We start from the raw sequence: 54,507 nt of genomic DNA on the forward strand, positions 1-54,507 counted from the left end.
GTTGGGCGCCGACTCCTTCCCCAAGTCGCTCCCGGTGCGCCGCCAGCGGCTCGTCCCCGTCGAGGGCACCGGTCGGTGACAGTCCGCCCGATGACCATCCGCCCGACTGCGGCGCGACCGCTCAACTGACCTGCCCCCCAACTCGCCCCCTTCTCCCGTCTTTTCCTTGCGGCCCGCCACGGCAGTCGGGTCGTCCCTTGGAGGATGTCGTGCACCTCACCCAGTCCCTGCACCGTGCGCTCCAGCAGGCACCGGACCGGCCGATGACGATCTGCGGCGACCGGGTCCGCACCACTCGCGAGGTCGTCGACCGGGTGTCCCGCCTGGCCGCCGCCTTCCAGGGCATCGGCGTCCGCGAGGACGACCGGGTAGGTCTGCTGGCCCTGAACTCCGACGTCCACCAGGAGTTCTTCTTCGCCAACTGGTGGATGGGCGCCGTCGCACACCCCCTCAACACCCGCTGGTCCGCTGCCGAAATCGCGTACGCGCTTACCGACTCCGGCACTGAGGTGCTGCTGGTGGACGACTCCTTCGCAGCGCTCGGCCCGGAACTCCTGGAGCGGGCCGAGGGCCTGCACACCCTCGTCCACTGCGGGAGCGGTCCGACACCCGACGGCATGCTGGACTACGAGGCGCTCATCGCCGGCTTCGAGCCCGTGCCGGACATCCGACGCGGCGGCGACAAGGCGGTGTTCCTGCTCTACACCGGCGGCACCACCGGGACCCCCAAGGGCGTCACGGTCACCGACCGCGGCCTGCAGACCTCCATGCTGAGCTCCCTCGTCATGACCCAGGCATCCATCCCGGACGGCGTGAACCTGCTGACGGCACCGCTCTTCCACATCGGCGCGCTGACCGGCTGGTACACCCAGAACCTCGTCGGCGGCACCCTGGTCTTCCTGCCGTCCTTCACACCGGACGGTGTCCTCGAAGCCATCCAGAAGCACGGCGTGACCACGACGACCCTGGTGCCGGTGATGGTGCAGATGGTCTGCAATCACCCCGAGTTCGCCTCCTACGACACCAGCAGCGTGCGCCGCATCACCTACGGCGGCGCGGGCAGCCCCGAGAGCCTGCTGAGACTGGTCATGGAGTGCTTCCCCCAGGCCCGGTTCACCCAGGGCTACGGCATGACCGAGACCAGCGTGCTCTCCGTCCTGGTCCACGAGGACCACGTGCGGGGCGGACCGCGACTGCGCTCGGCGGGACGTGCCACCCCGTGCATCGAACTGGCGGTGGTCGGGCCCGACGGACTGCCGGTACCGACCGGCGAGGTGGGCGAGGTCGTCACCCGTGGCGATCACGTGATGGCCGGCTACTGGGGCAAACCACAGTTGACAGCCGAGGCCCTGCGGGGCGGCTGGATGCACACCGGCGACTGCGGCTACCTCGACGACGACGGCTACCTGTACATCGTCGACCGCCTCAAGGACATGATCATCACGGGTGGGGAGAACGTGTACTCCGCCGAGGTGGAGAACGCCCTCGCCGCCCATCCGGCGGTCGCCGAGTGCGCCGTGATCGGCGTCCCCGACGAGCACTGGGGCGAACGTGTGCACGCGGTGATCGTGCTGCGCTCCGGCGCCACCGTCACCGCGGAGGAGATCCGGTCCCATGCCAAGACCCTGATCGCCGGCTACAAGGCCCCGCGCAGCGTCGAGTTCGTCGAGACACTCCCCCTGTCCCCCGCCGGGAAGATCCTCAAGCGGCAGCTGCGGAACGCATGTTCCGACGCCTGACTCCCACGCCACACCTCCCCTCCACACAGAATCGAGCACCCCTATGAAGCGCACCGTGTACGACCAGGAACACGAGGACTTCCGGGCCATGATCCGGGAGTTCATCTCGAAGGAGGTCGTTCCCCAGTACGAGGAGTGGGAGGCTCAGGGCATCGTCCCGCGCGAGCTGTTCCGCAAGCTGGGCGACCTCGGGGTGACCGGCTTCGGCATCCCCGAGGAGTACGACGGTCCCGGGGACACCGGCTACAAGTACCAGGCGATCATCACCGAGGAGAGCGCCCGCGCGGCGGTCATGCTCGGTCACTACGGCCTGAGCACGGGCATGGTCCTGCCCTACCTGCTGACGCTGGCCACCGAGGAGCAGAAGCGGCGCTGGTTCCCGGGGATCGTCAGTGGCGACATCATGCTGTGCATCGCGATGACCGAGCCCGGCGCGGGTTCGGACCTCGCGGGCATCCGCACCCGGGCCCGACTCTCCGACGACGGCCGCCACTACGTCCTCAACGGTGCCAAGACCTTCATCTCGGGTGCTCGCAACTCCGAGCTGTGCGTGGTCGTCGCCCGCACCTCACCCGAGGACGCGGACAACCGCCGTGGCGGTCTGAGCCTGCTCGTCGTGGAGACGAAGAGCGAGGGCTTCGCCTACGGCAGGAAGCTCCAGAAGATCGGGCTGCGCTCCAGCGACACCAACGAGCTCTCGTTCACGGACGTCGAGGTCCCGGTGGAGAACCTCCTCGGCGAAGAGGGCCACGCCTTCTCCTACTTGGGCCGCAACCTGGTCAGGGAGCGCCTGGCCGTCGGTGTCGACGCGACCTCGCGGGCCGCCGCGGCGATCGGGTTCGCCCGGGAGTACGTACGGGAGCGCACGGTCTTCGGCAGGCCGGTGGCCGGTTTCCAGAACACCAAGTTCGTCCTGGCCGAGTGCGCCACCGAGGTGGAGGCGGCCCAGTCCCTGGTCGACCGAGGCATCGAACTGGAGGAGACCGGCGAGCTCACCCCGGCCGACGCCGCCCGGATCAAGCTGTTCAGTACCGAGGTGTGCGGCCGCGTCGTCGACAAGTGCCTCCAACTACACGGCGGGTATGGCTACATGACGGAGTATCCGATCGCCCGTCTGTACGCCGACGTCCGCGTCAATCGCATCTACGGAGGCTCCAGTGAGGTGATGAAGACCATCATCGCCAAGGACCTCGACCTGTAGCCGGACCCGGGAAGGACTCCTGAGCCCAGACCTTCATGATCGCTTCGACGAGCACGGCCCTCGCCGAACTGCCGCTCCCTCGCCGAGGGCCCAACGATTCAGCACCGCCACGCCTGACGGATCCAGCAAGCCAGGACGTCACGGATCGATCATGTCACGCCAGTTCCAAGAGGGTGTTTCATGTCGGAATCGGCTGAGGCGGACGAGGTCGTGCGCCTGCTGTCGGCCTCCTCAGGGGGCCGGCAGCAGGGTCGGCGAGTCTGGCCGATGAGTTTGCCGGTTGCCGGACGTCTTCCTCGTGACACACCACGCCGACGGATCAGGAATCGCCAGATCCCGGTGTCATGAAGGAGAGATGGAGACCCGGACGAACAATCCGATTCGGCTGTACATGTCGATGTCGCTCGACGGCTATGTCGCCGGCCCGGACGATCGGCCGGGGCAGGAGCTCGGACGCGACGGTGGACGGCTCTTCAACTGGCTCGACGACCGGGAGTCCGACGGTCCGAGCGGCCAGGTCTACCGCGAAGCGCTGGCGACCGGCGCGGTGATCTCCGGCCGTCGGACCTTCGAACTCGCCGGGCGCTGGCAGGGCGACCACCACGACGGCGTGCCGATCTTCGTCCTCACCCACCAAGCGGATGACGGGGATGTACCACCCGGCCACGCGCGATTCGTCACCGATGTCGAGGACTGCGCCCGTCAGGCCCGCGCAGCCGGAGGAAACCGGCCGGTCATGGTCCATGGAGCGGGGGCGGCCCAAGCACTCCTCCGAGCCGGGCAGGTCGACGAGATGGAGATCCACCTCGTTCCGGTCCTCCTCGGAGACGGCCGACGGCTGTTCGACCACCTGGGCAGTGATCACATCGAACTCGACCTCGTCCGACGGCTCGAGGACCGCGACGTCACGCATCTCCGCTACCGGGTGCGCCGGGCCGAGGAGTCCGCGTGAGGACGCTCTTCGTCTCCTACCGCGTCACCGACCTGGAGCGCTCGCTCGATTTCTACACCGCCTTGGGCTACGCCGAACTGGGCAGGGTCGAGATCGGCGACGGGGCACGCCTCGTGATCCTCAAGTTCCCCGACGAACCGGCCGGCTCTCTCGAACTGGTCCACCGCCCCGGCGACGGACCCGTCGACGTGGGCAGCGGTTTCGACCACCTCGCGATCCAGGTGGAAACGCTCACCACAACCCTGGAGACACTGAACAAAGCCGGCCTGCGGCCCGAACCCCTCCAGTACCCGGGCGGCCCTCACGGTCCGAAAACGTCGTGGCTCACGGACCCGGACGGCTACCGGATCGAGTTGGTGCAGTGGCCGCCCGGACAACCCGACGGCATCACCGCAGCCGACTTCGCCTGAGGCGGCCACGACCTGTGCGCGACCGCGGCGCGACGCGAGGCGCCATCCCACCCCCATCCACAGGTCTCGACGATTACTCTCCCCAACGACACCAGCACCAGCAGACTCGTTGACATCCAATCCAGTCACCGCAGGTCAGCATGCCGCACACGACTAACTTCGCTGTCAAAGGACACACGCGAAGTGGACCAGAGCCTGGGAACGGGTGTCGTGTCGTCATGACTTTTGGAGTCGCCCTGGATGCCGGCCCTGCTCCTCGGCATTCCGTTTCCGGTCGCCCGTAGATGAGGAATCAACTCCTCCCGGAGGCGTCCGTCATGCGTGGCAAGGGCATCCACTACGACACCGGCACCTTTCCCAACAGGGACATTTCGCACCCCGTGTTCGACACGCATGTGGTCGAGCGGGACATGCGGGTCATCACCGAGGACCTTAGGTGCACCGCGATCCGTATCACCGGGGGCGACTTGGGCCGGATCGAGACCGCCGCACGTTGTGCGGCGACCGACGGTCTTGAGGTCTGGTTCTCGCCATTTCCCTGCGAGATGACGAACGAGGAGATGCTGCTGTACGTCACCGATGCCGCCGAGCGGGCCGAACCGCTGCGCCGCGACGACGCCGACGTCGTTCAGGTCACCGGCTGCGAACTGAGCCTGTTCGCCCGCGGGTACCTGGCCGGCGACACCTTCAGCGAACGCGTTCCGGTTCTTGCCGGCCCCGACCGTGAGGCTGCGCTGCAGCCCCTTCCCAACAAGGTCAACGCCTTCCTCGGCGCGGTCGTCCGCGCGGTGCGGCCTCTCTTCGCGGGGCTTGTCAGCTGCGCCTCCTGCCCCCTGGACGGGGTGGACTGGAGCCCGTTCGACATCGTCGGCCTGGACGCCTTCCGGGGAGCGGGCGACTACGGCGGCGCGGGCTGGCACGTCGCCATGGGCCATGGGCCCTGACGGCGTCACCCCCAAGCCCGACCTGGTGCACGACGAGAGCGAACAGGTCCGCTACCTCGACGACGACCTCATGCCCATCTTTCAAGACGAAGGAGTCGACTAGGTCTTCTGGTTCACCTTCTCCGGCTACGGCACCCCGCACCGGCTGACCGGCTCGGATACCGACCTCGCCTCCTACGGCATCGTCAAGGTCCTCGACGAGCAGAGCGGAATTCCGGCGGACGCACTCACCTACGCCGGCATGCCCTGGGAACCCAAGGAAGCGTTTCACGCGCTCACCAACCACTACGCGGCCCTCAGGTGACAAGGAACTCGTCCCCGGCGCCTGCGGGGAGCCGTGGTCCTTCCGCCCCGTCTTCACACCGCCGGAGCGAGGTGAATGCCGCCGGTGCGCGTGGATGAGAGTCGACCGAACCGGAGGTTCTTGTGACATCCCCAGTCACTGGCATTGAACTTACGGAAGACCGAGAGACTGACATCCGAAGACGCGTTGCCCAGACCGTGACGGCCACCCCCGGGACCGCCATCATGGGTGACTGAGGCGGTAGCAGGCTGACCGCCGAGACTGATTGCGGGGGCGCAATGTCCGAGCAGGCCGTTCAGACCAAGGGCGACCGCTTGACCCTGACCGAGCGGATCATCGCCGGTGCAGCCGGGGCCGCCCTTCTGGCCACCGCCTTATCCCTTGTCGCCGTACCGCCCGATCACCGGGTGGCGCTGCCGCAATGTCCGAGGGCGTCCTCGGGATGCATCCTCAGCGTTGACAATGACCTGACCCCACTTGCCGCCATCCTCGCCGCCCTTGGGGCAGCCGCAGCCCTGATCGCGATCCTCGGAATCCGGTTCAACACAGTCAAAGCCGGCGGCGCGGAACTGGGTCGAGTGGACACCGAAGGCCTCGCCTATGCTCCGCTGGCCGAAGAGGGCACGGCCGACACAGGGCGAGGCGAGACCTTGCCGGACCAGCAGGTGGCCGAACAGCCGATCAGCGTGGAGGTACGTCGGGGCCTCGGCACGACGCTCGGCGTCGCCCCGGTCGCGGTCGCCCACCTCATCGAACCGATGTCTTCGGTGGAGCCGCTGATTCTGCGTGACTACCGATCGGCGCGCAAGAAGTGCCAGCACGAGCATTTCCTGACTCACACCCTCAACCCGGCCAAGACTCCAGGCCAGGCCTACTCCGTCGCCCTCCGGGTAACCCCCGTCAAAGGCACCACCGAAAAGGTGCGGTCTGCGTCGTTCTTCTTCGGGAAGTTCTGGGGGGACAGGGTCTTCGCGGGCCAGCGTGGGGCGGACGGACGATTTGGAATCGTCACGGAGGCCTATGGGCCGTTTCTCGCGTTGTGCGAGGTCGAGTTCGAGAGCGGCCGCCGCATCCTGCTGGACCACTACTGCGATTTCGACATGGCCGAGCTGCTGCGGCCCTGATCCGCCTCCGCATCCATGACGCCCTCTATGCACCGATCAGCCGAGAACGCACATACCTCGAGTATGGCGAACGCGCGCGGTCCAATGGTGGGCCATGGCGACGCTTCGACGCAGACCGCGGTCACCCACGGCTGCCCGGAGGAGTGTCGGTTCGGGGAGAGGCATCAAACCGCTCCTGAGCGCAAAGGTCGTGGAGGGGCAGCCGGTCCCGCAGGACGCTGCGGGACAACGTGAGCCGAACGCACCGGCTGGGGTTGGCCAGGGTGAGGCTCCCGCCTGCGTGGTGGATGGCCTCACGGATGCCGAGGACGGTGAAGAAGCTGCCGTTGTCACAGCGGGTCACCAGGGACAGGTCCATGATCAGGTGGCGGCTGCCCTCGCCCAGAACTTGGGAGGCGAGCTCGCAGAATGCAGGGATGCTGCCAGTGTCGAGCTCACCGTCCAGGGCCAGGGTCATGAAGTAGTCGGGGGTGGCGGGCATGCGCTTCACGGCCATCCGCAGCCCCCTTCGGTGCCGGTCCGGATCCCTCCCCCTCCCGGTCACCGGGCCCCGGCACATTTGACCCGGCCGACACGCCGGCCGGGGCGCCGACCTGGGCGCATCACCCCGCACCGATTGATTCCAGTCGTTGAAACAGGCATACGAGTTCCCAAGGGATGAAGTGCGCCGATCGGTCAACCTCGTATCGCTGCCCGAGCCTCGGCTTCGACCTGGACACGACCTGACTAGTTCTGCACCCGCCCGCTCATCACAGCGGCCCGCGCGCCCATGCCTCACGGCCGGAGGCCCTCCGCGCCCGACCTCACGACGGGCAGCAGCTTCCAGCCCCACGCCCTGAGCGGCTCCCTGATCCCGCCGACAGCGGTGATCCGGTCCCCACACCGGCCACTACCAGGCCCGGGGAATGACGGGACAACAGCAAGTCTTCCCGTCGGGTCGCACCACCGCAGCGCCGGTGCGTGGGCAGCATCGTCAGCTCGGTGAGTGCGAACACCAGCCCACCACCCGATGCGTTCCTCCCTCTGCGGGGGCCTCACCTCGTGGCCTCTTCGACGCGACCGGGCTCAGCGGGCCTGCTTGTGTGTGGTGCGGTCGCGGCGGCGGCGTGCCGGGAAGCGTCCGCGACCGCCGTCGCGGTGGTCGTGCCGGTCGGCGCGGACCACCGGCGGGGGCGACTGCGCGGACGGAGGCGGGTTGCCTGCCCGCTCGGCGGAATTCCGGCGGCCAGGCATGAAGCGATGGTGGGTGTGCAAGGCGATCCTTCCGGTCTGCTGGGCGTTGAGGCGATGGATCAGATAGGCGCCGACGGCGATCAGCAGCAGGAAGGCGGCAGTGGTGAGTGCGGCGTCCATGGTCCTCACCGCCCCGCGATCATGGGGACGGTGTGGGTGGAGGTCGCGCCGCCCTCGTATTCCCACGCCTCGTCGGAGCTTTGCGGCCGGTCGATCACGCCAATGCCGCTGAGGAGTGCGGTTTCGGCGGCCACGAGATCGGTGGCGGTCAAGGGGGCGCCGTGTGGGTCACAGGCGGCGGCCATGAGCCGATCTGCGCCGGCGGTTCCCGTCTCTGGCGGGATCACCAAGAGGTCGAAGCGGCCGGTGCCGTAGGACAGCAACAGCAGTTTGTGCGGGTCGAGTTCGGGGTTGAACCAGCCGACGCTCATCACCCGGTGGCCGACGGCCACCTTGCGCGGGACGACGGGCCAGAGCATCGGGTTGACGGCTACGCGGGTGATGCGGCCCCAAAGTGGATCGAGTATCTCCGCGAGGGCAGGGAGTTCGGCGGTCAGGTCGCGCGAGCGCGGCCACCAGGCGCCGTCGAGCAGGCCGCAGCCCGTTTGCGACTTCAGCGCCACACGGGCGGCGTCGGAGGGAGGCGGACGAATACTGCGGGTGGTCAGGGTTGTCGCGATCATGATGCGAACCCGTCTCCGGCGCGACACGACGGCCGCCCGGTGCATGTGGTCGCCGAGGACGAGACCCGCGTGGATGCCGGAGTACGAAATGCCCTTGGTCTCTCCAGCGTACTCCCGCGGACCGCTCAGGAGACGGGTCCGTCGCCACTCGTCTCCGCCCGCCGTTTCAGCTCGTCGTCCTGAGGAAACCTCGGACGCCCTCGGTTCGGTTCCATCGACGCGGAGGGCGGGAGCGCCCGACGGTCCGGCATATCGGTCCGTTCTGGTCGCAGCACCTTTGGCCGAACTGCCCCGCATTAGTGCTCCGGGTACGGGCAGGGTTTCGGCACCGGGCGCGCGGGACCCTCGGCCGGCCCTCACGAACGAACCGCGGCGGGGTGATCCCGGCCGCCGGCTCAGGTCCACCACGCTTGTCACGTAAGTCCACCGGTCTCCCGAACCGAGGCGCTCATGCATACTCCGCAGCACCCGCGTGAACCCGAAGGCCCGGAGCCGTCCGCCATGGACGCGGTGCGTCTGCGCCGTCTGAACCGCTGGCAGGCGGAGGACCTCCGGGAGGACTTGGCGGACCTGTACGTCGAATCCTCCCGCTCGTCCCCTGGCGAGGAGTTCAACGGCCGGGAGGCCTTCCTGCACCGCCTGGCGGGCGACGTACAGCTGCCGGGCTTCGACATGCTGGTCGCCGAGGCGGAGGCGCTGACCGGGTGCGCATACGGTGCCCCGGTGGCGCGCGACGGCTCCTGGTGGCAGGGGTTCGACGGCGCCCTCCCGCAGAACCTTGAGCAACTCACCGCGTCCGGGCATGTTTTCGCGATCACGGAGACCGTCGTCCACCCGCACGGGCAGGCTCGCAGGCTCGCCCGTCGCCTGCAGGAGCGTCTGCTCGCCGACCACCACGCGTCCTTGGGCGTCACCCTGGTCGACCGATCCGACGGCCCGGTCCGTGCCGCTCTCACGGACTGGGGCTGGCAGGACGCCGGAGAGATACACCGGCAGCCGCCCGGCCCAACAGCTCTGCGGGTCATGGTCCTTCCTCTCGGCGGACGCACGGCGGAGCACCCCGACGGGCTCGCCCACGACGCCCGAACCCAGCGGCCCGAATAGCCGGGCGCAGCCGCCGGACGCGGAGCGTGTGGCTCCGCGCTCCTCGCCTGCAGCATGTGACCAGGAAGAACAGTCGTGAAGCCGCCGTGTTTGAGGTTCGCACGGCGGGCTACCCGGCCGACGCGTCCCGGGTCGACCCGGGGGACGAAGGCGCCGGAGAGTTGAGACCACAGCTCCCGGTGCCGCCCGACAAAGCGAGCAGTCAGTTCCGGCCGTTGACGCGCTTCAGTGCGCGGCCCACCTCGCGCCGCATTGCCTCGGGGAGCAGCTCGCCCTGGACCGTGACGGTCAAGGCGACGGCCACGTCCCGAAGCTTGATGTTGCAGTGCTGCGAGACGTCCACCAGCAGGCCCCAGGCCCTCTCGCGCAGTTCGGCGATCTCGGCGACCAGAGCCGTATCCACCGCTGAACCCTCAGCCGTCAACAGGCGCCGTTCCCCGTGGGTCATGGTCGGTTGGTGCATGACGCCTACCTCACAACGTAGTGACGAGGGGGCTTCTGCAGGTGCCCCCGAAGGGCCTTTAACGGCGGGCGAGTTGACGCTCCCCGGCCGCGCCGGACTCGTAGGGCAGCCCGTAGTGCTTGAAGATCGCTTCCTCGCCCGCTGCGGGCAGGACGCCGTCGGTGCCGATCGAGGGAGCCGTCGTCACCAACGCCTTGGCATAGGTGACCTTGAGGTAGTCCGGACCGGCGATCGCATCGTCGAGGGGGACGAAGAACAGCCGCCGCCGGGTGGGCAGTCCGGCGCGCACGGTGGCCATGGCCGGTTGGTCGGTGGTGGTGTCCACGTAGACCGCTTCGAGGACCCCGATCTTGCGTGCCGCGGTGTCGACGACGGTAAGGTCCCGCCACTCCCGGACATCGGCTGCGTGAATCATGACGTCTTCCTTCCGGAAGGCCTGTCTGGCCCGCTCCGGCCGATCTCAAGGCCGGAGCGGGCCAGACAGGCCTTCCGTTCACCGCCGTTCTATGGACGGAGTATGGGGCGTCGGGTTCCTATGAGGCCGTACTCGGCCAGGTACTCCCGGGTACTGACCGCGATGGGCAGCGGCACGTCGGGTAGGGGGCGCACGGGTACAGGTCCTGCTCGACGATCACGAACAACTCGGCTTCCAGAGAGGCCAGTTACAGCGACCTGGACCAGGGCCTCGGGGTCCATCTGCTTGATGCGGACGTAGACGCAGCCGACGCGCTCGCCGTAGCGGCGGATGAGGTCGAGGTTGTCGCCACCGCCGTACGCCACGTGCCCGGTGCCCAGGCACAGGTTCGTCCAGCGGGAGTCCGACCCGTTGAGCAGCCGCTCGACCTCCCGCTGCGTCTGGATGTGGCTGTCGGCGTGCGGGCGCAGGCTCAGCATCACCGCAAAGGTGCCGCCGATGGAGTGGCCGGTGCTGCCGATGCTCTTCGGTTCGCAGTCCTGGGGAACAGCCAGCGGTAGGCGGTCCCGGCGTCGTCGAGCTGGGCACAGCATGGGTGCTCGGGGGCCAGACGGAAGTCCACGACCAGCGAGCGGACACCCGCGGCCTTCGCGATGCGGCCGGCCGCCTTGCGGTCGGAGTACATGGAGGCGGTGACGGATCCGCCGAAATGGAAGTGGAGCAGCGCCTGGTCGGGGGCCCCGCCCTCCGGAATGGCCCGCGGAGCGGGAACACCGCCCGCGTCGACCTCGGCGCAGGAGACGCCTTCCGGTTCGGTCGAGGCCCGCTGGTACGAGTCGACGATGTCGCGGACCACGGCCAGGTCCAGGCCCGCACTGGCGGCCGGACCATCAACGGTCGGACCGACGATCACGCTCGCGCGCGGGGCGCCGCGAAGTTCGGCCGCGGGTACGCGGTGCCGTGCCCTGATGCACATCGAGACAGGCGAGATCCGCCCGCCGGCTTCACGCCGGGCGCCCTCGACTCGGGATGCGCAGGGCGTCCCCGCATCAAGCCCCGGGCCCCGCGTCATCTCGCGGGTGCGACCGGTGCACACACGCCGCGCGGCGCCCGATGCCGGGCCCCCGGTCAGCCGGCTTCCGTCAGGGCCGCGTGCGCGGCGGCGAGGATCTCCTCGGAGAGCGGGGAGCCCTGGGTGGCCCGGGACAGGACCAGAGCACCGACCAGGGTGCACAGCCGGGCGAGGCCACCCTCGCCACCCTCGCCACCCTCGCCACCCTCGCCGCCCGCGACGGCCTCGGCGGGGGCGAGGAACGCGGCGAAGTCGGCCACGCCGTCCGCGTAGGTACGGCGCGCCTCGCGGCCTTCGGGTCCGCGCGCGACATCGATGGCGAGAGCCGCGACCGGGCAGCCGTCCGCCGCGTTGTCACGGTGTTCGACGGAGAGGTAGGCGTCGATCAGGGCCCGCTGAGCGGCATCCCGCTGCCCGTCGTGCCGCTCGAGCCCGGCCGCATTGCGCCGTGCGCTCTCATCGAAGACGTGGGCGGTGACCTCATCGACGAGCGCTTCCTTGGAGGCGAACTGCTTGTAGAAGGCGCCGTGGGTCAGGTCGGCCGCCTTCATGAGATCGGCGACGCTGACGTGGGTGCCCTGCTCCCGGAACAGCCGCGACGCGGTGTCCACCACCCGCCTGCGATTTTCCTCCGCCTGCGCCTGCGATACACGGCCCATGGCCACCTCCCGTTTGGATGTCGACTGGCATCTATCATAGCTCCGTGTTTAGATTATGGTTGCAATCTAATTGACGCGGGTGCTCCGACGGCGCCTACGAAAGTCAGGAGCGAGCATGGAACTCAAGAACGCGGTCGCGGTGGTCACCGGCGCCAACCGGGGCCTCGGGCGGCACCTGGCCGCCCAGCTCGTGGAGCATGGCGCCAAGGTCTACGCGGCGGCCCGCCGCCCCGAGACGGTCGACCTGCCGGGCGTGCGCCCACTGCGCCTCGACGTGACGGACCAGGAGTCGATACGGGAGGCCGCCCGCATCGCGTCGGACGCGACGCTTCTGATCAACAATGCGGGCGTCTCCACCGGCGCGACGCTGGTCGGCGGCGACCTGGACGAGGTACGTCGCGAGATGGAGACCAATTTCTTCGGCCCGCTCGTCGCCACACGGTCCTTCGCCCCCGTCATCGAGGGCAACGGCGGCGGCGCCGTACTCAATGTCCTGTCCGCCCTGTCCTGGTTCCACCCGGCAGGCCTCGGCTCCTACGCGGCCTCCAAGGCCGCCGCCTGGGCGCTGAGCGACGCGAGTCGCGAGGAACTGGCGTCCCGCGGGATCACCGTCTCGGCGCTGCACGTCGGCTACATGGACACCGACATGGCCGCCGGCGTGCCCGCCGACCAGAAGGTCGCCGCCGCCGACGTCGCGGCCCAGGCCCTGCGCGGTATCGAGACCGGCCTGACCGAGATCCTCGCCGACGAGACCAGCCGGTACGTCAAGCAGAGCCTGTCCGCGGCGCCCCAGCCGAACGCGGGCTGACGCTCACCCCCTCCACCACGGCCTTCCAGCCCCCCCTTACGCAAGGACTTCTCATGCGTTACACGACCTTCGGCCGCAAGAGCGGACTGCGCGTCTCCGAGTACGCGCTCGGCACCGCGAACTTCGGAACCGGCTGGGGTGCCGGGGCCGAACCGGACGAGGCCCGCCGGATCTTCGACCGGTTCGCCGAGGCCGGCGGCACCTTCCTCGACACCGCCGACGGCTACCAGTTCGGCGAGTCGGAGGAACTCACCGGCAAGCTGGTCTCCGCCGACCGCGAGCACTTCGTCCTGGCCACCAAGTTCGCCCTCGGCGCCGCCCCGCAGCCGGACATCTCCAGGACCGGCAACAGCCGCAAGAACCTGGTCGCCTCCGTCGAGGCCAGCCTGAAGCGCCTGGGCACCGACTACATCGACCTGCTGTGGGTGCACTTCCCCGACGAGCTCACTCCGATGGAAGAGCTCCTGCGGGGACTCGACGACCTGGTCGGCGCGGGCAAGATCCACCACGCCGCGCTGTCCAACTTCCCCGCCTGGCGCGTCTCGCGCGCGGTGACCCTCGCCGACCTCAGGAACCAGTCCCCCATCATCGGCATCCAGCACGAGTACAGCCTCGTCGAACGCGCCGCCGACCGCGAACTGCTGCCGATGGCCGAGAGCCTCGGACTCGGCGCGGCCCTGTGGTCCCCGCTCGGCGGCGGACTGCTCACCGGCAAGTACCGCAGCTCCACCGAAGGGCGCCTGAGCGACCTGGGCACGGTTGTCCACACCGAGAGCACCGACCAGAAGACCGCCGTCGTCGACACCGTCCTGGCCATCGCCGAGGAGACCGGTGCGACGCCCGCCCAGGTGGCGGTGGCCTGGGTCCGCGAGCACGCCGCCCGCTCCACGGCCACGCTGGTCCCGATCATCGGCCCGCGCAACCTCTCCCAGCTCGACAGCTACCTCGCAGCCCTCGACGTCCAGCTCACCGACGAGCAGTTCGCGCGCCTCGACGCGGTCAGCGCGGTGCCGCTCGGCGTACCGCACGAGGGGATCGCGGGCTCGCTGGGCCGCCTCCAGGGCGGCGACGCGAGCAGCGTCATCACCCCATCCACGCCGGTGGCCTGAGCCCGGAAACACGGCTCGACGCCCCAGACAATCCCACGGCGGCACCGGGTGCACAGACGAAGAGAACGTCACAGACCGTCTTGTACCGGCAGACACCGATCACGGACAGAGCACCCGTCCCCGCTTGTGCGGGAGACCGAACGAACGGAGACAACAATGAAGGCCTTCATGGTCGAGAAGTACGGCGACCCGACCACGGTGCGCGCCGGGGACGTACCCGCCCCCCAGGTGGGCGCCGAGGATGTCCTGGTCAGGATCGACGCGGCGAGCGTGAACCCGCTGGACATGAAGATCCGCAAGGGGGAACTGAAGGCGATCGTGCCCTACCGTCTCCCGCTCGTCCTGGGCAACGACTTCGCCGGGACCGTCGTCCGCGTCGGGTCGTCCGTCACCCGCTTCGCCGTGGGCGACGAGGTCTACGCGCGGCCCGACAAGGACCGCATTGGCACCTTCGCCGAACACATCGCCGTCCACCAGGACGACCTTGCCCCCAAGCCCGCCACGCTCACCATGACCGAGGCCGCCTCCCTCCCCCTGGTCGCGCTGACCGCCTGGCAGGCCCTGGTCGAGCGGGCGAACGTCCAGCCGGGGCAGAAGGTCCTCATCCACGCGGGCGCCGGCGGCCTGGGGTCCATCGCCATCCAGCTGGCGAAGTCCCTGGGCGCGCACGTGGCCGCCACCGCGAGCACCGCCAAGGTCGGCCTCGTCAAGGACCTCGGCGCGGACGAGGTCATCGACTACCGCACCCAGGACTTCTCCACCATCCTCACCGGCTACGACGTCGTCGTGGACTCCCTCGGCGGCGAGAACCTCACCAAGTCCCTGCGCGTCCTCAAGCCCGGCGGCCTGGCCATCTCCGTCGCGGGACCGCCCGACCCGGCCACCGCCCTCGAACTCGGCTCGAACGCGGTCATGCGCCTGGGCATTGCCGTGCTCAGCGCGAAGGTCCGGCGCCAGGCCAAGCGCCTCGGTGTCACGTACTCCTTCCTGTTCATGAGGGCCGACGGGGACCAGCTGCGCGAACTCACCGCTCTCATCGACGCCGGGAAGATCCGCCCCGTCGTCGACCGGGTCTTCCCCTTCGACGAGACCCTTCAGGCCATGGAGTACGTCGAAAAGGGCCGCGCGAGGGCCGGCAAGGTCGTCGTCTCCATGACGTGACCCCAGGGCACCGGCCCTGCCGGACGCCGAGAACGCCGCCCGCCACAAGGAGAAGATCCCGCCTGGGGGCCGACCGGGTTCACGGCTTACCAGTAGTGCTTACGGCCGCCGACTGCGTGTCCGGCCGCTCCCAGGATCCAGAGGGCCGCGCCAATTACCAGGAGAACGATGCCGATGGTCCACAGCACCGAGATGCCGGCGATCAGACCGATGACGAGAAGGATGAGACCGAGAATGAGCATGACTCCTCCGATCCACGGCTTTCTCCAAGTATGCGCCTCCCACCTGCACCGCTAGCACCCGCAGAACACCGGACGGTGCCACCGCGCGCCAGCCTGCCTCCCCAGACCTCTCCCCCAAAGAACGTGTCCCTTCAAGGAACGCTATCCAGAGTTCTTCCGATGGGCGAAGAAGCGGAGACCGACGCCGATGGTGATGAGGATCGCTGCGATCGCCCCGCGCGTGTAATGCGTGGACTCCTGGCCTGTCTCGGCGAGTTGCGGCCCTCGTGAGGGGGAGGTGGCTGACGGCACCGGCGGTGTCGTGGCCACCGGCGGAGAGGACGGGGTGCCGGGCGGCGTCTCCCCGACCGACGGGCTTGTCGTGCTCGGGGTTGGTGTCGGGGTCGTGGGCGGTGTGGTCGACCCACTCGGGGTCGGGGAGGGCGTAACGGGGGTCCCCACCGTCGATGACGGTGTGGGCGAGGGAGTCTCCTCCTCGCCGTAGCCGGCCGGCTCCTCTTGCGAGCCGTAGCCGTGGCCCCCGTCGCCGTACCCGGTCGCGGGTGCCCTGTCCTCATGTGGAGCATCCGCGGCGCCGTACCCTCCGTCGCCCTCAGGTGCGCCGACGGGGGCCGGGTTCTCGTCCTTGACGGCGCTCGATGTCGCAGCGGTGACGGACAGCGCCAGAGCCGGGGCCGTGGCACAGCCGATCGCGGCGGCTGTCACGGCCCCCACCACCGCCCTGCGCACGCCGACCCGTAGGGCCCCACGATCAGGATATGTGAAGTTTTCGCGCATAAACGTGACGATCCGGTGACTCTCCGGTGCAGGCAAGGCGACACGCCATCAGGTCACTTGAACTGCGGAGCGGCCGCGACACAGCTGCCCCGCCCCCAGCCATCCATCTCGTGTTCCCGGGCCCGCCGACGGTCGAGTGGGAAGTGGGCACGAAGCGGCCGCCCACCGTCCGCAACAGATCTCATCGAACCCGGATCTGAACCAATGCCGGGGATCAGGCCGCGACCAGCTCCCGCTCTCGGTCCCGCGCTGTGACCTTGGGCTCCTTGTTCGGCAGTGAGAGCCGGAAGACCTTGTGCCACGCGGAGAAGACCTGCTTGGGCAGCGGTCCTGTGACGTACTCCAGCTCGTACTTCTCGAACAGCGCGCGCACCTTCACCGCGACCTCGGCGTACCGGTTGCTCGGCAGGTCCGGGAACAGGTGGTGCTCGATCTGGTGGGAGAGGTTCCCGGTCATGAAGTGCATGGCCCTGCTGCCGCTGATGTTCGCCGAGCCCATCATCTGGCGCAGGTACCACTGGCCACGTGTCTCGCCCTTGATGGAGCGGCGTTCGAAGACCTGTACGCCCTCCGGGAAGTGACCGCACATGATCACCGAGTGGGTCCAGATGTTGCGGACCAGGTTCGCGGTGAACGTGGCGCCGAGCGTGGGGAAGAACGACGGGCCCGAAAGCAGCGGGTGGATCACGTAGTCCTTGAGCACCTGCTTGCGGATCTTGCGGCCCACGGCCTTGGCCCGCGCGCGGAACTCCGGGTTCTTCCGGCGGCGCTTGGGCAGGTTCTTGCCGAGCTCCAGGTCGTACGCCGCGATGCCGTACTCGAAGAAGCAGGCGTTGATGAAGTTCCACAGCGGCTGGCCGAGGTGGAACGGGTGCCACTTCTGGTCCTCGTCGACGCGCATGATGCCGTAGCCGAGGTCGTTGTCCTTGCCGATCACGTTGGTGTACGTGTGGTGCAGCTCGTTGTGCGAGTGCTTCCACTGCTCCGACGGCGAGACGTGGTCCCACTCCCAGGTCGTGGAGTGGATCTTCGGGTCCCGCATCCAGTCCCACTGGCCGTGCAGGATGTTGTGGCCGATCTCCATGTTGTCCATGATCTTCGCCACGGACAGACCGGCGGTGCCGAGCAGCCAGGCGGGCGGGAAGATCGAGAACAGCAGTACGCCCCTGCTGACCAGCTCGAGCTTGCGCTGCGCCGAGATGACCTTGCGGATGTAGGCGGCGTCCTTCTCGCCGCGGTCGGCGATCACCTCGTCGCGGATCGCGTCCAGCTCGCGACCGAGCTCCTCGATCTGCTCCGCGGTCAGGTGGGCGGTGGGGTCGATGGCGGTCAAGGTGCTCCTACCGTTCGATGTCGCAGGGGCCCGCCGCGGCGGACACGCAGGTCTGGATGAGGACGCCCGGCTCGGCCTCGGTGATCTCGCCGGTGCGCAGGTCGCGGACGGCGCCCGCCTTGAGCGGCGTGACGCAGCCGAAGCAGATGCCCATGCGGCACCCGGAGGGCATGAGCACGCCGGCCTCCTCGCCGACGTCAAGGAGCGGCGTGGCGCCGTCCGCGTCGACGGTCCTGCCGGTGGCGCTGAACGTGACCTCGCCGCCGTCGCCGGCGACGACGATGCTGGGGCGGAAGCGTTCGGTGTGCAGACGCTCTTGTACGCCGTGTTCGGCCCAGTGCTCTACGGCGGCGTCGAGCAGGCCCGCGGGCCCGCAGGCCCAGGTCTCGCGCTCGGCCCAGTCGGGCACGAGTTCGTCGAGGCGGGCGATGTCGAGCGTGCCGTCCGTGTCGGTGTGCACCTCGGTGAGCCGCAGCTTCCCGTCCGCGACCAGGTCGTGCAGTTCGCTGCGGAAGATCACGTCTTGCGGCCGTGGCGCGCAGTGGACCATGACGACGTCGTCGAACTCGGTGTCGCGCAGCATGCCCATCACGGGCGTGATGCCGCTGCCGGCCGTCAGGTAGAGCACCTTGGCGGGCTTGGCCCGCGGCAGTACGAAGTCGCCGGTCGGCTGGTCGAGCTGGATCAGCGTGCCCGGTTTCGCCCTGCGGACCAGGTGGTTGCTGACCTTGCCGTCCGGGATCGCCTTCACGGTGATCGTGACGCGGCCGTCCTGCCGGTTCGTCGGCGAGGTGACGGAGTAGGCACGCCACAGGCGCACCCCGTCGACGTCGACCCCGATCCGCACGTACTGACCGGGCGTGTGGCCGCGCCAGCCCCGGCCCGGTCTGATCACGATGGTCGCGGCGTCACCCGTCTCGGGGTGCACGGCCTCGATGCGCCCACGCAGGTCTGCGCCCGTACGCAGCGGGCTGACCAGGTCGAGGTAGTCCGACGGCAGCAGCGGCGTCGTGACCATCTCCAGCAGCTTCCACGCCCTGCTCCGGAGAGCTGTACTCGTCATGGCTCCAGCTTGCTGCGCCTCAAGGCGTAAAGTCCTGACCGCAGGACGTGAATCTGGTCGGCCAAATTGTTCGCAGGGAATGAAAACGTGAGCCATGCAATCCGGAGGGCCAGCGAACTGGCCCTGGATGACACGACGGTCACCGTACTTCGGGCCTCGGTGAAGACCACCGCCGACGAGGTCGTCCAGGCGATCATCGACGAGGTCCCTCCCTACGCCAACGCCCTTTCGGGGCGCATGGGCGCCACCATTCGCCGGGCCGTCCGCACCGCCCTGGGGCACTACCTGGACCTCGCGAGCGGGAACGCCACGGGCGGCGACGGCGGTGACGCGGCCTACGAGTTGGGCCGCGGCGAGGTGCGCGACGGCCGTTCGATGGATGCCCTGCTCAGCGCCTACCGCGTCGGAGCCCGCGTGGCCTGGCGATGCCTGGCGGCGGGCGCGGTACCCGCCGGTCTGCCCGCCGCCGAGGTCGCCAAGTTCGCCGAGCTGACCTTCGCCTACATCGACGAGCTCTCCGCCGCGAGCGCCGCGGGCCATGCCGACGAGCTGGCCGCCCGGGGCAGGGCCCATGAGCTCCACCTGGAACACCTGGCCCGCGACCTCCTCGCCTGCGCGAGCCCGGACGTGCTGCTGACCTCGGCACAACGGGCCGGGTGGCAGCCCCCGGATTCGCTGACCGCGGTCCTGCTCCCTGCCGCCCAGGCCCGGCCCGCCTACCGCGAGCTCGACCCGAACACACTCGTCCTCGACGATCTGCCGGACGCCACCGGTGTGCTGCTCGTCCCCGATGCCGACCGGTCACGTCTCCTGCGGCAGCTGGCCGACCGCACCGCCGTGGTCGGCCCGGCCCGGCCGTGGACCCGGGCGTCCGCCTCGTACGCACGAGCCGTACGCGCGCGCTCCCTCACCTCCGATGTCTCCGCTGATGTCTCCTCCGACATCTCCTCCGACATTCGCGACACCGAGGACCACCTGCCCGAACTGGTGCTGAGCGCCGACGCCGACGCGTTCGCGGACCTGCGTGCCCGAGCCCTCGCACCGCTCGGGACCTTGCCCGCCGCGACCGCACGGCGGCTTGAGGAGACGCTGCGGGAGTGGCTGCTGCACCAGGGCAGGCGGGACGAGGTGGCGGCGGCGTTGTTCATCCATCCGCAGACGGTCCGGTACCGGATGTCGCAGCTGCGGCAGCTGTTTCCGGATCTCGCATCGCCACACCGGGTCCTTGAACTGACGCTGGCGGTCGGGTTTCGGGTCGGCTGACGCGTACGTCGACGATCCGGGCCGGCCCGGCACACCGTGCGGGGGATGATGGGGATGGAATGACGGAACGTGAGGTCAGGAGATTGCATGGCGCAGCGGGTTCACCGCCCCCGTGAGGACGCGGAGTTCAGTTTCATCCTCGGGATGAGCGGCGTTCCGGTCCTCGCGTACTTCATCGGGACATGGCCCAAGGCGATCGAGCCCTGCCGCGTGATGGACCTCGTCGTGGGTGGCATCGCCGACGACTGCGCGGGCCGCCTGACGGTGGTTCGCGCCGACATCACACGTTGTCCGGCCGCGACCGAGCGATACGGGATCACCGGAGCTCCGTCCTTCGTCCTGCTGAAGGAGGGAGAGGCGGTGGCGCACGGCGCGGGACCCATGACCAGCACAGAGGTACGGACGTTGCTGGACGGCCACCTGTGAACGGCCTGGTGAAGGCGCAAGCCCGCCCCGGTCGGACCGGGGCGGGCTGTGCGGAGTCGCGGATCAGGCGGGGGAGATGTTCTCCGCCTGGGGGCCCTTCTGGCCCTGGACGACGTCGAAGTTCACCTTCTGGCCCTCCTGGAGCTCACGGAAGCCCTGGGCGTTGATGTTCGAGTAGTGGGCGAAGACGTCGGGGCCGCCACCGTCCTGCTCGATGAAGCCGAAGCCCTTTTCCGCGTTGAACCACTTCACGGTTCCAGTTGCCATGTTGTCCTCCAAGGACTCGTAGTCGGTTCCCGCACTGCGCGGGGACCGGAGGTGGTCGTCCTGGCCCTCAGAGACGCTGAACAGCAAGTCGCCCGTGAACTCGCGTTCACGGGCGATACTTCGGAACCATGACTGCTGGTGGTGACGCTACACGGCCAACGCTGTGAACAGACGCCTCTGCGAAGAATTACGACCATCGACATGTACGCGGACCAGAACCTGGCCGGCGAGTGATCCACAACTGCGGACGGGCCTCAGGTCGCCGTCAGTGCCGTCAGGGCGCGGTCCATCGCGGCGTTGAACTCTTCCGGCGTCAGTGGCAGCCGGGACTTGACGTCCCGACTCCACTGGTCGGCGAGGACCTCGGCGGAGCCCGCCTCGACACCGTCGAGCACCGCGTCGGCCAGGTCCGCCGGAGCGATCTTGTCGACGGGCCAGCCCGCGGCCATGTCGGTGTCGGCCAGGCCGAGGTGCACCGCCGTCACGAGCGTGCCCTGCTCGGCGAGTTCGAGGCGGACGCCGTTGGTCATCGCCCAGGCGGCGGCCTTGGTCAGGTGGTAGGCATTGGCGCCCGCGCCCCCGAACCACGACATGGCGGAGAGCACGTTGACGATCGCGCCCCCGTCGTTCCTGGCGAGCACCGGCGCGAACTCCCGGATCATCCCCAGGTGGCCGAACACGTTGGTCTCCAGCTCGCGGCGCACCGGGTCCAGCGAACCGGTCACGAGGTCGGACCCGGTCTGGATCCCCGCGTTGTTGATGAGCAGCGAGACGTCCGGGGCGGCCTCGGCGGCGGCCCTCACGGATGCGGGATCGGTGATGTCGAGGGGCAGCGTCACAGCCCCGGGCAGGTCCACGGTCTCCGGTCGACGGGCCGTCGCGTAGACCTTGCGGGCGCCCCGTTCGAGCAGGCGCTGGGCGAAGGCGCGGCCCAGTCCGCGGTTGGCTCCGGTGACCAGGGCAACTGAGTTGTTGATGTCCATGCCCGGTACGCTAAAACCTGACGTTGACGTCAGGGGCAAGTGCTGCTCGTCAGGACCGAGGTGAGAGGAACCGCCATGACCGTCACGGAGGCCGCGGCCGAGCAGCTGATCCGCATCGGCGAGGTGGCGCGGGCCGCCGGCGTCTCGGTGCGCGCCGTGCGCTACTACGAGCAGCAGGGGCTGCTCACCGCGGAGCGCAGCCCGTCCGGCCAGCGTCTCTACCGGCGGGACGCCGTCACCCTGGTGCGCTTCTTCCAGCAGATGTACGCCGCCGGCCTGACCAGCCGCAGGATCGCGGAACTCCTCCCGTGCTGGGACTCCGGACACACCGACGCCGAGCAACGGACCATGTTGCACGCAGAGCGCGACCGCATCCAGACCAAGGTCGACGACTTGCAGGCCGCCCTGGACCGCCTCGACGAGCTCATCGCCATCGCGGGTACGCACCCTTGATTTCCTCCCAGCCCTGAGGGACCGGGATTCCCTCTGCCACCGCATGCGGGCGCTGTCTCAACTCTGCGATACAACGATGAGTTTTTCCGGCCCGGCCGGTCTACGGTTCGTCAGGTGATCAGAAAGCGCGAAGCAGGAGGAGCGACATGAGCCAGTTGTTGCGGGTCCAGAACTTCACCGTCTCGAGCGACGGGTTCGGCGCCGGTGAGGGCCAGAGCCTCAAGAAGCCGTTCGGCCACGCCAATCCGGGAGACCTGCTCGCCTGGGCCTTTGCCACCGACCACCCACCCATCAAGCGCTCCGAACCCGGTGGCCGAGGTCTGGACGACTACTTCACGCGGGACTACGGCCGCAATATCGGCGCCGAGATCATGGGCCGCAACAAGTTCGGGCCGCAGCGCGGGCCCTGGGAGGACCATGAGTGGCAGGGGTGGTGGGGTGACGAACCGCCGTTCCACACGCCGGTGTTCGTGATGACGCACCACACACGCCCGTCGTTCACGCTCTCCGACACCACGTTCCACTTCGTCGACGGTGACCCGGCCTCGGTGCTCGCCCAGGCGAAGGAGGCGGCGCAGGGTCAGGACGTCCGGCTCGGCGGTGGGGCCACGCTCATCCGGCAGTTCATCGAGGCCGGTCTCGTCGACACCTTGCATGTCGCGGTCGCGCCGATGAAGCTCGGGTCCGGGGCCCAACTGTGGGAGTCCCCGGACGAGTTGCTCGACCAGTTCCACCAGGACGTCGTGCCCAGTCCGAGCGGCGTGACACACCATCTGTTCTGGCGGAAGTGACGCGGCGGGCCGGGTGTGCGGCGTCCCGACAGAGCGGCGTCAGGCCGGGCTGATGCCCGGCCACCGGCCCGTGGCGGCCAGCTCCCTGGTGACCTCGACGATGCCGCGCCGAACCGCCACGACGGTCTCGCGCGGCTCGTAGCTGTCCGTGGCCGTGCGCACCGCGATGTGGCGGCGCAGCGCGGGGTCGATAATGCGGCGGACGCCGATGCGGTGCTGGGCCCCGTGGACCGCGACCACCGAGCGCGGCAGGATCGTGCAGGCCTCGCCGCTCTCCGCGATACGGATGAGCGTGCCGAGCGATTCCACATCGCCGACGTTCCTGGGTACGAGTCCGTGGGCGGCGAACGCCCGGTCCACCAGGGACCGCAGGTTGCTGCGCGCCCCCGGTGTCACCAGCGGCACCTGGCTCAGGTCGAGCAGGGACACCTCGGACGGGCTGTCGGGGGCGGGGTCGGGGTGGCCGATGAGGTACAACTCCTCCGAGTACAAAGGGAGTTCAGCCGCGCGGGGCGCGTCGTCCTCGCGGAAGACCGCGGCGAGGTCGAGGCGTCCGGCGAGCAGCAGCTCGTGGACGTAGCCGCTCATCGACTCGAAGAGTTGCAGGTGGATGCCCGGGTAGTGGGCGCGCACCCAGGAGAAGAGGGCGGGGGCGAGCGGTGCGGTCACCGTGGTGGGCAGGCCGATGGCGACCGGGCCGTGGACCGGCTGCCGGGCGCCGGTGATGTCCTGGGCGAGCCGGTCGAACTGCCGCACCAGTTGCTGGGCGTCCCGGTAGAGCGTCAGGCCCCTGGACGTGGGCCGTACGCCGCGCGGTCCGCGGTCCAGAAGCCGGACGCCGAGATGCGCTTCGAGTTGGGCCATGCGCTGGCTGATGGCGGGTTGCGACACGTGCAGCACGCCGGCGGCACGGGACAGGCTGCCGGCGTCGACGACCGCGATGAAGTCGCGTAGCTGGGCGATGTCCACGGTGGAGTTCGCAGCTGCCTTCCGGCTCTGAGGTGTGGCCTATGACGTGGTGTGCCGTGCGGCGAGTTCGGCCTGGTGGAGGACGCGGCGGGCTCGTTCGACGACAGGTCGGTCGATCATCTCACCATCCACGGTCCCCGCCGCGTCGTGGCCTGCGGCAAGCACTCGTCGGGCCCAGTTCACCTCTTCCTCGGCGGGCGCGAAGGCCGCGCGTACGTGCGGGAGTTGCGCCGGGTGGACGCAGAGCTTGCCGCCGAAGCCCCAGCCGCGGCCGCGGGTGGCCGCCCGGGTGACGGCGGCCGGGTCGCGGACGGCGGTGGTCACTCCGTCGACGGGTGCGGGCAGTCCGTTCGCCGCCGACCAGCGGACCAGGTCGGCGCGGGCGGAGTCCAGCGCCCGGTCGTCGGACACGCCCAGGTCGAGGGCGAGGTCGATGCTGCCGAAGAGCAGTCGGACGCAGCCGGGTTCGGCCGCGATGCCGTCGAGGTTGACGAGCCCTCGCGCGGTCTCGATCAGCGGGAGTACGCGGGTGCCGCTCGCCTCGTACGCGTCCCGCACCTGCGCCGCGGACTCGGTCTTGGGCAGCACGACGGCCGCGGGCGCGAGGGCGCGGCACACGGCGAGGTCGTCCGCGAACTCGGCGGTCCGGGGGCCGTTGACCCGTACCACCACGGGAACGGGGGCGTCCCGGGGCCAGGCGGCGCGCACATGGTCACGGGCGGCCGCCTTGTCGCCCGCGGCGACGGCGTCCTCCAGGTCGACGATGACGGCGTCGGCTCCGCTGCCGGCCGCCTTCGCGAACCGGTCGGGGCGGGAGGCCGGCACGAACAGCCAGCTCACTGCCGTGGCCAGTGGGTCCGGCGAGCCGGTCATGCGGCGCCCCCGGTGGTGAGCGCTTCGATCTCGTCGGCGGTCAGGCCCACCTCGGCGAGGATGGCCCGGGTGTGCTCGCCGAGGCCGGGCACCGGGTCCATGCGTGGGGTGTCGTCGACCAGTCCCGGTGGGGCGAGCGCGGGGATCGGTCCGGCCGGGGTCTGCACCTGGTGCCAGCGGCCGCGGGCGTCCAGCTGCGGGTGCCGCCACACCTCGGCCAGCGAGTTGACCCGGGCGTGCGCCACCGGGACGGCTGCCAGCAGCTCGACGGCCTCGGCGGCGGTGAGTTCCGCGAACCTTGCCGCGATGATCGCGCCCAGCTCCTCGCGGTGCGCGTTGCGGGCCGCGTTGCCGGCGTAGTCCGGGTGTGTCGCCAACTCCGGGCGGCGCAGGAAGTGTTCGCAGAAGGCCGCCCACTCGCGCTCGTTCTGGACGCACATCATGACGACCTTGTCATCCCCTGCGGTGAAGGGGCCGTACGGATAGATGGTCGCGTGCGCCGCGCCCGCACGCGGCGGCGGCTCGGCGCCGTCGTACGCGTAGTACAGGGGGAAGCCCAGCCACTCCACCGTGGCCTCCAGCATCGATACGTCGACATGTGCACCCTCGCCGGTTCGGCCGCGTTCCAGCAGGGCGGCGAGGATCGCGCTGTAGGCGTACATGCCGGCGGCGATGTCGGACACGGAGATGCCCACCTTCGCCATCTCCTCGGCCGTGCCGGTCACCGAGAGCAGCCCGGATTCGCTCTGCACCATCAGGTCGTACGCCTTCGCGGTGGCGTACGGGCCGGGAGAGCCGTAGCCGGAGATGTCGCAGACGATCAACTCCGGGTGGGCTGCGTGCAGTTCGGCCCAGCCGAGACCGGCCCGCTCGGCCGCGCCGGGTGCCAGGTTCTGCACGAAGACATCGGCGTCGGCGAGCAGGCGGCGCAGGGCGTCCATGCCCCGGGGGTCCTTGATGTCGAGGGTGAGGGACTCCTTGTTGCGGTTGACCCACACGAAGTGGGAGCTGAGTCCACGCACCCGGCTGTCGTAGGCGCGGGCGAAGTCACCGGCGCCCGGCCGCTCCACCTTGATGACGCGGGCGCCGAGGTCGGCGAGTTGTCGGGTGGCGTACGGAGCGGCGATGGCCTGCTCGAGCGAGACGACGGTGATGTCGCGGAGGGGTTGCATGAGCGTCTTTCTCTCGGACTTCTCTCGGGTTTCTTTCGCGGTGCTCTCGTCCGTGTTTCCGGGGTGGCGCGCGGGGCTCACACCACGAAGCTCACGGCGATGACCAGCACCAGCGAGACGACCGATGCCAGCGCGGTCACGAAGGTGAGTGCCTTGAGCGCTCCCCGGGTGGTCACGCCGAGGAGTGGCTGGAACATCCAGAAGAAGTTGCTGTTCACCTGGAGGGCGAAGAGCGAGCCCGAACCGATGGCCAGCGCCAGCACCGCGGGCGGCACGGCGAGGTCGCCCATGATCGGGGCGATGATCCCGGCCGCCGCGATGGCGGCGACGCCGATGGAGCCGATGGCCAGGTGCAGCAGCGCGGCGACCAGCCACACCAGCAGGATCGTCACCACCGTGAACATGCCGGCGTCGGCGGAGAAGATCCCGGAGAGCACCTTGTCGAGGCCGGTCTTGCCGATGACGGCCCCGAGCGATCCGCCCACTCCGGTGACGAGCAGGATCTGCCCGGTGCTCTGGAATCCCTCGGTCACCGCCTGGTCCACCCGCTCGTTGGTGAGCACCCGCTTCGCCAGGACGTACGCGCCGACAAGACCGGCGAACAGCGCGAACGCCGGGTTGCCGAGGAAGGCGAGGAGATCGGACTCCACGCCCGCGGCGTCGGCGATGGCGCCGGTGGCGATGAGCAGCAGCGGGACGACGATCGGCAGCAGCGAGAGGTACAGCGGCGGCAACGGGCGGCGGGCTCCGGGGTGATGGGCCTCGGGCGCGGCCACGGCGTCGGTGTCGTCGGCCGGTTCGTCCCGCGCGACCTCGGTGTCGGGCACTTCGTCGGTGTCCGCGTTCCACAGGCCGAAACGCAGCAGCCGGCCGAAGAGGAACGTCGTCAGCAGCGCCGCGAGCGGGCCGAGGACGAAGCCGTACACCAGCATCGTGCCGAGCGGTACATGCAGCAGCCCGGCGACCGCCAGGGTGCCGAGGCCGGGCACGACGAACACGTAGCCGACGAGGATGCCCGCGCTCAGTGCGCCGCCCATCATGGGCAGCCCGTAGCGGCCCATGCGGGGCGCGGCCGACTTGGCGAGCGGGGCGGCGAGGACGAGTTGGACGTCCACGTAGATCGATGGGAAGACGGCGCTCAGGGCGCCGGCGAGCGCGTAGGGAAGCTTTCCGGGCCCAAGGAGGCGCATCAGCTTCTCGACCAGTTTCTGCAGCGCTCCCATGGAGTTCAGCAGCGAGCCGAGCAGCACGCCGAAGCCGATCAGCAGTCCCACCTCGGCCATGATGTCGCCGAAGCCGTCGACGATGGTGTCGATGGTGCCCTCGAAGCCGAGGCCGGTCGCGATGCCGAGATAGAGCGAACCGATGACCAGGGCGATCACCGGTTCCACTTTCGGCACCAGAATGAGTAGAACGACCACGAGGATGGCTATCGCGGTGTGCAGTGCTGTCACGGGGGTTCCTCTCACCACGGCGTGAGTTCATGTGAGGGAAACATGGTGGCCACGGTGGCGGAAGGCAGGAATCCGCGAGGGGGGTATCAGGCGTCCTTATGGCCCGCGTTCGCGCGCCGTCAGGTGTCGGCTTCGTCGGCGCGGCGCCGTGATGCCTCGACGACCTGCTGAAGGGCGGCGACGTGGTTCTCCAGGGCGCCTCGGCCGGCCTCTCCCAGACTCACCCAGGTACGCGGCCGCTTGCCGACGTAGCCCTTCTTGACCTCGACGTACCCCTTCGCCTCCAGGGTGCTGACCTGCTTGGACAGCGCTGACGCCGAGACGCCGGCCTCCTCGCGGAGCCAGCCGAACTCGGCCCACTCCACGCCCGCGAGCAGCGACACGATCGTCAGCCGGGTCGGGTCGAGGAGGACGGCGTCGTACTCAAATGTGGCCATTGAGGGCGCTTCCCTTGGTGTTCCGCTCGCGTGTCGCCGACGATGCCAGCGCGCGCTGCATCCGTCCCCCGAAGAGGATCAGCGCGCCGCCCAGCACTACGCCCAGCGCCGTCCGCCAGTACGGCACATGCACGCCGAAGTCAGGCTGGAGCAGGGCGAACACGATGGCGGCCGCGGCGCACACGAGGATCACCACGCGCGAGACCAGGGCGAAGCGTCCGTAGATCTCGCTCCTGCGCAGCCGGGCGCGCTGGCCGAGCACCGCCGATCCGCGCCGGGTGTTCAGCAGGACGACGTAGAGGACGGCCAGCGCCGAGACCGCGGGTGTGAGCCAGCGGGTCGCGCCCGAACCGAAGAAGTCCGGAGCGGCGAGCATCGCGAAGACGAGGACGCCGAACAGCACGTCCACCCAGCGTGCCGAGCCGGTTCCGTCGTGGGCCTGGGTCCTGCGCTGCTGGATGCTCCGCAACGCCTGGGCCGCCTCGGCGGACTCGGTGGCGGTGGGCTCGTGGGGCTCGGGCATGGGACCTCCATCGATGTGCTCCAGCAGAACTTGTTTCCTGAGAGGAAAGTAGTTTCCCGGGGCTTGGCCGTCAAGCGCGGGCCGCCCGTCTCGTGAGCCTCGTTCGCCGCTGACGTTTCGCATTTCGGCGAACCAGCGAATGCGCCCCGCAGGCAGGCCGCACCGTAGCGGCAGGCGCACACCTGGCCGGTCCGCTGAACTTCTCTGGACCTCGATGAGCAAGGAGGCCGCATGCGGCGTCGAACGAAGGTGGCTGTGACGCGGGAGACGGGACGCGGACGCATGAGGACTCTGCGGCGCCCACGGATCGAGGAGCCGAAGGTCTCGGAGTCCGAACTGGAGCTGTTCGGGGGCCCGTTGCGCTACGACATGGGCTGGAGCAAGCACGAGTACGCCCGCCTCGACCTCACCCTGTGGGGTGCGCTCAAGTCCCTGCCCCGACTGGTGGGACACACCATCGCCCTGGCATGGCATGCCGACCGGCGCTCACTGATCACGGTGGGCGCGAGTGAGGTGGGTCAGGGCATCGCCGCCGCGCTGAGGCTGCTCGCCGTCAACGCGGCCCTGCATGCGGTGCTCGCGGCCGGTTCCGATGTGCGCGGCCTGCGTCACGCACTGCCCGCGGGAGCCGTGATCGTGGTCGTCAACAGTGTCAACGCCATCCTGGCGTCCTGGTCGACCTCGGCAGCGGGAAGCCTGGAGCCGAAGGTCGAACGCGCCGCGTCCGAGCAGTACTTGGCGGCCTGCGAGCGCGTCGAGATGGCGGCGATCGAGGACGGCGCGTTCCGCGAGTTGATCGACCGGGCGCAGTACGGGGCGAACGAGGCGCGACGCATGATCGGCTCCAGTGTCTCGGCGATCAACAGCGTGTTCTCGCTGATCGCCTCCGGCGGGGTGCTGCTGGCGCTCAACCCGGTCCTGCTGCCGATGCTGGTTCTGATCGTGGCACCGCGGAGCTGGGGCGTGATGCGGGTGGCCCAGCAGCGGTACTTCTCGACCATGACCTGGATCGAGCACCTGCGGGCGAGCCGGGTACTGTCCAGCCTCCTCACCTCGGTCACGGCCGCGTTGGAGGTGCGCGTGCACGGTGTGGGCACGTTCCTGCTGCGCCACTTCCACCGGATGTCGCACACCGCCGAGTCCGAGCAGGAGCGGCTGGCCAAGGACAAGGCCCGCACCGAACTGGCCGCGTCCGCCCTACAAGGGATCGGCTACCTGCTGACCTTCATGCTGATGATCGGCCTGTGTCTGTCGGGGCACATGAGCGTGGCCGCCTTCGGCACCGCCGCCATGGCACTCAACTCCGGATCCGCCGGGATCGGCGCCCTGGTCAGCACGATGAGCCAACTCCACGAGCAGTCCCTGTACGTTCATGATCTGGCGGATTTCCTCGTGAAGGCCGACGGCCGGGCCATCCCGGAGGGCGGCCTCCCGCTGCCCGGCCGGCCCCGGTCCATCCGCCTGGACAAGGTGAGCTTCCGCTATCCCGGACGCGACGAACCAGCCGTCAAGGACGTCTCCTTCACGATCCCGCTCGGCAGCGTCATCGCCCTGGTCGGGCCCAACGGCTCCGGAAAATCGACGCTGGTACGCCTGCTGTGCGGACTTCACCTGCCCGGCGAGGGACACATCCACTGGGACGACGTCGACATCGCCGAAGCCGATCGACACCACTTGTTCGCGCACGTCAGCCTGCTCACGCAGAGCTTCGAACGCTGGCCGTTCACGGCCGCGGCGAACATCCGCATCGGCCGGCCCGAGCACGAAGCCACCGACGACGAGCTGCACACCTCCGCCCAGTACGCGGGCGCGGACCGTGACATCGCGGGACTCCCCCGCGGCATGAACACCCTGCTGGGCAAGCAGTTCCGCGGCGGAAGCGATCTCTCCGGCGGGCAGTGGCAGAAGATCGGTCTGGCCCGCGCGCACTTCCGCGACGCCTGCATGATCATCGTGGACGAGCCGACGTCCGCGCTCGACCCGGACGCCGAGCAGCATGCGTTCGACCAGATCCTCGGGCTCGCGGGACCGGACCGCATCATCGTCGTGGTCACGCACCGGATGGCGGCGGTCAGGCACGCCGACCTCATCTTCGTCCTGGACGAGGGCCGTCTGATCGAACAGGGCAGTCACGCCGAACTGTTCGCCGCCGAGCCCACCAGCCGCTACGCACACATGTACCGCCTCCAGGCGGACCAGTACGAACACCTCCCCCACCACTCCGTGCCGGGCGCCACCCGGCCGACCGCCCCCGAACCGAAAGGGGCCACCCCCATGCTCACCACACAGGGCGACTGGAACCGCGGCTACGCCGAAGGCCGGCGCTATCGTCGCCTGGACGACGCCGAGCGGTCCTGGCTCGCCGCCCACGTTCCCGCACCGCCCACGGGCAGGGCCCTCGACGTGGGGTGCGGCACCGGTGAACTCGCCGCACACCTGGCGTCGTTGGGCTACATCGTGGACGCCACGGACTGGGCCGAGAACGCACTCGCCGAGGGCGCGGCACACCACCCCGCGGTGGAACGGTGGCTGAAGCTCGACATCGAACGAGATGACTGGGGCCCGCTGCACGAGACCGGGTACGACCTCATCACCCTGCGGCTCGTGGTCGCGTTCCTGGACGACCGTGCGCGGACCCTGCACGCGCTGGGTCACCGGCTGCGGCCCGGCGGCGTCCTGGTCGTCATCACCCCGCTCGCCGCCGAGACACCCGCGGAGCGCCGTGCCATCGCCCTCGACGAGGAACAGCTGCGGGAACTGGGAGTCGGCTGGGCCCATGCAGAACGCACGGACGTCCCCGGCATGGCACTGCTTGCCCTGCGTCGCGCATCGGCTCCGTGAACCCCTCGCCGCGCGGTGAAGTGCCATGGCGATCGGCATGACACCCACACAAGCGGGTGCGCCACTCGCCCAGTAGGTTCTCCTCCGCCTCGCCCCATGGCCGGTTCAGCGCCCCCGTCGGCTTCCGTGCACTGCCGCAGCGTGCGTGGGCGGCGACGCCTCGATGTCGCCAAGTCCAGGAGCGCAGACCACGGAGGCTGCGGTCGCGGGTGGCCAGGTCACGCTCGCGGCCGCACCGGCCCGCCAAGTCGAACCGGTGGCCGACTCGCCGCCCCAGCCGCCGCGTTGACACACCTGTGCCCCTTCCCTACCGTCCGGAAGGCTTGGGACTTACATCGATGTGAGGAGTCGCTCATGCGCGCACGGTCCCGTGCCGCTTCGGTCGCCGCTCTGGCCGCGGCTCTACTCGCGCTGTTCGTCGGCCTGGTCGGCGCGCCGCAGGCCACCGCGGAGAAGCCCGCACCGGCCGCCGGGCAGAAGCCGGCACCGGCCGCGGCCGCGTCGAGCACCTTCCGCAATCCGCTCAACACCGGCCCGGACCCGTTCCTGTCCTACGCGAACGGCGCCTACCACCTCACCACCACCCAGGGCACCAGCATCAAGATGTGGAGCTCGTCCTCCCTGGCCACGCTGCTCGACGCCGACCCGAAGACGGTGTGGACGGACAGCGACACCTCACGCAACCAGCACATCTGGGCGCCGGAGTTCTACCGCTTCGGCGACCGCTGGTACATGTACTACACGGCCGACGACGGCACGGACGACCACCACCGCCTCTACGTACTGGAGTCAGCGGGCGACGACCCGACCGGCCCGTACCACTTCAAGGCGAAGCTCGCCCCGCCCAACCACCGGGACGACTTCGCGATCGACCCGGGCATCCTCCAGCACGACGGCAAGCTCTACCTCGCGTACAGCGGCATCAACCCGTACCAGCACAACGGCCTGAACATCGCGCCGCTGTCGAACCCGTACACCGTCTCGGGCGACGCCGTCGCCATCGACGGCGCGGGAGGCTGCCCCGAGGTCCGCGAGGGCCCCGAGTTCCTGAACAGGGGCGGCCGTACGTGGATGACGTATTCGACCTGCGACACGGGCAAGCCCGACTACCAGGTGTGGATGATGTCCCTCGCGGACGGCGCAGACCCGCTCGTGCCGGGCAACTGGAAGCAGCACGACGGCCCGGTGTTCGAGCGCGCGGACGACCGCGGCGTGTTCGGCCCCGGCCACCACGCCTTCTTCAAGTCCCCCGACGGCAAGGAGGACTGGCTGATCTACCACGCCAAGACCACCTCGACGAACACGTACAGCAACCGCACGACCCGCGCCCAGAAGATCGGTTGGAACGCCGACGGCAGCCCCGACCTCGGTACCCCACTCGCCATGGGCGCCACCCAGGACCTGCCCTCCGGCGACCCCGGCTCCGGCAACCACTGGATCAACGACGACGGCCGCTCCAGCGGATCCGGCTCCGTCACGTACACCGGCACGTGGAACTCCGGTACGGGCTGCGCGACGCAGTGCTTCTGGAGCGACGACCACTGGGGCGACAAGGCGGGCAACACCGCGACGTACGCCTTCACCGGCACCCGGATCGCCCTGCTGTCCGTGCAGGACACCGGCAACGGCATCGCCGCGATCAGCGTGGACGGCGGCCCCGAGCGGCGCGTCGACTTCTACGGCGCGATCCGCACCGGCGAGACCCTCCAGTACCTCAGCCCCCGCCTCACGAACGGCCCGCACACGGTGCGGGTCCGGGTGACCGGCGACAAGAACGCCTCCTCCTCGGGCGCATTCGTGAGCGTGGACCGTGCGGAGGTCTACGCGGACTGAGGCCCGCTGGAACAGCGCCGGCGGGCGCCGGTTCAGCGGTGGCCGGGATGATGTCGTCGATCGCCGCTCGTGTCGGCGCGACGGAGCAGCGGCGTGAGGCGGTGGGGCACCAGTTCACGCATCGCCAGGGCCGTGGTCGTCCGCTCGATGCCCGGGATGTCGAGAATCCTGCCCGCCACCCGGTACAGGTCTTCCGCGTCGGCCGCCACCACCCTCACCAGCAGGTCGGTGTCGCCGCTGAGGCCGAAGACCTCCACCACCTCGGCGATCCCGGCCAACGCCGTGGAGACTTCGGCCAGTCGATGCTGGTCGACCCGAGCGGTCACGAAGGCGGTCAGCGGATACCCGAGCGCGCTGGGAGTGATCCTGCGCTCGAAGGCGCCGAGCGCGCTGCCGCGCTCCATTTTCGCCAGCCGTGCCTGGACGGTGTTGCGCGAAAGACCCAGTCGTTCGGCCAACGCGACGACCGTCGCTCGGGGTTCGGCCGAGAGCGCGAGCAGGATCTGCGCATCGGTGCCGTCAAGCCTCTGCTGGGTGTTCATAGTGCTCAAGTAATTCCCCTCACCGGCAAGCGAACTTGAGCACAATGCTCAATCCGACACTGGCATCTTGTGCAGGCGGCGGCCCAGATATCTACTGCGGGATCACAAAGCCAAACCCAGCGTGCTGGGTACATGAGTGAGGTGGTTCGTTGTGGTGTCTCCCAGCACGCCGGCCGACGCGCATGAAGCGGGGCGAGCCGGCAAGGACGTACTGACGGCGCTGGAGGCGATCGAGCGGCGGGTGCTGTGGCTGTCCACCGCGATCATCGACCATGCGAACCGGGTGCGCCCCAACCGGTCGGGGCTGAAGGTCGGCGGGCATCAGGCGTCCAGCGCCTCGATGGCCTCGATCATGACCGCGTTGTGGTTCCATCAACTGGCCGCCGAGGACCGGGTGTCGGTCAAACCCCACGCCTCTCCGGTGCTCCACGCGATCAACTATCTGCTGGGGGAACTGGACGAGGAACAGCTCACCACGCTGCGCGCCTTCGGTGGCCTGCAGAGCTACCCCAGCCGCACCAAGGACCCCGATCCGGTGGACTACTCCACCGGATCCGTCGGCATCGGCACCACGGCACCGCTGTGGGGAGCCATCGCCCGCCGCTACGTGGACGGCCACTTCGGCGGCGCGGGCACCGGCCGGCAGTACTCGCTCCTCGGCGACGCCGAGCTGGACGAGGGAGCCGTCTGGGAAGCGCTGCGGGACCCGATGGTGCAGAACCTGGGCGAGGCCGTGTGGATCGTCGACCTCAACCGCCAGTCCCTTGACCGGGTGATCCCCGGCATCGCCGCGGACACACTTCAGGGCATGTTCGCGGCAGCGGGCTGGCAGGTGCTGACCCTCAAGTACGGAAGTCTGCTGCGGGAGTTGTTCACCCGCCCCGGCGGCGAGGCACTGCGCACCCGCATCGACGCGATGGGCAACCCCGAGTACCAGCGTCTGCTGCGCTGCACCGCCGCCGAACTGCGCGAGCGGCTGCCCGGTGCCGGGTCCACCGCAGGCCCCATCGCCGAGCTGATCTCCTCGTTGGACGACGCCTCACTCCTGGCCGCGCTGCGCAACCTGGGCGGGCACGACCTCGGCGCACTCCTCGACGCGTTCACGGCCATCGACGACACCCGCCCGACCGTCATCCTCGCCTACACCGTCAAGGGCCACGGACTGCCCACCGAGGGGCACCCGCAGAACCACTCCTCCCTTCTGACCGCCGATCAGATGGCCGCGCTCGCGCAGCGCCTGGGAACGGATCTGGAGAGCCCCTGGTCCCGCTTCGACGAGGACTCGCAGGCCGGCGCACTGTGTGCGGCGACCGCGGACCGGCTGCGGCGTCCCGCCCGCGCACTCCAGGCACCTCCCGAGGTCCCGGCCGACCTCGGGCGCCCGGCCCCCACCGGCACCGGTACGACCCAACAGGCCCTCGGGCGGGCGCTGTTGGACCTGACCCGGCGGGCGCCCCGGGCCGCGGAACGGATCGTGACGGTCAGTCCTGACGTGAGCTCCACGACCAATCTGGGCGGCTGGCTCAACAAGGCCGGTGTCTGGTCGCCGACGGAGCGCGCCGACTGGTTCGCCGACGACGCCGAGACCATCCTGCACTGGCGCGAGCGGCCCACCGGCCGCCATCTGGAACTGGGCATCGCCGAGACCAACCTCGTCGGGCTGCTCGGCGAACTCGGCACCACCTGGGACCGCTGGGGTCAGCCGCTGCTGCCCATCGGCGTGATCTACGACCCCTTCGTCAACCGGGCCCTGGAGCCGTGGTCCTTCGGGATCTACGCGGGCGGGCAGTCCATCCTGGTCGGCACCCCGTCGGGCGTCACGCTCGCCCCGGAGGGCGGTGCGCACCAGTCGATCACCACGCCCTCGCTCGCCATCGAGCAGCCCGGATGCCTGGGCTACGAGCCCGCTTTCGCCCTCGACACCGAGTGGTGCCTGCTGGCCGCGCTCGGCAACCTCGGTAGGCCCGAGGGGAGTTCGGCGTACGTGCGGCTGTCCACCCGGCCGGTGGACCAGTCCCTCGCCGCTGTGCCGGACGACTCGGTGGCGCGCGAGCGCCGCCGCCGTCAGGTGACGGCCGGCGCGTACCGCTTGCGACAGCACAGCGCCCCCGTCGTCACGCTGGCCGCGATGGGCGCCGCGGTCCCGGACGCGCTGGCCGCCGCCGACCGGCTCGCGGCGCTGGGGCACGGCGCCGACGTCGTCTGCGTCACCAGTCCCGACCTGCTCTTCCGTGCCTGTCAGGCGCGACGTGGCCAGGGCCGGGAGAGGGACCAGCAATGGGTACTGGACCAGGTGTTCCCCGCCGAGCGCGCCACCCCCATGGTCACCGTCCTGGACGGCCACCCGCACACCCTCGCCTTCCTCGGCACGGTCCGGAACACCCCCGTCACCACTCTCGGTGTGACCCGCTTCGGCCAGTCCGGATCGCTGGAGGACGTCCACAGCCACCACGGCATCGACGCCGACAGCATCGTCTCCGCGGCCCTCGACCTCGTCGACTGACGCGGCGGGGCCGCCCGCTGGGCGCTCACTGCCGCGAGACGATGAGAAGCAGTCGTACCTCGGAGTCGTCCAGCACCCGCCACCGGTGCGGAAGCGAGCCGGGGTAGCTGACGACCTCCGTGGGCCCGAGCTCTTCCCTGCGGCCGCCTTCAAAGTCGAGTTCGATGCGCCCGGTCACGACGTAGATCAGCTCGTGACCGGGGTGCTGGAAGTACTCCTCGAACTCCGCCGGGCCGCCCGTGTACTCGATCGGCTGGACCGGCCAGTCGTGCCGGGTCAGCGAGCGCACGACGGCCCCGTTGGGCGTGTCGGTCCGGGGCACCCGGATCGCGTCGGCCTCGCGGAGCACATCCACTTCCTGTTCGGCCGGGTGGGCGAGGAGTGCCGAGATGGTGGTGTCCAGGGTCCGTGCGATCCGGTTCAGCGTGGTGATGCTGGCCGTGGTGAGCCCGCGTTCGAGCTGGCTGAGGAAGGCGTGCGACAGGTCGGAGCCCTCGCCGAGCTGTTGCAGCGTCAGCTTCCGTGCCCGACGCAGGGCTCTGATCCGCACGCCCACCTGCCGCATGAGGTGGTCGTCCTCGGGGCGGGGGCCGTCGGCGACCGGTTTGCGTGCCACGGGAGAAGAGTACCTACCGCCGTCAGCCGAGCATCGGGACGACGTCTTCGGCGAAGCGCCGCATCTGTTCGGCTGCCATGTCGTAGGTGTGTCCGGGGAAGTGCGGGAACAGCACCAGGTGTTCGAGCCCCAGGGCGTCCCTGTGATGCGCGACGACCTCGGCGACCTCCTCCGCGGTCCCCACGGCCCAGGTCTTCTGCGCGGTCGACTCCTCCAGCGTGGGGACGAGGCCGGGGGGCGCCGGCTTGCCGTCGGGGCCCATGTAGCCGCGGCTCCAGCCGAACGGCGCGAGCAGGTTCCAGAACTCGTCGTGCCCGCGCCGGCCCGTCGTCCATGCCTGCTCGTGGGTGTCCCCGATGTGGAAGGGGAGCACCAGGATGCGCTTCTCGCCGGGGCGCAGCTCGACGCCGTGGTGCTCGGCGTAGAGCTCGGCGTAGCGCTTCCACTGCGACTCGATGAACGAGTGGTGCTGGTTCCACCACACGCAACCGTGCCCGACCTCCGCCGCGTAGCTCAGTGTCGGTGGGCTGGTGACGGCCTGCCAGATGTCGACCGGGTGCAGTGGTCCCGGCAGCAGTGACAGCGACTCGACCGGGCCGTCCGGACCTGTGGTGCCCGGCGGCGGGAACTCGAAGAACTTCCCCTTGTAGGAGAACGTCTCGTTCGCCAGCGCGGTGCGGATGATCTCCATGTACTCGGCGAACACCTCGCGGTTCTGCTCGTCGGCCGCGGCTCGGGCATCGCCCTCGGCCAGGTGGATGTCGGCCTGGTGCAGGGCGAGACTGCGCAGTTCGCGCGGTACCGTCCCGCGGCCGACCCCGAGCACGGCGCGCCCGCCGGAGAGGTTCAGCAGCGTGCTGAAGTCCTCGGCGAGGCGCAGCGGATGCCACTGGGGAACGATGTTGAACATCGCGCCCACCTGGATGCGTCGGGTGCGGGCGACCAGGTTCGCCTCCAGCATCAGGGAGTTGGGGACGACCTCGTATCCCTCGTGCTGGAAGTGGTGTTCGGCGAGCCAGTAGCTGTCGTAGCCGAGGTCCTCTGCCAGGACGCCGAGTTCGAGCAGGCGCTCGGTGGCGTGCCACACCTCCTCCCTGGAGGCCCGGCGTTGGCCTGCCGGGAGCCACTGTCCGTTCTGGACATCGGCCATCTCGATCGATCCGAAGTAGAAGACGCCGTATCGCACGCCGTACCTCCCAGTAGCGGGGTTGTCGAGCGGGGCCCGCCTCGACGGTCCTTGTAAGTGATACTTACATTCTCGTCCGCGTCAAGGCCTTCGCATGAGCCTTGAGGCCTTGACAGCAGCGCCTTTGGGTCTGACTCTCGTTCCCAGATGTTCGTGACATCAACAGTCGCCTGGATGTGAGCAGTTGGCCGGAATCGGCGGGACACAGCCGCTCGGCGACACACACCGCTCCAGCCTTGGAGGGCCTCATGGGTGGTAGTTCCGGAGCTCCGCGGCACCAGAGTTTTCCCGTCGAGAGCAATGGGATCGAGCATGTCGCCGAGGACGAACGGCGGGGCAAGGTCTCCTCGTCGTTCACGCTCTGGTTCTCGGGAAATCTCCAGTACTCGGCCATCGTCGTCGGCGCGCTGCCCACGGCGTTCCTCGGACTGAGCTTCGGCCAGGCCGCCCTCGCGCTCACGGTCGGCACCCTCGTCGGGAGCCTGCTGCTCGGGCTCACCTCGGCGATGGGGCCGCGGGCCGGTACGGCCCAAATGGTCCAGTCCCGGGGCCCGTTCGGGTACGTCGGCAACTTCCTGCCGACCCTGCTCCTGTTCATGACGGGCTTCGGCTTCTTCGCCGTGAACACCGCGCTCGGCGCCTACATCGTGCGCTATCTGTTCGGCATCCCGTTCCTGGGTGCCGTCGTGCTCGTCGCCGGCTTCCAGATGGTCATCGTGGTCATCGGCCACGACCTCGTCCACAAGGTCGAGCGGGCACTCGTCCCCATCATGGGCGCGCTGTTCGTCGTGGTGACGGTGTACGGGCTGATGGCCGGCGAGCTGACCGCCCCCGGCAAGGGCACCGAGCACGGCGTCGTCGGCGCCATGCTCACGGCGGTCGCGCTCAGCTCGTCGCGGACCTTCGGCTTCGCGATCTGCGCCTCCGACTACACCCGCTATCTGCCCACCGACACCAGCCGCGGGAAGGTCACAGGGGCCACCTTCCTGGGGGCCGCCGTGGCCGGGCTCTGGATGCACCTGCTCGGCGCGGCCATCGGTTCGGTGATCTTCCCGCAGAGCCCGACCGACCTCGTCACCGCCATCGCGCCGCCGGTCGTCGCGGTCATCGCGCTGATCCCGCTGCTGGCCTCGACCGTCGCCGCCGGTGTCATCGACATCTACTCCGGATCGCTCGCCCTGCTCATCGCCGACCTCCCGATGCGCCGCTGGGTGTCCGCCCTGGCCACCGGTGTCGCCGGTGGCTCGCTGGCCTGGTGGGCAGGACAGGGTGACGCTGCCTTCGCCCACTTCCAGAACTTCCTGTTCGTCATGGGGTATTGGGTGGGCCCCTGGCTCGGCGTGACACTCACCGACCATCTGATGTCCCTGCGCGGCGACGGGGTGCGCCCGGCCTGGTTCTACGACCGCAGCTGGCGGATCGGCCCAGGGCTGCCCGCCTTCGTCCTCGGCGTCCTGGTGTCGGTCCCGTTCATGAACCAGACCTTGTACGTCGGTCCCGTCGCCGCGAGGTACCCGTTCCTCGGTGACATCACCTACTGGATAGGCGGAGCCGTCGCGGCGTTGGTCTACGTGGTGATCCGCCGCACCCGGCCGTCCTGGTCGGTGGGGGCCCATACGTTGGACACCGGCCTGGACCGGAGTCCGGTGTGACGGCCAAGCGCGGGCTCGGCCCGCTGCACTACGGGACGGCCCAGCAGCCCTGGAGCCGCGGAGCCGCGGTCGGCCGCTGGGTCCTCACCAGCGGAATCGACGGCGTCGTCGACGAATCCGGAGCCGCCCTGTCCGGCGTCGAGGCCCAGACACTCATGGTGCTCGAACGCATCCGCACGATCCTCGCCGACGCGGGATGCGCCGTCGACGACATCGTGGCGCTCGACCAGTACCTGGCCGATCCCGCCGAACGGGCCGAGTACATGCGGGTACGGGACCGGTGGCTCGCCGAGCACGGTCCCGGCCTGTACACCTGCCGCGACTACGCGTCCCTGCTGATCTATCCACGCCTGGCCACGCCGGCGATGCGCGTGGAGATCCGGGCGATCGCCCACCTCCCCGATCCGATCCCGCAGGAGGGTTCATGACGTCCCCGTCGCACCGTTTCGCCGAGCTCAGCATGGCCCAGGTCAAGGAGCGGTGCTCCGCCGAATCCGTCGCGGTCCTGCCGGTCGGCGCGATCGAGCAGCACGGCCCGCACCTCCCCCTGATCACCGACGCGCTCGTCGCGGAGGCCGCGAGCGCGGCGGTCGTGCAGCGCCACGGTGAGGCGCTCGATCTGTGGCTCCTGCCGACGCTGTCCTACGGCCGGTCCGTGGAACACGAGTGGTCGCCGGGGACGCTGTCCCTGTCCACCGGCACGTTCGCCGCCGTCCTCGCCGACCTCGGCCGCAGCGTCACCACGGCCGGGATCCGTCGGCTTGTGCTGGTCAACGGGCACGGCGGCAACACCTCCGAGATCCAGACCATGCTGCGCGACCTCCGCCGCGCCCACGGCCTGCTGACCTTCGCCGTGAACGCCTTCCCACCACCGGAGGAGGATCCGTTCGCCGGCACGGAGCAGGGGCAGGGGATCCACGGCGGGGCGGGCGAGACCTCGCTGATGCTGCATCTGCGCCCGGATCTCGTCGACATGGACGCCGCCGTGCCACGCCTGCCTCGCGGCCTGAACAAGAACACGCATGTCCGTTTCGGCGGCAGCGTGAGCTTCGGCTGGCTGTCCGACGACTTCGGTCCTGACGGCTACCTGGGCGATCCGACACAGGCGACCGCGGACGCCGGCCGACGGGCCTTCGGAGCGATGACCGCGCAACTCGGTGAGCAGCTGGCCGAGATCGCGCGGTTCGACTTCACCCACCATCTCGCCGGGCCCGTGTTCTGAAGCACACCTCGCGCGCCGGGATCTCCGCACGGACCTCCGCACGGACCAGGAGAGACACACATGCACACCAAGCAACTTCCGTCGTTCCGCGATGTCCTGGGCCATTTCGCGTCCGGCGTGACCGTGGTGACCGGCCGCGACGAGCACGGTCCTGTGGGCTTCACATGTCAGTCGTTCTCATCACTGTCGCTGGAGCCGCCGCAGGTCATCGTCCTGCCCGGACGCTCGTCGACCAGCTGGCCGCGCATCGCCGCCGGCGGCCGATTCTGCGTCAACATCCTCGCCGACCATCAAGGGGACCTCAGCACGACGTTCGCGACACCCGGCATCGACAAGTTCGCCGGCGTCGCGTGGAGCCGGTCCCCGTCGGGACTGCCGCGACTGGACGGGACCTGCGCATGGCTCGACTGCACGGTCGCGGCGGTCCACCCCGGCGGGGATCACCTCATCGTCATCGGCGCGGTCGGCGATCTCGGGGCGGCGCTGCACGCCCGCCCCCTGCTGTTCCACCGCGGCCATTACGCGGGCATGACCGGGCTGCGGCCCGGGTCCACGCAATGACCGAGCATGCGCCGACCCGACCGTCCGGCCGTCAGGCCCCAGCCCCCGACACCACCGGCGAGTCCGTCCGGTCGCCCACCGAGTCCTGTGTCGCCTTCTTCGGGATCGGCTGGTCGTGGCGCAGGGCCTTCCACACCTGGTGCGAGGCCTTTTCGAGGGGCAGGACGCGGCCCGCGTCCTGTGCGTCGTAGGTGACCGGCAGTGTGGCCATGCTGGTGCGGTCGGGGCTGATGCCCTTCAACTCCTTTGCCAGGCCGAGGAGTTTGTCGGCGGACGCCAGCTCGGAGTCCGCGCTGATGCTCTTGGTCGCCGTGTCCGCCAGGGCGTAGGACTTGCTCGGGCTGCCGAGCGGGTCGACGGTGTCGGCCCGCTGGATCAGGGCCTTGATGAACGCCTGCTGGAGCTGGATGCGGCCCAGGTCACTGCCGTCGCCCACGCCGTGCCGGGTGCGTACGAGCGCGAGCGCGTCCTCGCCCTTCAGGCGGTGCTTTCCGGAGTCCAGGGAGAGGCCGCTGTTGCTGTCGTGGATGGCATCGCGGGTGGTGACGTCCACGCCGCCGAGCTCGTCGATCATCTTCTGGAAGCCCTTGAAGTCGACTTCGAGGTAGTGGTCCATGCGGACGCCCGACATCTTCTCGACCGTCTTCACGGTGCAGGCGGGCCCGCCCAGCGCGTACGAGGAGTTGAACACGGCCTTGTGGGCCGCCTGGACGTCACCGTGCGAGGTCTCGCAGGTGGGGCGGTCGACCTCGGTGTCGCGCGGGATGCTGACGACCGAGGCCTTCTTGTGGTCCTTGTCGACGTGCAGGACCATCGCCGTGTCCGCGCGGGCGCCCATGACACCGCTGCCGTACTCGCCGTGGGTCCCCGCCCGGGAGTCGGAGCCGAGCAGGAGGATGTTCATCGCCCCGCCGTGCTGTTCGTCGGGCCGGTCGGAGCCGAGGGCGGCGTCCACGTCCGTGCCCTTGATGTTGCCGTTGAGGTGCTGCCAGGCGTAGGCCACGCCGCCGCCACCGACCAGGGTCAGCCCCAGGGCGCCGCCCGCGATCCAGCGCAGAGCGCGCTTGCGCTTGCGGTGCCGGGAGCGGCGCAACCGGGCGGGGCCGTAGGCGGGCACCACGGGTGCCGCGGGCTCATCGGCCGGGTGCGGCTGGTCCTGGTGCTCGTTCCCGCTCTCGTGCGGCATGGGGGCTTCCTCACTGCTGGGTGCTACGTGCTACGTGCTCGGTGCTCGCCGGCCAGTGGCTCAGTAAGCGGAGTCGACGTTGTCGATGGAGCCGTAGCGGTCGGCGGCGTAGTTGGCGGCCGCGGTGATGTTGGCGACCGGGTCCGTCAGGTCGTTCGCCGTGCCCGGGACGTGGTACGTGTCGAAGGTGGGCTGGATCACCTGGAGCAGGCCCTTGGACGGGGTGCCGCTCTGGGCGTTCACGTCCCAGCCGTTCTCGGCGTTCGGGTTGCCGGAGGACTCGCGCATGATGTTGCGGTGCAGACCCTCGTACGTACCGGGGATGCCCTTGGACTTCATGATGTCGAGGGACTCGCGGATCCAGCCGTCGAGGTTCTCGGGGTAGGTCTTGGCGGACGCCGCGGCCTTCGTGGTCGCGGCGGCCGTGGAGGCCTTGGCGGCCGCACCGGTGTGCTCGGCGGCATGCGCCTGCGTGGGGACCAGGGTGAGGGCCGCCGCGATCGCGCCGGCCGTGGCGATCCCGGAGACGGAGATCTTGCGCATACGGGCGGTGCGGTCGGCAGTGCGGTCGGCGTTCGCCGGCGTCTGGACAATGAACATGAGGGGTGACTCTCCAACGGTTCTACGGGGGCACGCTCCCGGCGGCTCGGAACTCAGTCAGGGTTAGCGGCGCACGGCGGCCCGACGCAAAGGTGTGACGTACTACCCGGGTACGAAGAACCAGCGGATCGGGCACTTCGGACAGGCGCCGGATGGCGGCCTTCCACGCCGGCCGGGATTACTACCGCGCCTAGCATGTGCCGTGGCTCATATGGGTGGGCTCACAGCCGGAGCGGCCCGGGCCTCGTCGCCGGGGACTCGATACCCAGGGCTTCGGGTCGGCCGGGGGCCACGACCCACTGACAGTTCAGAGCCTGTGTCTCACCAAAAGGCCCCCGCCCGGCGAGAGTGCTGCCGGGCGGGGGCTCGTTCACGTGGTCAAGCGGTGAGGCGGTGAGGCGGTGAGGCGGTGGAGCCTCAACCGCCGATCGGGCCGGGGGCGTTGTTGTCGGCGTCCTCGCACTGCTCGATCCGCGCCTGGATCGCCCGCGCCTTCGCGCGCTCCTTCGCGGCCGACTTGTGGTAGCCGAGGGCGTCCAGCTTGCCGGCCTTGGACTTCAGATTCGCGACCTGCTGGCGCATCTTGGGGATGTTGCACGTGATCGGCCCACGGGCCGACACGCTGCCCCGGTCGGCGGCGGGGGCGGCCTGCGCGGGGACGGCAGAGAACAGCACGCCGCCCGCGATGGCGGCGGATACGGCGAGTGTGGTGAAGCGTCGGGACAAGGGGCTTCCTCTCCAAGTGGGGGGTCGCACAGCCCCGTTGGGGGCTGATGGCGATCTGTCACTGTATAGGAAGAAGATCAACTTTCCCTGGTACCCATCGCCGCTCTACTGGATGCGCCGTGGGGCCGGTAGTACCATCGGTACCATGGCGACCGACAGCAGCCCAAAGAAGGCCCTGAACCTGAGGTTCCCCGACCCGGCGCAGCGCGAGGCCATCGAGACAGCGGCGCGGCAGCAGAACATGTCGCTGCAGGAGTACATCCTGTCCGCGGCCTACGACAAGGCGACCGCGGTCGAGCGGTCCTACCTGAGCAGCTTCCAGGCGTCCATGGCGCACAGCGGAGCCGCCTTCAGGGACGCCGACGATCTGGACCCGAGCGCCGACCAGCGCGCCGCCGAGCAGGCCGCGCGCCGTGAACTCGGGGCGCGGCAGCCGGGGCAGGGGCACGCCGCGTGAGCGAGCCCGGCCCCCGCCACCCGCTCGACGTCCAGTTCCTCCTCCACGCGGCGGAGCTCCTCGACGGCGACCCGCAGGTCGACGACTACGGGACCTTGTACGCCACGGTCGCGCGCGTCAACGCGCGGGCCCTGGAGCACGACATCTACGGGTCACTCCACTTGAAGGCGGCCGCCCTCCTTCAGACGCTGGCGCGGCTTCCCTGCCTGGAACACTCCAACGCGGCGTTCGCCTGGCACTCCGCCGAGGCGTACCTGATGTTGCACGGCCAGCGCCTCGACTACCCGCCGAAGGCGGCGGTCGAGCTCGTGCGCGACGCCGCGTCGTCCCGCCTCGGGGTCGCCGGAATCGCGCGTCAGCTCCGCGACTGGACCACCGCCTGACCGCCGGGTCCGGGGTCTCACCGCCCCGCGCTGTCCGTGAGGACTTCGTCCAGGACGCTCAGCAGCCGGTCCGCGTCGTTCGTGTCGAAGACGAGTGGTGGGCGGATCTTCAGGACGTTGCCGTGCGTTCCCGTCGCCGAGATCAGGACCCTGCGTTCACGGAGGCCGTTGACCACCGCGGTCGCCAATGACTGGTCCGGGGTCTTGGTGTCTCGGTCCGTGACCAGTTCCACGCCCACGTAGAGGCCCGCCCCGCGGACGTCCCCGACGGCCGGGTGGCGTTCGCTCAGGTCGGCGAGGCCCGCGCGCAGGGCCTCGCCTACCCTGCGGGAGTTGTCGAGCAGGTTCTCGTCGCGGATGACGTCGAGGGTCGCCTGGGCGGCGGCGATGGCGACCGAGTTGCCGCCGAAAGTGTTGAAGTACCGCATGTCGTGGCCGAATTCGGCGACGGCGTCGTGGGTGACGGCGATGCCCGCGACGGGGTAGCCGTTGCCCATGGGTTTGCCCATCGTGACGATGTCGGGGTGCAGGTCGTGGCGCTGGTAACCCCACATCCGCTCCCCCGAGCGCGCGAACCCGCACTGCACCTCGTCCGCGATGAACAGTCCGCCCGCCTCCTGCACCGCCTTGACGGCCGGGCCGAGCAGGTCCGTCGGCCGGGCGTACAGGCCGTCGGAGCTGAAGAGCGAGTCGACGACGAGCGCGGCCACGCCCACTCCGTGGCGCTCCAACTCCCGTATCCGCGCGCGCACATGGTCGGCGAACCACTCCCCCATCCCCTCCTGCGGGACGCGGTACGAGTCCGGGGTCGGCACCCGGCGTACCCAGGTGCCGAGCACGGCGTTCTCCCCCATCGCCGGCGAGATCCCCGCCACCTGGTCGGAATTGCCGTGGTACGCCTCGGAGGTGATGATGACGCCCTGGTTGCCGGTGCGGTACTTGGCGATGCGCAGCGCGAGGTCGTTGGCCTCCGAGCCGGTGCAGGTGAACATGGTGTGCCCGTCCGCGACCGGCCCGGTCAGGGTGGCCAGCAGGTCCTCGGCGTAGTCCAGGACGCCTTCTTGCAGGTAGCGGGTGTGGGTGCACAACGTCTGCATCTGCTGGTGCACGGCCTCCACGACGTGCGGGTGGGAGTGGCCGACCGAGACGACGTTGTTGTAGGCGTCGAGGTACTCGTTGCCCTCGTCGTCCCAGAGCCGGCAGCCCTTGCCGCGCACGATGTGGAGTGGCTGCTGGTAGAAGAGGCGGTAGGCCGGTCCCAGCAGCTTCTCGCGGCGTTCGATGAGTTGGCGGGAGGAGTGGGAGAGTCCCTCCGCCGCGTTCGGGTCGAACGCGTTGTTCATCTTTCCGCGGTTCTTGGCCTTGGCCTTGGTCTCAGGGGTGCTCATGCTCGTCCTTGGTGGTGGGCGATGGGCAGGTGATCGGCTGCCCTGTCAGAGGAACGTCGTGGAGATCTCGTCGGGCGTACGGTCGAGGAACCACGCCAACTGGGCCCATCCCGGCGCGGTGTTGCGCAGGATGTACGTGGTGTTCCCGGGGATCAGCGACGCGCGGTGCAGGGTGATGAGCGCCCGGGCGACCACGCGACCCATGACGAGATGCGGGAGCAGCGCCAGTTCCGTCTCGGTGAGGTCGGTGCGGCGCAGGTATCCACGCAGTACGTCGCGGGCCTCGGCGAACAGGTCGGGCACCGGTCGCCGCGCGGCGTCCCTCGGCAGTTGGTTGAGCAGTGCGGTGGCGACATCCACCGCGATCGCGGTGTGTACGGCGTCGCCGAAGTCGATGACACCGGTGACGAACTCGGCGGTGTCATGGTCGACGAGAAGGTTCGAGGTGCTGAAGTCGTTGTGCAGCACCTGGCCGCGCAGGGAAGGCAGTTGGGGTACGACCACGTCCGTGTACCGGGCGAGGCCCGTGGCCAGGGTCTGGCGTTGTGCGGCGTCCGGGACGTCGTCGAGCAGTGGGTGCAGTGCCGGGAGGTGGCGGACGTCCCAGGCGCACACCCTGTCGTCCGCCGGGTGCCGGAACCCGGCGGTGGCGTGCCGCAGTCGGGCGAGCATCTCCCCCACGCGTTCCCGCTCGGGAGCGGACGTCCCGGTCGCGTCGAGGGGTATGCCCGGGGCGAAGGTCATGGTGCGTGCCAGGCGGCGTCGACCGGCCCCGTCCCTCACCGGTTCGAGCAGCCGGCCGCCGGCCGAGGGCAGCAGTTCGGGGACCGGAACGCCGTACCCGGACTCGTGCACGTGCCGCATCAGCTCGGCCTCGAAGGCGACTTCGCCGTCGTCCTCGTCCGGGTGGGCCACCTTGACGACGAATCGCTCGCCTTGTGAGGTGTCGAGGCGGAACGTGTCGTCCTTCTCGGTCGCCAGCCGGGTCGCGGCGACGACGTCGAGGGACCATCGTGCGCGGGCCAGGGCGACCGCCTCGGCTTCGTTCATGACCGCGTGGGCCGCGGCCAGTCGTCCGCTCCCGAGGCCGAGTTGACCGAGCGTCACACCAGGCCTCGCGCCCTCGGTCTGCTGGGCAACCGTGTCCGTCATGCGACCGTCCTCCCCCGGCGCGCCGGTCACCGGTGATCTCCGTAATGACGTACCTGACGTTGGTGCGCTCCTCGTGATCCGTGTACCGCTCGTACTCCTCGAAGGAATACGCCGTCATGCCCTCGCCAAAACCTGATGTCCGGCAACCGCCGCTACCGGAAGCCGAGGTCCGGGTCGCTTCCGGTCAACTCCACGCTGGCGGCCCAGAGTCGAGCGGCCACGTCCGGGTCGGCCATGTGCGCGGGGACGGGCTCACGCCGCGGTGTGCCGCGCAGGCCGAAGACCCGCGGCCCCCACAGCTGTCCTCCCCGCACCTCCGGGTCGAGGACGGCCCGCACCACGGGCCGGGCTCCGGCCTCCTTGCCCTGCACCACGAGCGCGGCGGGCAGAGCGCGCAGCCGTTCTCCGGGCGTGGTCACGGACACCGGCGGGCGGGACGGGGTGAGGGCGTCCAGTGCGCCGCCGGGGTGGGCCACCACGCTGAGCACGGTGCTGTTGATGGCGCGCAGTCGGCGGTCGAGTTCGAAGCCGAACAGCATCTGTGCGAGCTTCGAGCGGCCGTAGGTGCGCTTGGGCCGGTAGTCCCGGGTCGACTGCGGATCGCCGAGGTCGAGGCGCTCGGAGCGCGCCGCGAAGCTTCCCACCGTCACGACGCGGCCCGCCGGAGCCGCGGAGAGCAGCGGGGCCAGCCACTGGGTCAGGGCGAAGTGGCCGAGGTGGTTGGTGCCGAACATGAGCTCGTGGCCGTCTCCGGTCTCCCGGCGGGGCGGGTCGTCGAGCGCGACGCCCGCGTTGTGGACCACCGCGTCGAGACGGTCGAGGTCAAGACTGTCCACGGCCGACTTCAGGGAGGTCAGAGCGGCGAGGTCCAGGGGGAGGTGGCTCAGGTGTGCGTCGGGGACACGTGAGCGGATCGAGGCCATGGCGGCGTCGGCCTTGGCGCGGTCCCGGCTGCCGAGGACGATGTGTGCGCCGGTGGCGGCGAGTTGCTCCGCGGTGAAGTAGCCGATCCCGGCGTTTCCGCCGGTGACCAGGAAGGTGCTGCCCTCGGCGGACGGCGGCCGGTGGGCGTCCCACGGCCGGTGGCGGGATGCGGATGACATGTGTCGGGCTCCTTGCGGTCCGGGGCGGCGTGCTCGTCGGGAGCACCCTCGCGTCCAGGATGGCAAGCTCCACCGACATGTCGCCGACAGGTCTCCGACGCACCGCGGCCCGGACCATGACGTCGGTCGCCCGGCAGGCGCACGGTCGACGTCGCGGTCCGGGCCGCAGGAGCCCCCCGGCAGGTCGTCAGCCCGCGACCTCGGCCCGCTCGTCCGAGTCCTTCGCGCCGGCCTCCGCCTCGGCCGGTGCGGACTGCGGGCCCGTACCGGTCCTGCGGCGCACCGCGAGGACGTAGACAGTCGTGAGCAGCGCCAGCCAGACCGCGCCGACTTCGAGGGCCACGCGCGTGCTCTCGTGGAAGCCGAGGAGGACCAGGACGGCGGCCATGAAGACGAGCGTGACGATCTGGGCGTAGGGCCAGAACGGGGCGGGGAACTTCAGGGCCGCGGACTCCTCGGCGGACATCGAGCCGCGGGCCTTCATGTGGGTGAGCATGATCATCACCCAGACGAAGACCGTGGCGAACGTGGCGATCGAGGAGATGATCAGGAAGATCTCGCCGGGCACGACGGCGTTCATCACGACGCCGAGGAGCAGGGCGCCGATCATGACGAGGGTGGTCACCCAGGGCACGCCGTTGCCGGTCGTGCGGCGCATGGCGGCGGGGCCGTGGCCGCGCTCGGCGAGGCCGTACATCGTGCGTCCCGCGGCGAAGATGTCGCTGTTGATGGCCGACAGGGCGGCGGTCAGGACGACCACGTTGAGGACGGCGGCCGCGGACTTGAGGCCGACTCCGGCGAAGATCTGCACGAAGGGGCTGCCCGAGTCGTCGATCTGCTGCCAGGGGGTGATCGACATGATCACCGCGAGGGTCAGGACGTAGAACAGGATGATGCGCAGCGGGATGGTGTTCACCGCGCCCGGGATCGTCTTCTCCGGGGACTGCGCCTCGCCGGCCGTGACGCCGATGATCTCGGTGCCGCCGAAGGCGAACATGACGATGGCGAAGGAGATCACGAAGCCGTCGATACCGCCCGCGAAGAAGCCTCCGTGGTTCCAGAGGTTGTCCAGGCCGACGTGGACGTGGCCGCTGCCGAGGCCGAAGGCGATGACCGCGATGCCGACGAGGATCATCGCGACGATGGCGACGATCTTCACGAGGGAGAGCCAGAACTCCAGCTCACCGAAGACCTTCACGCTGACGAGGTTGAGCGCGCCGACGATGACGACGGCGGCCAGTACCCAGATCCAGCGGGGCACGTCGGGGAACCAGAAGCCCATGTAGACGCCGATGGCGGTGACGTCGGCGACGGCCACGATGACCATCTCGAAGGCGTACGTCCAGCCGGTGACGAAGCCGGCCAGCGGGCCGAGGTGCCGGTTCGCGTACTCGCCGAAGGAGCCCGCCGTGGGCGATGCCACGGCCATCTCGCCCAGGGACCTGAGGACGAGGAAGACGGCGGCGCCGCCGATGAGATAGGCCAGCAGGACGGCAGGGCCGCCCGCCTGTATGGATTCGGAGGAGCCGTAGAACAGCCCCGTGCCGATGGCGGAGCCGAGGGCGATGAAGCGGATGTGCCGTGAGTTGAGCCCTCGGCTCAGGCCGGCCTTTTCGGTACGCAAACGAGTGTCTCCCTCTTCGGGGTGGGGCCGACGGACGGACTGCGGGACCTGCGGTCCGGGCCTCGATGACGCGAACGCCAGCCTGTATATGCCTGTATATACAGGCGCGTCAAGAGGTAGTCCGGAGAGTGAGCGCACGAACAGCATCGAGCGGTCCCCGGCACACGTCGGGCGCGCCCCTCGCACGGGGACGCGCCCTGGAGTGCTGCTGTACCTCACCGGCCGACCGGGCCTGGTGCAGGCCGCCATTTTAGCTTGTGACCTGCGCGTACCGTGCTCGCCGTACGACCGCGTCAGTGCGTGGCGAACGCACCCTCAAGGCGGTAGCGGGTGCCCGGGTGGAGCAGCCGCGCGATGCTCACGAGCGCGTCCCGCGACCAGGTGCGGCGCTGGATCAGCAGACACGGCTCGGCCGGGCCCACGTCGAGGAGGGCGCACTCCTCGGGCGAGGCCAGGACCGCCTCCACGATGTGCTCGCCACGGCCGAGCGGCGCGACCTTCGACAGGAACGTGAACGGCGTCTGCAACGTGAAGTCCTGCTCCAGGTAGCCGGGCGCGAAGGCCGGGTTGACGTACCGGTCCTCCAACTGGAGCGGCACACCGTCCTCGTAGTGCACGACCTGTGAGCGGAAGACCGGCTGCCCCGTGCCGAGGCCGAGGTGCGCGCCGGTCCGCTCGTCGGCCCGCTCCTCGCCCAGCGACAGCACGCGGGCCGAGTAGCGGTGGCCGCGGTGGTACACCTCGTCGGCGATGTTGTGGACCTCCAGGAGCGCGGAACTGGCCTTGCGCTCGGCGACGAAGCTGCCGACGCCCATGACCCGCCGGATGAGCCCGTCCGCGGCGAGCTCGCGCAGCGCGCGGTTGACCGTCATCCGGGACAGGCCGAGCGCTTCGACGAACTGGCTCTCCGAGGGCAGGGCGTGGTCCTCCTGCCAGTGGCCGTCCCTGATCTGCCGCTCGACGAGCTCCTTGACGCGCTGGTACGCGGGCACCGCGCTGCTCGCGCCCTGCTCGTACCAGCGGGCCAGCTCGGCCTGGTCCACCGTCACATCGCCCACTGTCCTCGCCATCCGCTCCCCCGCTACCGGCTCCTGCTCCTGCCCTCGAATCCTATGGGGACGGTGGCGATGATCCCGGCGCCCGCACGAACCGCCGAAGGTGGGCATGCACGGCGTCGGGCCGCTCCAGCCAGGGTTCGTGGCCCGCCCCCTCGATCCGCGTCAGCGGGATGTCCAGCCGGTGCGCGAGGGAGGCGAGAGCCGAGACGGGACGCGGATCATCGGCGCCGCCGAGGAGTTCGGTCCGCGCGGGCAGGCAGGCGCGCAGCTCGTCCAGACGCGCGTCGAGCGGGTCCGTGCGTCCGTCGTCGCCGAGTTCGGCGTTCATCGCCCAGTTGACGGGCCGACGCCGCCGGGCGTCCTGAGCGGCCCAGCGCCTCCCGCGTTCGGGATCGGCGTGGTCGGTGAACCAGGACAGCGTGAGCAGCTCGACTTCCTGCTCCTCCGTGCGGTCCTCCACCTCTTCCAGCGCTCGGCGCCGCTCCTGCTGCGCGGCCGACATCCGGCGGCCCCGCTCCGCCCGGTACCCGGTACGCCAGTCACCCACGAACGGCCCGCACATCAACAGCATCGCGGCCACCCGGTCGGAGTGCGCCAGGCAGAACCGGCTCGCCAGGTCGGTGCCGTAGGAGTGCCCGATCAGCACGGCCTGGGGCGCGTCCCATACGTCGAGCAGCTCGGCGAGATCGTCGACGTGCCGGGCGAGCGAATGGCGTCCCCGCCACGGGGAACGGCCCGTGCCCCGCTGGTCGTAGCGGTACACGGGCGCGAGGTCGCCGACCATGGCGGCGGCCTCGCCCAGATAGTCCGGAAGGCCCGGACCGCCGTGCAGCATGACGACGGGCGGCTTCCCGGCCCTGTCGCCGAGGGCTGTCCAGCTCAACCGGGCCTCGTCGCTCATCGACGCGAGGCCGTGCGTCTCCATCAAGGTCACCGCGGAGAAGTTACCGGCGAAGGCTGCCTACGGGCTCAGCGGACGTCGGTGAGGGTCACGACCGCGAGCACCCCGTCGACGGCGATGTCCGCCGGTTCCTCGTCGTCCTGGAGCAGGACCGCGTCGAGGCGGTCGAGGTGGACGGAGTCCCGTCGCAGGGTCGCGGTGCCGTCCAGGACGAGCGCCAGGACGCGGGTGCCGGGGGCCGGTTCGAGCCGCGTCGGGCCGCGTTCGACGCGTACGTCGCCCTTCGTCTCGGTGCGGCGGAGCATGACGTTGAAGTCGACCAGGGGGCCGCCGAGGAGCCGGCAGTCGGTGTCGGCGTCGCCGGAGAAGGCGAAGGGCACGTAGGGGGTGTCGACGACGTGTTCCGTGCCGTCGACGGTGAGGGCCATGCCGGGTCCTTCGACGACGGTGATGATCCGGTCGACGCCCTCGAACGCGGAGAACGGTCCGCTGCCCGCGACGTCGGCGAGGCTGAGCCGCCACGCGAAGTCCTCCGTGCCGGCCCCTGCGGGGTGGGCCAGGACCTCGGTGGTGACTCCGCCGCCGTTCTTCCACGGTGCGGGGGTGCGTTCGTGGGCGCGCAGGATCTGGGGTGCCATGAAGGTGAGTTGTCCTTGTCTCCGTACGGGCGGGCCGGACAGGGCGGCCGGGCCAGAGCCTAGCTCGCCCACACACCTCCGAGGCCCGGCGGGACCCCGGAGGTGTGTGGGCGGGCGGGTCAGACCAGGGAGCCGGTGACCGATTCGGCGGCGGCCAGGGCGCGGCCGGAGGCGACGTACTGGACGGCCTCCTCGATCTCGGGGGCGAGCCAGCGGTCGGTGCCGGGGCCCTCGACGGTCTCGCGCAGCCCGTCGCGCACCGCGGCGGTGGCCGGGGCGGGGGTCAGCGGGGCGCGCAGGTCCAGGGCGCGGGCGGCGGTGTAGAGCTCGACGGCGAGGACGCGGCCGAGGCCGTCGATGGCGCGGCGCAGCTTGCGGGCGGCCGACCAGCCCATGGACACGTGGTCCTCCTGCATGGCGCTGGAGGGGATCGAGTCGACGGAGGCCGGGGTGGCGAGCCGCTTGAGCTCGGAGACGATCGCGGCCTGCGTGTACTGGGCGATCATGTGGCCGGAGTCGACGCCCGGGTCGTCGGCCAGGAAGGCGTTCAGGCCGCGGTTGCGGGCCGGGTCGAGGAAGCGGTCGGTGCGGCGCTCGGAGATCGAGGCGACGTCGGCGACGGTGATCGCGAGGAAGTCGAGCACGGCGGCGACCGGCGCGCCGTGGAAGTTGCCGTTGGACTCGACGCGGCCGTCGAGGGTGACGACGGGGTTGTCGACGGCGCTGGCGAGCTCGCGGGAGGCGACGAGTTCGGCGTGGCCGAGGGTGTCGCGGGCGCTGCCGTGGACCTGCGGGGTGCAGCGCAGCGAGTAGGCGTCCTGGACGTAGGTGCAGTCCGGGCCCGCGTGGCTGGCGATGATCGCCGAATCGGCGAGCAGGGAGCGCAGGTTGCCCGCGCTGTCGCCCTGGCCGGGGTGCGGGCGCATGGCCTGGAGGTCGGCGGCGAACACGGCGTCGGTGCCGAGCTGGCCCTCGACGCTCATGGCTGCGGAGATGTCGGCGGTGCTCAGCAGGCGGCGCAGGTCGTGGGCGGCGAGGACGAGCATGCCGAGCATGCCGTCGGTGCCGTTGATGAGGGCGAGGCCCTCCTTCTCCTCCAGGACGACCGGCGTGATGCCGGCGGCGGCGAGGGCCTCGGCGGCGGGCTTCTTCTCGCCGTCGGCGGTGCGCACGACACCCTCGCCCATGACGGCGAGCGCGCAGTGCGCCAGGGGCGCCAGGTCGCCGGAGCAGCCGAGCGAGCCGTACTCGTGGACGACCGGCGTGATGCCGGCGTTCAGGAGCGCGGCGTACGCCTCGGCGGTCTCGGTGCGCACACCGGTGCGGCCGGTGGCGAGGGTGGAAAGACGCAGCAGCATGAGGGCGCGCACGACCTCGCGCTCGACCTCGGGTCCCGAGCCCGCCGCGTGGGAGCGCACGAGGCTGCGCTGGAGCTGGGCGCGCAGCTCGGTGGGGATGTGGCGGGTGGCCAGGGCGCCGAAGCCCGTGGAGACGCCGTAGTGGGGCTTGACGTCGTCGGCGAGGGCCTTGATGACCTCGCGACTGCGGGCGATCTCCTGGAGGGCCTCGGGGGCGAGGGACACCTGGGCGCCGTGACGGGCAACGGAAACAACTTCGTCGGCTGCGAGGGCACCGACACCAACTACAACGTTCATGTCCCTATGAAGCCGCAGGCAGGCAAGGGTTCGCGAGTCGTGCGGCACGTCTTGTGTCTGGGATCCAAGACGTAGCGTCTGGGATTCCAGACAGATGGTTTGGGTCATCCCTGGTCTACGCTCGCCCCATGAGCATCGTCCCGGCCGCCGCCCAGGTCCTCGCCGTCCTGCGCTATCTCGCCCGCCAGGCGGCCCCCGTCCCGGCAGCCGCCATCAGCCGCGACGTGGGACTGCCGCGCTCGACGACGTACCACCTGCTCGACACCCTGGCGG

At 69.9% G+C, this 54,507-nt stretch carries 58 protein-coding genes and 1 pseudogene (2 of these 59 only partly in view); 26 read left to right on the plus strand and 33 right to left on the minus strand.

Annotated elements, in window-relative coordinates; genetic code table 11:
* The 7 genes from ACFYWS_RS18125 to ACFYWS_RS18155 all read left to right on the plus strand — a co-directional run.
* A protein-coding gene (locus tag ACFYWS_RS18125; RefSeq protein WP_389276931.1) for an SDR family oxidoreductase crosses the window boundary here: on the plus strand, nucleotides 1–79 show its 3' portion. The gene continues 824 nt to the left of window position 1, outside the view; 79 of the gene's 903 nt are visible here — the last part of the coding sequence; its start codon lies off the left edge, out of view; its stop codon occupies nucleotides 77–79.
* Between the two features lie 130 nt (nucleotides 80–209).
* Complete coding sequence (locus ACFYWS_RS18130) at nucleotides 210–1,739, plus strand: long-chain fatty acid--CoA ligase (RefSeq protein ID WP_389276934.1); 1,530 nt, start codon at nucleotides 210–212, stop codon at nucleotides 1,737–1,739.
* 43 nt (nucleotides 1,740–1,782) lie between these two features.
* Complete coding sequence (locus ACFYWS_RS18135; protein ID WP_389276937.1) at nucleotides 1,783–2,940, plus strand: acyl-CoA dehydrogenase family protein; 1,158 nt, start codon at nucleotides 1,783–1,785, stop codon at nucleotides 2,938–2,940.
* Between the two features lie 355 nt (nucleotides 2,941–3,295).
* The gene (locus tag ACFYWS_RS18140) at nucleotides 3,296–3,892 is read left to right on the plus strand and encodes a dihydrofolate reductase family protein (RefSeq protein ID WP_389276940.1); all 597 of its coding nucleotides are present in this window, start codon (nucleotides 3,296–3,298) and stop codon (nucleotides 3,890–3,892) included.
* Nucleotides 3,889–4,302 (plus strand): VOC family protein, encoded by a 414-nt coding sequence (locus ACFYWS_RS18145; protein WP_389276943.1) that lies wholly within the window; start codon nucleotides 3,889–3,891, stop codon nucleotides 4,300–4,302. The genes ACFYWS_RS18140 and ACFYWS_RS18145 overlap by 4 nt, the downstream gene beginning before the upstream one ends.
* 284 nt (nucleotides 4,303–4,586) lie before the next feature.
* The gene (locus tag ACFYWS_RS18150; RefSeq protein WP_389276946.1) at nucleotides 4,587–5,246 is read left to right on the plus strand and encodes a hypothetical protein; all 660 of its coding nucleotides are present in this window, start codon (nucleotides 4,587–4,589) and stop codon (nucleotides 5,244–5,246) included.
* 582 nt (nucleotides 5,247–5,828) lie between these two features.
* Complete coding sequence (locus ACFYWS_RS18155) at nucleotides 5,829–6,674, plus strand: pYEATS domain-containing protein (protein WP_389276949.1); 846 nt, start codon at nucleotides 5,829–5,831, stop codon at nucleotides 6,672–6,674.
* 121 nt (nucleotides 6,675–6,795) lie between these two features.
* Here the strand turns inward: ACFYWS_RS18155 and ACFYWS_RS18160 are convergent, their stop codons facing one another.
* The 3 genes from ACFYWS_RS18160 to ACFYWS_RS18170 form a co-directional block, all read right to left on the minus strand.
* A complete protein-coding gene (locus tag ACFYWS_RS18160) occupies nucleotides 6,796–7,170 on the minus strand; it encodes an STAS domain-containing protein (RefSeq protein ID WP_389276952.1) in 375 nt (124 codons plus the stop codon).
* Between the two features lie 569 nt (nucleotides 7,171–7,739).
* Nucleotides 7,740–8,027: a hypothetical protein gene (locus ACFYWS_RS18165; protein ID WP_389276955.1), complete on the minus strand. Its 288-nt coding sequence runs from the start codon at nucleotides 8,025–8,027 to the stop codon at nucleotides 7,740–7,742.
* A gap of 5 nt (nucleotides 8,028–8,032) precedes the next feature.
* Nucleotides 8,033–8,590, minus strand: a complete 558-nt coding sequence (locus ACFYWS_RS18170) for a DUF5994 family protein (protein ID WP_389276958.1) — start codon at nucleotides 8,588–8,590, stop codon at nucleotides 8,033–8,035.
* 450 nt (nucleotides 8,591–9,040) lie between these two features.
* On the opposite strand from ACFYWS_RS18170, the gene ACFYWS_RS18175 reads away from it, so the two are divergent.
* Nucleotides 9,041–9,694, plus strand: coding sequence for a hypothetical protein (locus tag ACFYWS_RS18175; protein ID WP_389276961.1), 654 nt, complete (start codon nucleotides 9,041–9,043; stop codon nucleotides 9,692–9,694).
* Nucleotides 9,695–9,896: 202 nt separating this feature from the next.
* Here ACFYWS_RS18175 and ACFYWS_RS18180 read toward each other — a convergent pair whose 3' ends face one another.
* The 5 genes and pseudogenes from ACFYWS_RS18180 to ACFYWS_RS18200 all read right to left on the minus strand — a co-directional run bounded on the left by ACFYWS_RS18180 (nucleotide 9,897) and on the right by ACFYWS_RS18200 (nucleotide 12,303).
* Nucleotides 9,897–10,097, minus strand: coding sequence for a hypothetical protein (locus ACFYWS_RS18180; protein WP_389276964.1), 201 nt, complete (start codon nucleotides 10,095–10,097; stop codon nucleotides 9,897–9,899).
* Nucleotides 10,098–10,215: 118 nt separating this feature from the next.
* Complete coding sequence (locus ACFYWS_RS18185; protein WP_389276967.1) at nucleotides 10,216–10,572, minus strand: PRC-barrel domain-containing protein; 357 nt, start codon at nucleotides 10,570–10,572, stop codon at nucleotides 10,216–10,218.
* Nucleotides 10,573–10,661: 89 nt separating this feature from the next.
* A pseudogene (locus ACFYWS_RS18190) lies at nucleotides 10,662–11,060 on the minus strand (sugar phosphate isomerase/epimerase family protein); the annotation flags it as partial.
* Nucleotides 11,051–11,644 (minus strand): alpha/beta hydrolase fold domain-containing protein, encoded by a 594-nt coding sequence (locus ACFYWS_RS18195; protein ID WP_389276970.1) that lies wholly within the window; start codon nucleotides 11,642–11,644, stop codon nucleotides 11,051–11,053. The gene ACFYWS_RS18195 and the pseudogene ACFYWS_RS18190, both read right to left, overlap by 10 nt.
* 56 nt (nucleotides 11,645–11,700) lie before the next feature.
* A complete protein-coding gene (locus tag ACFYWS_RS18200) occupies nucleotides 11,701–12,303 on the minus strand; it encodes a TetR/AcrR family transcriptional regulator (protein WP_389276973.1) in 603 nt (200 codons plus the stop codon).
* Nucleotides 12,304–12,418: 115 nt separating this feature from the next.
* Between ACFYWS_RS18200 and ACFYWS_RS18205 the strand changes: the two genes are divergently transcribed.
* From ACFYWS_RS18205 to ACFYWS_RS18215, 3 genes are all read left to right on the plus strand, one after another.
* Nucleotides 12,419–13,111 carry an SDR family oxidoreductase gene (locus ACFYWS_RS18205; RefSeq protein ID WP_389276976.1) on the plus strand — a complete coding sequence of 231 codons (693 nt, stop codon included), beginning with the start codon at nucleotides 12,419–12,421 and terminating at the stop codon, nucleotides 13,109–13,111.
* A 53-nt stretch (nucleotides 13,112–13,164) separates the two neighbouring features.
* Nucleotides 13,165–14,220: an aldo/keto reductase gene (locus ACFYWS_RS18210; RefSeq protein WP_389276979.1), complete on the plus strand. Its 1,056-nt coding sequence runs from the start codon at nucleotides 13,165–13,167 to the stop codon at nucleotides 14,218–14,220.
* Nucleotides 14,221–14,376: 156 nt separating this feature from the next.
* Nucleotides 14,377–15,381: an NADP-dependent oxidoreductase gene (locus ACFYWS_RS18215; RefSeq protein ID WP_389276982.1), complete on the plus strand. Its 1,005-nt coding sequence runs from the start codon at nucleotides 14,377–14,379 to the stop codon at nucleotides 15,379–15,381.
* An 86-nt stretch (nucleotides 15,382–15,467) separates the two neighbouring features.
* Here ACFYWS_RS18215 and ACFYWS_RS18220 read toward each other — a convergent pair whose 3' ends face one another.
* Nucleotides 15,468–15,623 carry a DUF6131 family protein gene (locus tag ACFYWS_RS18220; protein ID WP_389276985.1) on the minus strand — a complete coding sequence of 52 codons (156 nt, stop codon included), beginning with the start codon at nucleotides 15,621–15,623 and terminating at the stop codon, nucleotides 15,468–15,470.
* A 277-nt stretch (nucleotides 15,624–15,900) separates the two neighbouring features.
* On the opposite strand from ACFYWS_RS18220, the gene ACFYWS_RS18225 reads away from it, so the two are divergent.
* The gene (locus ACFYWS_RS18225; RefSeq protein WP_389276988.1) at nucleotides 15,901–16,107 is read left to right on the plus strand and encodes a hypothetical protein; all 207 of its coding nucleotides are present in this window, start codon (nucleotides 15,901–15,903) and stop codon (nucleotides 16,105–16,107) included.
* A gap of 507 nt (nucleotides 16,108–16,614) precedes the next feature.
* Here the strand turns inward: ACFYWS_RS18225 and ACFYWS_RS18230 are convergent.
* Nucleotides 16,615–17,733 carry a fatty acid desaturase family protein gene (locus tag ACFYWS_RS18230; protein ID WP_389276990.1) on the minus strand — a complete coding sequence of 373 codons (1,119 nt, stop codon included), beginning with the start codon at nucleotides 17,731–17,733 and terminating at the stop codon, nucleotides 16,615–16,617.
* Nucleotides 17,734–17,740: 7 nt separating this feature from the next.
* Nucleotides 17,741–18,751 carry a ferredoxin reductase gene (locus tag ACFYWS_RS18235; protein WP_389277385.1) on the minus strand — a complete coding sequence of 337 codons (1,011 nt, stop codon included), beginning with the start codon at nucleotides 18,749–18,751 and terminating at the stop codon, nucleotides 17,741–17,743.
* A 132-nt stretch (nucleotides 18,752–18,883) separates the two neighbouring features.
* On the opposite strand from ACFYWS_RS18235, the gene ACFYWS_RS18240 reads away from it, so the two are divergent.
* Both ACFYWS_RS18240 and ACFYWS_RS18245 read left to right on the plus strand, forming a co-directional pair.
* Nucleotides 18,884–20,059, plus strand: coding sequence for a PucR family transcriptional regulator (locus ACFYWS_RS18240; protein ID WP_389276993.1), 1,176 nt, complete (start codon nucleotides 18,884–18,886; stop codon nucleotides 20,057–20,059).
* Nucleotides 20,060–20,146: 87 nt separating this feature from the next.
* A complete protein-coding gene (locus ACFYWS_RS18245; protein ID WP_389276996.1) occupies nucleotides 20,147–20,485 on the plus strand; it encodes a thioredoxin family protein in 339 nt (112 codons plus the stop codon).
* 63 nt (nucleotides 20,486–20,548) lie between these two features.
* On the opposite strand, the gene ACFYWS_RS18250 is transcribed toward ACFYWS_RS18245, so the two are convergent.
* Together ACFYWS_RS18250 and ACFYWS_RS18255 are read right to left on the minus strand one after the other, a co-directional pair.
* On the minus strand, nucleotides 20,549–20,752 hold the full coding sequence (locus ACFYWS_RS18250; protein ID WP_389276999.1) for a cold-shock protein: 204 nt from the start codon (nucleotides 20,750–20,752) through the stop codon (nucleotides 20,549–20,551).
* A gap of 254 nt (nucleotides 20,753–21,006) precedes the next feature.
* Entirely contained in the window at nucleotides 21,007–21,735 is a 729-nt protein-coding gene (locus ACFYWS_RS18255; RefSeq protein WP_389277002.1) for an SDR family oxidoreductase, read from the minus strand.
* Between the two features lie 75 nt (nucleotides 21,736–21,810).
* Here ACFYWS_RS18255 and ACFYWS_RS18260 point away from each other — a divergent pair, with 75 nt between their 5' ends.
* Complete coding sequence (locus ACFYWS_RS18260; RefSeq protein ID WP_389277005.1) at nucleotides 21,811–22,188, plus strand: MerR family transcriptional regulator; 378 nt, start codon at nucleotides 21,811–21,813, stop codon at nucleotides 22,186–22,188.
* Between the two features lie 146 nt (nucleotides 22,189–22,334).
* A complete protein-coding gene (locus ACFYWS_RS18265) occupies nucleotides 22,335–22,979 on the plus strand; it encodes a dihydrofolate reductase family protein (RefSeq protein WP_389277008.1) in 645 nt (214 codons plus the stop codon).
* Between the two features lie 39 nt (nucleotides 22,980–23,018).
* On the opposite strand, the gene ACFYWS_RS18270 is transcribed toward ACFYWS_RS18265, so the two are convergent.
* The 6 genes from ACFYWS_RS18270 to ACFYWS_RS18295 all read right to left on the minus strand — a co-directional run bounded on the left by ACFYWS_RS18270 (nucleotide 23,019) and on the right by ACFYWS_RS18295 (nucleotide 28,407).
* On the minus strand, nucleotides 23,019–23,948 hold the full coding sequence (locus ACFYWS_RS18270) for a LysR substrate-binding domain-containing protein (RefSeq protein ID WP_389277011.1): 930 nt from the start codon (nucleotides 23,946–23,948) through the stop codon (nucleotides 23,019–23,021).
* A gap of 39 nt (nucleotides 23,949–23,987) precedes the next feature.
* Nucleotides 23,988–24,821: an HpcH/HpaI aldolase/citrate lyase family protein gene (locus tag ACFYWS_RS18275; RefSeq protein WP_389277014.1), complete on the minus strand. Its 834-nt coding sequence runs from the start codon at nucleotides 24,819–24,821 to the stop codon at nucleotides 23,988–23,990.
* Nucleotides 24,818–25,993 (minus strand): CaiB/BaiF CoA transferase family protein, encoded by a 1,176-nt coding sequence (locus ACFYWS_RS18280; protein ID WP_389277017.1) that lies wholly within the window; start codon nucleotides 25,991–25,993, stop codon nucleotides 24,818–24,820. The genes ACFYWS_RS18275 and ACFYWS_RS18280 overlap by 4 nt, the downstream gene beginning before the upstream one ends.
* Before the next feature lie 77 nt (nucleotides 25,994–26,070).
* A complete protein-coding gene (locus ACFYWS_RS18285; RefSeq protein WP_389277020.1) occupies nucleotides 26,071–27,447 on the minus strand; it encodes a GntP family permease in 1,377 nt (458 codons plus the stop codon).
* Between the two features lie 119 nt (nucleotides 27,448–27,566).
* On the minus strand, nucleotides 27,567–27,884 hold the full coding sequence (locus ACFYWS_RS18290) for a winged helix-turn-helix domain-containing protein (RefSeq protein WP_389277023.1): 318 nt from the start codon (nucleotides 27,882–27,884) through the stop codon (nucleotides 27,567–27,569).
* A complete protein-coding gene (locus tag ACFYWS_RS18295; protein WP_389277026.1) occupies nucleotides 27,871–28,407 on the minus strand; it encodes a hypothetical protein in 537 nt (178 codons plus the stop codon). Before ACFYWS_RS18295 ends, ACFYWS_RS18290 begins: the two co-directional genes overlap by 14 nt.
* A gap of 231 nt (nucleotides 28,408–28,638) precedes the next feature.
* Between ACFYWS_RS18295 and ACFYWS_RS18300 the strand changes: the two genes are divergently transcribed.
* Both ACFYWS_RS18300 and ACFYWS_RS18305 read left to right on the plus strand, forming a co-directional pair.
* A complete protein-coding gene (locus ACFYWS_RS18300; RefSeq protein WP_389277029.1) occupies nucleotides 28,639–31,248 on the plus strand; it encodes an ATP-binding cassette domain-containing protein in 2,610 nt (869 codons plus the stop codon).
* Nucleotides 31,249–31,602: 354 nt separating this feature from the next.
* Nucleotides 31,603–33,081, plus strand: a complete 1,479-nt coding sequence (locus ACFYWS_RS18305; RefSeq protein WP_389277032.1) for a family 43 glycosylhydrolase — start codon at nucleotides 31,603–31,605, stop codon at nucleotides 33,079–33,081.
* Nucleotides 33,082–33,113: 32 nt separating this feature from the next.
* Here the strand turns inward: ACFYWS_RS18305 and ACFYWS_RS18310 are convergent, their stop codons facing one another.
* The gene (locus ACFYWS_RS18310) at nucleotides 33,114–33,623 is read right to left on the minus strand and encodes an Lrp/AsnC family transcriptional regulator (RefSeq protein ID WP_389277035.1); all 510 of its coding nucleotides are present in this window, start codon (nucleotides 33,621–33,623) and stop codon (nucleotides 33,114–33,116) included.
* 154 nt (nucleotides 33,624–33,777) lie between these two features.
* On the opposite strand from ACFYWS_RS18310, the gene ACFYWS_RS18315 reads away from it, so the two are divergent.
* Nucleotides 33,778–36,126, plus strand: coding sequence for a pyruvate dehydrogenase (locus tag ACFYWS_RS18315; protein ID WP_389277038.1), 2,349 nt, complete (start codon nucleotides 33,778–33,780; stop codon nucleotides 36,124–36,126).
* Between the two features lie 25 nt (nucleotides 36,127–36,151).
* Here the strand turns inward: ACFYWS_RS18315 and ACFYWS_RS18320 are convergent, their stop codons facing one another.
* Nucleotides 36,152–36,742: a helix-turn-helix domain-containing protein gene (locus tag ACFYWS_RS18320; protein WP_389277041.1), complete on the minus strand. Its 591-nt coding sequence runs from the start codon at nucleotides 36,740–36,742 to the stop codon at nucleotides 36,152–36,154.
* A gap of 22 nt (nucleotides 36,743–36,764) precedes the next feature.
* Nucleotides 36,765–37,928, minus strand: a complete 1,164-nt coding sequence (locus tag ACFYWS_RS18325; RefSeq protein ID WP_389277044.1) for an LLM class flavin-dependent oxidoreductase — start codon at nucleotides 37,926–37,928, stop codon at nucleotides 36,765–36,767.
* A gap of 248 nt (nucleotides 37,929–38,176) precedes the next feature.
* Between ACFYWS_RS18325 and ACFYWS_RS18330 the strand changes: the two genes are divergently transcribed.
* Genes ACFYWS_RS18330 through ACFYWS_RS18345 form a run of 4 tightly spaced genes read left to right on the plus strand, consistent with a single transcriptional unit; the run spans nucleotide 38,177 to nucleotide 41,363 of the window.
* A complete protein-coding gene (locus ACFYWS_RS18330; RefSeq protein WP_389277047.1) occupies nucleotides 38,177–39,580 on the plus strand; it encodes a purine-cytosine permease family protein in 1,404 nt (467 codons plus the stop codon).
* A complete protein-coding gene (locus tag ACFYWS_RS18335) occupies nucleotides 39,577–40,008 on the plus strand; it encodes a RidA family protein (RefSeq protein WP_389277050.1) in 432 nt (143 codons plus the stop codon). The genes ACFYWS_RS18330 and ACFYWS_RS18335 overlap by 4 nt, the downstream gene beginning before the upstream one ends.
* A complete protein-coding gene (locus ACFYWS_RS18340) occupies nucleotides 40,005–40,802 on the plus strand; it encodes a creatininase family protein (protein WP_389277053.1) in 798 nt (265 codons plus the stop codon). The genes ACFYWS_RS18335 and ACFYWS_RS18340 overlap by 4 nt, the downstream gene beginning before the upstream one ends.
* 60 nt (nucleotides 40,803–40,862) lie before the next feature.
* Complete coding sequence (locus tag ACFYWS_RS18345; protein WP_389277056.1) at nucleotides 40,863–41,363, plus strand: flavin reductase family protein; 501 nt, start codon at nucleotides 40,863–40,865, stop codon at nucleotides 41,361–41,363.
* A 31-nt stretch (nucleotides 41,364–41,394) separates the two neighbouring features.
* On the opposite strand, the gene ACFYWS_RS18350 is transcribed toward ACFYWS_RS18345, so the two are convergent.
* From ACFYWS_RS18350 to ACFYWS_RS18360, 3 genes are all read right to left on the minus strand, one after another.
* Entirely contained in the window at nucleotides 41,395–42,549 is a 1,155-nt protein-coding gene (locus tag ACFYWS_RS18350) for an LCP family protein (protein WP_389277059.1), read from the minus strand.
* Nucleotides 42,550–42,609: 60 nt separating this feature from the next.
* Entirely contained in the window at nucleotides 42,610–43,149 is a 540-nt protein-coding gene (locus tag ACFYWS_RS18355; protein WP_389277062.1) for a transglycosylase SLT domain-containing protein, read from the minus strand.
* A gap of 417 nt (nucleotides 43,150–43,566) precedes the next feature.
* On the minus strand, nucleotides 43,567–43,875 hold the full coding sequence (locus ACFYWS_RS18360; protein WP_389277065.1) for a hypothetical protein: 309 nt from the start codon (nucleotides 43,873–43,875) through the stop codon (nucleotides 43,567–43,569).
* Between the two features lie 145 nt (nucleotides 43,876–44,020).
* Between ACFYWS_RS18360 and ACFYWS_RS18365 the strand changes: the two genes are divergently transcribed.
* Both ACFYWS_RS18365 and ACFYWS_RS18370 read left to right on the plus strand, forming a co-directional pair.
* A complete protein-coding gene (locus tag ACFYWS_RS18365; RefSeq protein ID WP_389277068.1) occupies nucleotides 44,021–44,332 on the plus strand; it encodes a DUF1778 domain-containing protein in 312 nt (103 codons plus the stop codon).
* Nucleotides 44,329–44,715 carry a fic family toxin-antitoxin system, toxin component gene (locus ACFYWS_RS18370; RefSeq protein ID WP_389277071.1) on the plus strand — a complete coding sequence of 129 codons (387 nt, stop codon included), beginning with the start codon at nucleotides 44,329–44,331 and terminating at the stop codon, nucleotides 44,713–44,715. The genes ACFYWS_RS18365 and ACFYWS_RS18370 overlap by 4 nt, the downstream gene beginning before the upstream one ends.
* Nucleotides 44,716–44,732: 17 nt before the next feature.
* Here ACFYWS_RS18370 and ACFYWS_RS18375 read toward each other — a convergent pair whose 3' ends face one another.
* From ACFYWS_RS18375 to hutH, 8 genes are all read right to left on the minus strand, one after another.
* Complete coding sequence (locus ACFYWS_RS18375; RefSeq protein ID WP_389277075.1) at nucleotides 44,733–46,103, minus strand: aspartate aminotransferase family protein; 1,371 nt, start codon at nucleotides 46,101–46,103, stop codon at nucleotides 44,733–44,735.
* Nucleotides 46,104–46,148: 45 nt separating this feature from the next.
* Nucleotides 46,149–47,255 carry a phosphotransferase gene (locus ACFYWS_RS18380; protein WP_389277078.1) on the minus strand — a complete coding sequence of 369 codons (1,107 nt, stop codon included), beginning with the start codon at nucleotides 47,253–47,255 and terminating at the stop codon, nucleotides 46,149–46,151.
* A gap of 152 nt (nucleotides 47,256–47,407) precedes the next feature.
* Nucleotides 47,408–48,358 carry an SDR family NAD(P)-dependent oxidoreductase gene (locus ACFYWS_RS18385; RefSeq protein ID WP_389277081.1) on the minus strand — a complete coding sequence of 317 codons (951 nt, stop codon included), beginning with the start codon at nucleotides 48,356–48,358 and terminating at the stop codon, nucleotides 47,408–47,410.
* 187 nt (nucleotides 48,359–48,545) lie between these two features.
* A complete protein-coding gene (locus tag ACFYWS_RS18390; RefSeq protein WP_389277084.1) occupies nucleotides 48,546–49,982 on the minus strand; it encodes an amino acid permease in 1,437 nt (478 codons plus the stop codon).
* 293 nt (nucleotides 49,983–50,275) lie between these two features.
* Nucleotides 50,276–51,031, minus strand: a complete 756-nt coding sequence (gene hutC, locus ACFYWS_RS18395) for a histidine utilization repressor (RefSeq protein ID WP_389277087.1) — start codon at nucleotides 51,029–51,031, stop codon at nucleotides 50,276–50,278.
* 61 nt (nucleotides 51,032–51,092) lie between these two features.
* Nucleotides 51,093–51,965: an alpha/beta fold hydrolase gene (locus tag ACFYWS_RS18400; protein ID WP_389277388.1), complete on the minus strand. Its 873-nt coding sequence runs from the start codon at nucleotides 51,963–51,965 to the stop codon at nucleotides 51,093–51,095.
* Nucleotides 51,966–52,009: 44 nt separating this feature from the next.
* Entirely contained in the window at nucleotides 52,010–52,579 is a 570-nt protein-coding gene (locus tag ACFYWS_RS18405; protein ID WP_389277090.1) for a HutD family protein, read from the minus strand.
* Between the two features lie 119 nt (nucleotides 52,580–52,698).
* Entirely contained in the window at nucleotides 52,699–54,234 is a 1,536-nt protein-coding gene (gene hutH / locus ACFYWS_RS18410; protein ID WP_389277093.1) for a histidine ammonia-lyase, read from the minus strand.
* A gap of 128 nt (nucleotides 54,235–54,362) precedes the next feature.
* Here hutH and ACFYWS_RS18415 point away from each other — a divergent pair, with 128 nt between their 5' ends.
* Nucleotides 54,363–54,507, plus strand: the beginning of a protein-coding gene (locus ACFYWS_RS18415) for an IclR family transcriptional regulator (RefSeq protein WP_389277096.1). 635 nt of this gene lie beyond the right edge of the window; only the first 145 of its 780 coding nucleotides appear in the window; the start codon lies at nucleotides 54,363–54,365; the stop codon falls past the right edge of the window.

The organism is Streptomyces sp. NPDC002795 (assembly GCF_042888725.1).
Classification (GTDB): Bacteria; Actinomycetota; Actinomycetes; order Streptomycetales; family Streptomycetaceae; genus Streptomyces.

What these genes read in the sequence shown, in the direction of transcription:
- ACFYWS_RS18140 (WP_389276940.1), top strand. Translation starts at nt 3,296, where the DNA reads ATGGAGACCCGGACGAACAATCCGATTCGGCTGTACATGTCGATGTCG.
- ACFYWS_RS18250 (WP_389276999.1), bottom strand. Translation starts at nt 20,752, where the DNA reads ATGGCAACTGGAACCGTGAAGTGGTTCAACGCGGAAAAGGGCTTCGGC.
- ACFYWS_RS18260 (WP_389277005.1), top strand. Translation starts at nt 21,811, where the DNA reads ATGACCGTCACGGAGGCCGCGGCCGAGCAGCTGATCCGCATCGGCGAG.
- ACFYWS_RS18380 (WP_389277078.1), bottom strand. Translation starts at nt 47,255, where the DNA reads ATGACGGACACGGTTGCCCAGCAGACCGAGGGCGCGAGGCCTGGTGTG.
- ACFYWS_RS18305 (WP_389277032.1), top strand. Translation starts at nt 31,603, where the DNA reads ATGCGCGCACGGTCCCGTGCCGCTTCGGTCGCCGCTCTGGCCGCGGCT.
- ACFYWS_RS18295 (WP_389277026.1), bottom strand. Translation starts at nt 28,407, where the DNA reads ATGCCCGAGCCCCACGAGCCCACCGCCACCGAGTCCGCCGAGGCGGCC.
- ACFYWS_RS18220 (WP_389276985.1), bottom strand. Translation starts at nt 15,623, where the DNA reads ATGCTCATTCTCGGTCTCATCCTTCTCGTCATCGGTCTGATCGCCGGC.
- ACFYWS_RS18365 (WP_389277068.1), top strand. Translation starts at nt 44,021, where the DNA reads ATGGCGACCGACAGCAGCCCAAAGAAGGCCCTGAACCTGAGGTTCCCC.
- ACFYWS_RS18160 (WP_389276952.1), bottom strand. Translation starts at nt 7,170, where the DNA reads ATGGCCGTGAAGCGCATGCCCGCCACCCCCGACTACTTCATGACCCTG.
- ACFYWS_RS18135 (WP_389276937.1), top strand. Translation starts at nt 1,783, where the DNA reads ATGAAGCGCACCGTGTACGACCAGGAACACGAGGACTTCCGGGCCATG.
- ACFYWS_RS18155 (WP_389276949.1), top strand. Translation starts at nt 5,829, where the DNA reads ATGTCCGAGCAGGCCGTTCAGACCAAGGGCGACCGCTTGACCCTGACC.
- ACFYWS_RS18215 (WP_389276982.1), top strand. Translation starts at nt 14,377, where the DNA reads ATGAAGGCCTTCATGGTCGAGAAGTACGGCGACCCGACCACGGTGCGC.
- ACFYWS_RS18195 (WP_389276970.1), bottom strand. Translation starts at nt 11,644, where the DNA reads ATGACGCGGGGCCCGGGGCTTGATGCGGGGACGCCCTGCGCATCCCGA.
- ACFYWS_RS18330 (WP_389277047.1), top strand. Translation starts at nt 38,177, where the DNA reads ATGGGTGGTAGTTCCGGAGCTCCGCGGCACCAGAGTTTTCCCGTCGAG.
- ACFYWS_RS18355 (WP_389277062.1), bottom strand. Translation starts at nt 43,149, where the DNA reads ATGTTCATTGTCCAGACGCCGGCGAACGCCGACCGCACTGCCGACCGC.
- ACFYWS_RS18265 (WP_389277008.1), top strand. Translation starts at nt 22,335, where the DNA reads ATGAGCCAGTTGTTGCGGGTCCAGAACTTCACCGTCTCGAGCGACGGG.
- ACFYWS_RS18385 (WP_389277081.1), bottom strand. Translation starts at nt 48,358, where the DNA reads ATGTCATCCGCATCCCGCCACCGGCCGTGGGACGCCCACCGGCCGCCG.
- ACFYWS_RS18185 (WP_389276967.1), bottom strand. Translation starts at nt 10,572, where the DNA reads ATGATTCACGCAGCCGATGTCCGGGAGTGGCGGGACCTTACCGTCGTC.
- ACFYWS_RS18245 (WP_389276996.1), top strand. Translation starts at nt 20,147, where the DNA reads ATGGCGCAGCGGGTTCACCGCCCCCGTGAGGACGCGGAGTTCAGTTTC.
- ACFYWS_RS18345 (WP_389277056.1), top strand. Translation starts at nt 40,863, where the DNA reads ATGCACACCAAGCAACTTCCGTCGTTCCGCGATGTCCTGGGCCATTTC.
- ACFYWS_RS18255 (WP_389277002.1), bottom strand. Translation starts at nt 21,735, where the DNA reads ATGGACATCAACAACTCAGTTGCCCTGGTCACCGGAGCCAACCGCGGA.
- ACFYWS_RS18350 (WP_389277059.1), bottom strand. Translation starts at nt 42,549, where the DNA reads ATGCCGCACGAGAGCGGGAACGAGCACCAGGACCAGCCGCACCCGGCC.
- ACFYWS_RS18310 (WP_389277035.1), bottom strand. Translation starts at nt 33,623, where the DNA reads ATGAACACCCAGCAGAGGCTTGACGGCACCGATGCGCAGATCCTGCTC.
- hutH (WP_389277093.1), bottom strand. Translation starts at nt 54,234, where the DNA reads ATGAACGTTGTAGTTGGTGTCGGTGCCCTCGCAGCCGACGAAGTTGTT.
- ACFYWS_RS18205 (WP_389276976.1), top strand. Translation starts at nt 12,419, where the DNA reads ATGGAACTCAAGAACGCGGTCGCGGTGGTCACCGGCGCCAACCGGGGC.
- ACFYWS_RS18200 (WP_389276973.1), bottom strand. Translation starts at nt 12,303, where the DNA reads ATGGGCCGTGTATCGCAGGCGCAGGCGGAGGAAAATCGCAGGCGGGTG.
- ACFYWS_RS18290 (WP_389277023.1), bottom strand. Translation starts at nt 27,884, where the DNA reads ATGGCCACATTTGAGTACGACGCCGTCCTCCTCGACCCGACCCGGCTG.
- ACFYWS_RS18170 (WP_389276958.1), bottom strand. Translation starts at nt 8,590, where the DNA reads ATGATCGCGACAACCCTGACCACCCGCAGTATTCGTCCGCCTCCCTCC.
- ACFYWS_RS18275 (WP_389277014.1), bottom strand. Translation starts at nt 24,821, where the DNA reads ATGACCGGCTCGCCGGACCCACTGGCCACGGCAGTGAGCTGGCTGTTC.
- ACFYWS_RS18165 (WP_389276955.1), bottom strand. Translation starts at nt 8,027, where the DNA reads ATGGACGCCGCACTCACCACTGCCGCCTTCCTGCTGCTGATCGCCGTC.
- ACFYWS_RS18210 (WP_389276979.1), top strand. Translation starts at nt 13,165, where the DNA reads ATGCGTTACACGACCTTCGGCCGCAAGAGCGGACTGCGCGTCTCCGAG.
- ACFYWS_RS18300 (WP_389277029.1), top strand. Translation starts at nt 28,639, where the DNA reads ATGCGGCGTCGAACGAAGGTGGCTGTGACGCGGGAGACGGGACGCGGA.
- ACFYWS_RS18150 (WP_389276946.1), top strand. Translation starts at nt 4,587, where the DNA reads ATGAGGAATCAACTCCTCCCGGAGGCGTCCGTCATGCGTGGCAAGGGC.
- ACFYWS_RS18375 (WP_389277075.1), bottom strand. Translation starts at nt 46,103, where the DNA reads ATGAGCACCCCTGAGACCAAGGCCAAGGCCAAGAACCGCGGAAAGATG.
- ACFYWS_RS18175 (WP_389276961.1), top strand. Translation starts at nt 9,041, where the DNA reads ATGCATACTCCGCAGCACCCGCGTGAACCCGAAGGCCCGGAGCCGTCC.
- ACFYWS_RS18405 (WP_389277090.1), bottom strand. Translation starts at nt 52,579, where the DNA reads ATGGCACCCCAGATCCTGCGCGCCCACGAACGCACCCCCGCACCGTGG.
- ACFYWS_RS18235 (WP_389277385.1), bottom strand. Translation starts at nt 18,751, where the DNA reads ATGGTCACGACGCCGCTGCTGCCGTCGGACTACCTCGACCTGGTCAGC.
- ACFYWS_RS18400 (WP_389277388.1), bottom strand. Translation starts at nt 51,965, where the DNA reads ATGGAGACGCACGGCCTCGCGTCGATGAGCGACGAGGCCCGGTTGAGC.
- ACFYWS_RS18280 (WP_389277017.1), bottom strand. Translation starts at nt 25,993, where the DNA reads ATGCAACCCCTCCGCGACATCACCGTCGTCTCGCTCGAGCAGGCCATC.
- ACFYWS_RS18340 (WP_389277053.1), top strand. Translation starts at nt 40,005, where the DNA reads ATGACGTCCCCGTCGCACCGTTTCGCCGAGCTCAGCATGGCCCAGGTC.